The sequence below is a fragment of the Mesorhizobium sp. M0983 genome (assembly GCF_040318975.1).
Taxonomy (GTDB): domain Bacteria; phylum Pseudomonadota; class Alphaproteobacteria; order Rhizobiales; family Rhizobiaceae; genus Mesorhizobium.
The window spans coordinates 1-49,293 of the sequence record NZ_JAMYNH010000031.1; the positions used below are offsets into that span (position 1 = coordinate 1).

At 61.5% G+C, this 49,293-nt stretch carries 53 protein-coding genes and 7 pseudogenes; 30 read left to right on the plus strand and 30 right to left on the minus strand.

Features of this window, described 5'->3' with window-relative positions; translation table 11 throughout:
* From NKH71_RS30130 to NKH71_RS30145, 4 genes are all read left to right on the plus strand, one after another.
* Positions 1-200, plus strand: a 200-nt coding sequence (locus NKH71_RS30130) for a hypothetical protein (RefSeq protein WP_352895811.1), incomplete at its 5' end; no start/stop codon positions are given.
* Complete coding sequence (locus NKH71_RS30135) at positions 190-543, plus strand: protein kinase family protein (RefSeq protein WP_352516338.1); 354 nt, start codon at positions 190-192, stop codon at positions 541-543. The genes NKH71_RS30130 and NKH71_RS30135, both read left to right, overlap by 11 nt.
* Entirely contained in the window at positions 486-671 is a 186-nt protein-coding gene (locus NKH71_RS30140; protein ID WP_352895849.1) for a protein kinase family protein, read from the plus strand. The genes NKH71_RS30135 and NKH71_RS30140 overlap by 58 nt, the downstream gene beginning before the upstream one ends.
* On the plus strand, positions 668-1,084 hold the full coding sequence (locus NKH71_RS30145) for a phosphotransferase (protein ID WP_352895814.1): 417 nt from the start codon (positions 668-670) through the stop codon (positions 1,082-1,084). The genes NKH71_RS30140 and NKH71_RS30145 overlap by 4 nt, the downstream gene beginning before the upstream one ends.
* A gap of 129 nt (positions 1,085-1,213) precedes the next feature.
* On the opposite strand, the gene NKH71_RS30150 is transcribed toward NKH71_RS30145, so the two are convergent.
* Positions 1,214-1,453, minus strand: coding sequence for a hypothetical protein (locus tag NKH71_RS30150; protein WP_352496552.1), 240 nt, complete (start codon positions 1,451-1,453; stop codon positions 1,214-1,216).
* 45 nt (positions 1,454-1,498) lie between these two features.
* On the opposite strand from NKH71_RS30150, the gene NKH71_RS30155 reads away from it, so the two are divergent.
* Complete coding sequence (locus NKH71_RS30155) at positions 1,499-1,888, plus strand: antitoxin Xre/MbcA/ParS toxin-binding domain-containing protein (protein WP_031195508.1); 390 nt, start codon at positions 1,499-1,501, stop codon at positions 1,886-1,888.
* Entirely contained in the window at positions 1,885-2,403 is a 519-nt protein-coding gene (locus NKH71_RS30160; RefSeq protein WP_352496553.1) for an RES family NAD+ phosphorylase, read from the plus strand. The genes NKH71_RS30155 and NKH71_RS30160 overlap by 4 nt, the downstream gene beginning before the upstream one ends.
* 116 nt (positions 2,404-2,519) lie before the next feature.
* On the opposite strand, the pseudogene NKH71_RS30165 reads toward NKH71_RS30160, so the two are convergent.
* Positions 2,520-2,688: pseudogene (locus NKH71_RS30165) on the minus strand (integrase); the annotation flags it as partial.
* A 268-nt stretch (positions 2,689-2,956) separates the two neighbouring features.
* Between NKH71_RS30165 and NKH71_RS30170 the strand changes: the two are divergent.
* The 6 genes from NKH71_RS30170 (at position 2,957) to NKH71_RS30195 (ending at position 9,133) form a co-directional block, all read left to right on the plus strand.
* On the plus strand, positions 2,957-3,766 hold the full coding sequence (locus NKH71_RS30170) for a class I SAM-dependent methyltransferase (protein ID WP_352496554.1): 810 nt from the start codon (positions 2,957-2,959) through the stop codon (positions 3,764-3,766).
* 613 nt (positions 3,767-4,379) lie between these two features.
* On the plus strand, positions 4,380-5,648 hold the full coding sequence (locus NKH71_RS30175; RefSeq protein WP_352496555.1) for an amino acid ABC transporter substrate-binding protein: 1,269 nt from the start codon (positions 4,380-4,382) through the stop codon (positions 5,646-5,648).
* Positions 5,649-5,809: 161 nt separating this feature from the next.
* Positions 5,810-6,682 carry a branched-chain amino acid ABC transporter permease gene (locus NKH71_RS30180; protein WP_352496556.1) on the plus strand — a complete coding sequence of 291 codons (873 nt, stop codon included), beginning with the start codon at positions 5,810-5,812 and terminating at the stop codon, positions 6,680-6,682.
* Between the two features lie 8 nt (positions 6,683-6,690).
* The gene (locus NKH71_RS30185; protein WP_352496557.1) at positions 6,691-7,677 is read left to right on the plus strand and encodes a branched-chain amino acid ABC transporter permease; all 987 of its coding nucleotides are present in this window, start codon (positions 6,691-6,693) and stop codon (positions 7,675-7,677) included.
* Complete coding sequence (locus NKH71_RS30190) at positions 7,674-8,420, plus strand: ABC transporter ATP-binding protein (protein ID WP_352496558.1); 747 nt, start codon at positions 7,674-7,676, stop codon at positions 8,418-8,420. The genes NKH71_RS30185 and NKH71_RS30190 overlap by 4 nt, the downstream gene beginning before the upstream one ends.
* Positions 8,417-9,133 (plus strand): ABC transporter ATP-binding protein, encoded by a 717-nt coding sequence (locus NKH71_RS30195; RefSeq protein WP_352496559.1) that lies wholly within the window; start codon positions 8,417-8,419, stop codon positions 9,131-9,133. The genes NKH71_RS30190 and NKH71_RS30195 overlap by 4 nt, the downstream gene beginning before the upstream one ends.
* Before the next feature lie 130 nt (positions 9,134-9,263).
* Here the strand turns inward: NKH71_RS30195 and NKH71_RS30200 are convergent, their stop codons facing one another.
* Positions 9,264-9,503 (minus strand): hypothetical protein, encoded by a 240-nt coding sequence (locus NKH71_RS30200; RefSeq protein WP_352496569.1) that lies wholly within the window; start codon positions 9,501-9,503, stop codon positions 9,264-9,266.
* Positions 9,454-9,603: pseudogene (locus tag NKH71_RS33555) on the minus strand (ISNCY family transposase); the annotation flags it as partial. The pseudogene NKH71_RS33555 and the gene NKH71_RS30200, both read right to left, overlap by 50 nt.
* Positions 9,604-9,706: 103 nt before the next feature.
* On the opposite strand from NKH71_RS33555, the gene NKH71_RS30205 reads away from it, so the two are divergent.
* Positions 9,707-9,877, plus strand: a complete 171-nt coding sequence (locus NKH71_RS30205) for a hypothetical protein (protein WP_023723176.1) — start codon at positions 9,707-9,709, stop codon at positions 9,875-9,877.
* Positions 9,878-9,929: 52 nt separating this feature from the next.
* Here the strand turns inward: NKH71_RS30205 and NKH71_RS30210 are convergent, their stop codons facing one another.
* Positions 9,930-10,226 carry a helix-turn-helix transcriptional regulator gene (locus NKH71_RS30210; protein WP_352496560.1) on the minus strand — a complete coding sequence of 99 codons (297 nt, stop codon included), beginning with the start codon at positions 10,224-10,226 and terminating at the stop codon, positions 9,930-9,932.
* A 111-nt stretch (positions 10,227-10,337) separates the two neighbouring features.
* Between NKH71_RS30210 and NKH71_RS30215 the strand changes: the two genes are divergently transcribed.
* The 7 genes and pseudogenes from NKH71_RS30215 to NKH71_RS33560 all read left to right on the plus strand — a co-directional run.
* Entirely contained in the window at positions 10,338-10,793 is a 456-nt protein-coding gene (locus tag NKH71_RS30215) for an SRPBCC family protein (protein WP_352496561.1), read from the plus strand.
* Positions 10,794-10,993: 200 nt separating this feature from the next.
* On the plus strand, positions 10,994-12,052 hold the full coding sequence (locus tag NKH71_RS30220; RefSeq protein ID WP_352496562.1) for an adenylate/guanylate cyclase domain-containing protein: 1,059 nt from the start codon (positions 10,994-10,996) through the stop codon (positions 12,050-12,052).
* A 951-nt stretch (positions 12,053-13,003) separates the two neighbouring features.
* The gene (locus NKH71_RS30225) at positions 13,004-13,363 is read left to right on the plus strand and encodes an SgcJ/EcaC family oxidoreductase (RefSeq protein ID WP_352895822.1); all 360 of its coding nucleotides are present in this window, start codon (positions 13,004-13,006) and stop codon (positions 13,361-13,363) included.
* A 70-nt stretch (positions 13,364-13,433) separates the two neighbouring features.
* Positions 13,434-13,619 carry a hypothetical protein gene (locus NKH71_RS30230; RefSeq protein ID WP_156948243.1) on the plus strand — a complete coding sequence of 62 codons (186 nt, stop codon included), beginning with the start codon at positions 13,434-13,436 and terminating at the stop codon, positions 13,617-13,619.
* A 106-nt stretch (positions 13,620-13,725) separates the two neighbouring features.
* Positions 13,726-13,920, plus strand: coding sequence for a hypothetical protein (locus NKH71_RS30235; protein ID WP_352516339.1), 195 nt, complete (start codon positions 13,726-13,728; stop codon positions 13,918-13,920).
* A 344-nt stretch (positions 13,921-14,264) separates the two neighbouring features.
* Positions 14,265-16,010, plus strand: coding sequence for an adenylate/guanylate cyclase domain-containing protein (locus NKH71_RS30240; RefSeq protein ID WP_352895825.1), 1,746 nt, complete (start codon positions 14,265-14,267; stop codon positions 16,008-16,010).
* Between the two features lie 161 nt (positions 16,011-16,171).
* A pseudogene (locus NKH71_RS33560) lies at positions 16,172-16,308 on the plus strand (integrase); the annotation flags it as partial.
* Between the two features lie 178 nt (positions 16,309-16,486).
* Here NKH71_RS33560 and NKH71_RS30245 read toward each other — a convergent pair.
* Positions 16,487-16,636 carry a hypothetical protein gene (locus NKH71_RS30245; RefSeq protein WP_023721868.1) on the minus strand — a complete coding sequence of 50 codons (150 nt, stop codon included), beginning with the start codon at positions 16,634-16,636 and terminating at the stop codon, positions 16,487-16,489.
* A 349-nt stretch (positions 16,637-16,985) separates the two neighbouring features.
* Positions 16,986-17,195: pseudogene (locus NKH71_RS30250) on the minus strand (LacI family transcriptional regulator); the annotation flags it as partial.
* A 316-nt stretch (positions 17,196-17,511) separates the two neighbouring features.
* Between NKH71_RS30250 and NKH71_RS30255 the strand changes: the two are divergent.
* The 5 genes from NKH71_RS30255 (at position 17,512) to NKH71_RS30275 (ending at position 21,677) form a co-directional block, all read left to right on the plus strand.
* Positions 17,512-18,234, plus strand: coding sequence for an SDR family NAD(P)-dependent oxidoreductase (locus NKH71_RS30255; protein WP_352718070.1), 723 nt, complete (start codon positions 17,512-17,514; stop codon positions 18,232-18,234).
* The gene (locus tag NKH71_RS30260) at positions 18,231-19,361 is read left to right on the plus strand and encodes an S-adenosylmethionine:tRNA ribosyltransferase-isomerase (protein WP_352895828.1); all 1,131 of its coding nucleotides are present in this window, start codon (positions 18,231-18,233) and stop codon (positions 19,359-19,361) included. Before NKH71_RS30255 ends, NKH71_RS30260 begins: the two co-directional genes overlap by 4 nt.
* A 645-nt stretch (positions 19,362-20,006) precedes the next feature.
* Complete coding sequence (locus NKH71_RS30265) at positions 20,007-20,615, plus strand: 2-hydroxychromene-2-carboxylate isomerase (protein WP_352718074.1); 609 nt, start codon at positions 20,007-20,009, stop codon at positions 20,613-20,615.
* A 400-nt stretch (positions 20,616-21,015) separates the two neighbouring features.
* Positions 21,016-21,282 carry an AbrB/MazE/SpoVT family DNA-binding domain-containing protein gene (locus NKH71_RS30270; RefSeq protein ID WP_031194881.1) on the plus strand — a complete coding sequence of 89 codons (267 nt, stop codon included), beginning with the start codon at positions 21,016-21,018 and terminating at the stop codon, positions 21,280-21,282.
* Positions 21,279-21,677 (plus strand): type II toxin-antitoxin system VapC family toxin, encoded by a 399-nt coding sequence (locus NKH71_RS30275; protein WP_352516340.1) that lies wholly within the window; start codon positions 21,279-21,281, stop codon positions 21,675-21,677. Before NKH71_RS30270 ends, NKH71_RS30275 begins: the two co-directional genes overlap by 4 nt.
* Positions 21,678-21,803: 126 nt before the next feature.
* On the opposite strand, the pseudogene NKH71_RS30280 reads toward NKH71_RS30275, so the two are convergent.
* The 7 genes and pseudogenes from NKH71_RS30280 to NKH71_RS30310 form a co-directional block, all read right to left on the minus strand.
* Positions 21,804-22,004: pseudogene (locus NKH71_RS30280) on the minus strand (ricin-type beta-trefoil lectin domain protein); the annotation flags it as partial.
* A 54-nt stretch (positions 22,005-22,058) separates the two neighbouring features.
* Positions 22,059-22,907, minus strand: coding sequence for a carbohydrate ABC transporter permease (locus tag NKH71_RS30285; RefSeq protein WP_352591001.1), 849 nt, complete (start codon positions 22,905-22,907; stop codon positions 22,059-22,061).
* Between the two features lie 6 nt (positions 22,908-22,913).
* Positions 22,914-23,795 (minus strand): carbohydrate ABC transporter permease, encoded by an 882-nt coding sequence (locus tag NKH71_RS30290; protein ID WP_198030552.1) that lies wholly within the window; start codon positions 23,793-23,795, stop codon positions 22,914-22,916.
* Between the two features lie 158 nt (positions 23,796-23,953).
* Entirely contained in the window at positions 23,954-25,207 is a 1,254-nt protein-coding gene (locus NKH71_RS30295; RefSeq protein ID WP_031194880.1) for an ABC transporter substrate-binding protein, read from the minus strand.
* A 698-nt stretch (positions 25,208-25,905) separates the two neighbouring features.
* A complete protein-coding gene (locus tag NKH71_RS30300) occupies positions 25,906-27,051 on the minus strand; it encodes an ABC transporter ATP-binding protein (protein ID WP_023721857.1) in 1,146 nt (381 codons plus the stop codon).
* A gap of 149 nt (positions 27,052-27,200) precedes the next feature.
* Positions 27,201-28,139, minus strand: a complete 939-nt coding sequence (locus NKH71_RS30305; RefSeq protein WP_352718079.1) for a PfkB family carbohydrate kinase — start codon at positions 28,137-28,139, stop codon at positions 27,201-27,203.
* Positions 28,136-28,942: a beta/alpha barrel domain-containing protein gene (locus tag NKH71_RS30310; RefSeq protein WP_352496431.1), complete on the minus strand. Its 807-nt coding sequence runs from the start codon at positions 28,940-28,942 to the stop codon at positions 28,136-28,138. The genes NKH71_RS30305 and NKH71_RS30310 overlap by 4 nt, the downstream gene beginning before the upstream one ends.
* Positions 28,943-29,176: 234 nt before the next feature.
* Here NKH71_RS30310 and NKH71_RS30315 point away from each other — a divergent pair, with 234 nt between their 5' ends.
* Positions 29,177-29,938 (plus strand): DeoR/GlpR family DNA-binding transcription regulator, encoded by a 762-nt coding sequence (locus tag NKH71_RS30315; RefSeq protein ID WP_023721854.1) that lies wholly within the window; start codon positions 29,177-29,179, stop codon positions 29,936-29,938.
* Positions 29,939-30,035: 97 nt separating this feature from the next.
* Here NKH71_RS30315 and NKH71_RS30320 read toward each other — a convergent pair whose 3' ends face one another.
* Genes NKH71_RS30320 through NKH71_RS30345 form a run of 6 tightly spaced genes read right to left on the minus strand, consistent with a single transcriptional unit; the run spans position 30,036 to position 35,255 of the window.
* Positions 30,036-31,028: an ROK family protein gene (locus tag NKH71_RS30320; protein ID WP_352548581.1), complete on the minus strand. Its 993-nt coding sequence runs from the start codon at positions 31,026-31,028 to the stop codon at positions 30,036-30,038.
* A complete protein-coding gene (locus tag NKH71_RS30325) occupies positions 31,028-31,750 on the minus strand; it encodes a ribulose-phosphate 3-epimerase (protein ID WP_352895833.1) in 723 nt (240 codons plus the stop codon). Before NKH71_RS30325 ends, NKH71_RS30320 begins: the two co-directional genes overlap by 1 nt.
* Positions 31,747-32,580: an alpha/beta fold hydrolase gene (locus NKH71_RS30330; RefSeq protein ID WP_352591012.1), complete on the minus strand. Its 834-nt coding sequence runs from the start codon at positions 32,578-32,580 to the stop codon at positions 31,747-31,749. Before NKH71_RS30330 ends, NKH71_RS30325 begins: the two co-directional genes overlap by 4 nt.
* Positions 32,580-33,398 carry a sugar phosphate isomerase/epimerase family protein gene (locus tag NKH71_RS30335; protein WP_352496436.1) on the minus strand — a complete coding sequence of 273 codons (819 nt, stop codon included), beginning with the start codon at positions 33,396-33,398 and terminating at the stop codon, positions 32,580-32,582. The genes NKH71_RS30330 and NKH71_RS30335 overlap by 1 nt, the downstream gene beginning before the upstream one ends.
* Positions 33,398-34,474 (minus strand): Gfo/Idh/MocA family protein, encoded by a 1,077-nt coding sequence (locus NKH71_RS30340; RefSeq protein WP_352895836.1) that lies wholly within the window; start codon positions 34,472-34,474, stop codon positions 33,398-33,400. Before NKH71_RS30340 ends, NKH71_RS30335 begins: the two co-directional genes overlap by 1 nt.
* A 10-nt stretch (positions 34,475-34,484) precedes the next feature.
* Positions 34,485-35,255 carry a sugar phosphate isomerase/epimerase family protein gene (locus tag NKH71_RS30345; protein WP_352895851.1) on the minus strand — a complete coding sequence of 257 codons (771 nt, stop codon included), beginning with the start codon at positions 35,253-35,255 and terminating at the stop codon, positions 34,485-34,487.
* Positions 35,256-35,692: 437 nt separating this feature from the next.
* Here NKH71_RS30345 and NKH71_RS30350 point away from each other — a divergent pair, with 437 nt between their 5' ends.
* Both NKH71_RS30350 and NKH71_RS30355 read left to right on the plus strand, forming a co-directional pair.
* Positions 35,693-36,841, plus strand: coding sequence for a Gfo/Idh/MocA family protein (locus NKH71_RS30350; RefSeq protein ID WP_352496437.1), 1,149 nt, complete (start codon positions 35,693-35,695; stop codon positions 36,839-36,841).
* Positions 36,842-36,856: 15 nt separating this feature from the next.
* Positions 36,857-37,833: pseudogene (locus tag NKH71_RS30355) on the plus strand (alpha/beta hydrolase).
* On the opposite strand, the gene NKH71_RS30360 reads toward NKH71_RS30355, so the two are convergent.
* Positions 37,821-38,843 (minus strand): LacI family DNA-binding transcriptional regulator, encoded by a 1,023-nt coding sequence (locus tag NKH71_RS30360; RefSeq protein WP_352895839.1) that lies wholly within the window; start codon positions 38,841-38,843, stop codon positions 37,821-37,823. The pseudogene NKH71_RS30355 and the gene NKH71_RS30360 overlap by 13 nt on opposite strands.
* Positions 38,844-39,552: 709 nt before the next feature.
* Here NKH71_RS30360 and NKH71_RS30365 point away from each other — a divergent pair.
* A pseudogene (locus NKH71_RS30365) lies at positions 39,553-39,800 on the plus strand (type II toxin-antitoxin system Phd/YefM family antitoxin).
* Positions 39,801-39,912: 112 nt separating this feature from the next.
* On the opposite strand, the gene NKH71_RS30370 reads toward NKH71_RS30365, so the two are convergent.
* From NKH71_RS30370 to NKH71_RS30405, 8 genes are all read right to left on the minus strand, one after another.
* Positions 39,913-40,743, minus strand: coding sequence for a BtpA/SgcQ family protein (locus tag NKH71_RS30370; RefSeq protein ID WP_352483923.1), 831 nt, complete (start codon positions 40,741-40,743; stop codon positions 39,913-39,915).
* Positions 40,740-41,648 carry a ribokinase gene (locus tag NKH71_RS30375; protein ID WP_352895842.1) on the minus strand — a complete coding sequence of 303 codons (909 nt, stop codon included), beginning with the start codon at positions 41,646-41,648 and terminating at the stop codon, positions 40,740-40,742. Before NKH71_RS30375 ends, NKH71_RS30370 begins: the two co-directional genes overlap by 4 nt.
* Positions 41,649-41,651: 3 nt before the next feature.
* Positions 41,652-42,422, minus strand: a complete 771-nt coding sequence (locus tag NKH71_RS30380) for a glutamine amidotransferase (protein WP_352496441.1) — start codon at positions 42,420-42,422, stop codon at positions 41,652-41,654.
* Between the two features lie 27 nt (positions 42,423-42,449).
* A complete protein-coding gene (locus NKH71_RS30385; RefSeq protein WP_352496442.1) occupies positions 42,450-43,538 on the minus strand; it encodes a phosphotriesterase family protein in 1,089 nt (362 codons plus the stop codon).
* Positions 43,539-43,542: 4 nt separating this feature from the next.
* Entirely contained in the window at positions 43,543-44,547 is a 1,005-nt protein-coding gene (locus tag NKH71_RS30390) for an ABC transporter permease (protein WP_352483919.1), read from the minus strand.
* A complete protein-coding gene (locus NKH71_RS30395) occupies positions 44,544-45,341 on the minus strand; it encodes an ATP-binding cassette domain-containing protein (protein WP_023721835.1) in 798 nt (265 codons plus the stop codon). Before NKH71_RS30395 ends, NKH71_RS30390 begins: the two co-directional genes overlap by 4 nt.
* A 74-nt stretch (positions 45,342-45,415) precedes the next feature.
* The gene (locus NKH71_RS30400; protein WP_352496444.1) at positions 45,416-46,354 is read right to left on the minus strand and encodes an ABC transporter substrate-binding protein; all 939 of its coding nucleotides are present in this window, start codon (positions 46,352-46,354) and stop codon (positions 45,416-45,418) included.
* A 116-nt stretch (positions 46,355-46,470) separates the two neighbouring features.
* Positions 46,471-47,082, minus strand: coding sequence for a cupin domain-containing protein (locus NKH71_RS30405; RefSeq protein ID WP_352895845.1), 612 nt, complete (start codon positions 47,080-47,082; stop codon positions 46,471-46,473).
* Positions 47,083-48,415: 1,333 nt separating this feature from the next.
* Here NKH71_RS30405 and NKH71_RS30410 point away from each other — a divergent pair.
* A complete protein-coding gene (locus NKH71_RS30410; RefSeq protein WP_352496445.1) occupies positions 48,416-48,997 on the plus strand; it encodes a sulfocyanin-like copper-binding protein in 582 nt (193 codons plus the stop codon).
* A 101-nt stretch (positions 48,998-49,098) separates the two neighbouring features.
* Here the strand turns inward: NKH71_RS30410 and NKH71_RS30415 are convergent.
* A partial coding sequence (locus NKH71_RS30415) for a hypothetical protein (RefSeq protein ID WP_352895848.1) occupies positions 49,099-49,293 on the minus strand: 195 nt, incomplete at its 5' end.

Below are 49,293 nucleotides of genomic sequence, written 5' to 3' on the forward strand. Positions count from 1 at the left end.
TCGGTGATTGCAACGTCACCACCGTGCCATGGCCGCTCGCCCTTCAGAGCAAGCGCCGTTCTCTCTCCAAAACTTTTTGCAGAACCTTCAGGACACTATCGAAGATTTTGATGGCATCGGTGGAGGTAGGACAAGAGTGTGGAATGCCTCGGGTGCTGCGCATATTCGAGCTCGGCAGGACGAGAATTCATGATGCATGACGACCAGGTGGATATCGACATCGATATCGCCCGCCAGATGATCCGCGACCAGTTTCCCCAGTATCGTCATGAAGACATCTCCTCAGTTAGATCGTCGGGAACCGTCAATGCCATCTTCCGCATTGGCTCGAAGAGCACGGCGCGGTTCCCACTGAGGGCGATGAATCCGACCGAATGCGCCAATATGCTTCGGTCAGAGGCCGCTGCCATGGTCGAGATTGGGGAACATTGCTATTTCCGACGCCTCAACCGATTGGGCTCGGCGAGCCAGGTCCTCACTACCCAATGCCATGGGCGTTACAAACTTGGATTGAAGGCGAGGTTGCCACGCCGCACGGGCTAAGTGGATCGACGACGTTCGCCCTAGACCTTGTACACCTCGTGGCATCGTTGCGCCAAGCGGACACACGGGGCCGACGCTTCGAGGGCAAGGACGTGGTGGACATCTCTCCGATCATGACGATTGGATGAGTGTTTGCTTTGAAAACAGCGAGGGCCTTCTTGATGTGGCTCGACTGCGCGATTTGTGGACTCGCTTCCGGGAGTTGCCATCCGCTGGGCCTGTCGTGATGACTCATAGGGACCCTATCCCAGCAAACCTTCTCGTGCAGGGCGGGCGTCTTGTCGGAGTGCTTGATGGCGGCAGTTTCGGACCAGCCGACCCGTCGCTAGATTTGGTAGTCGCGTGGCATCTTCTAGACCGCGAGCGAAGAGCGACCTTTCGGTGCGGCCTTCAGGTTGAAGATCTTTGGTGGAAGCGTGGTGTTGCTTGGGCATTCCAGCAGACAATGGGTCTCGTCTGGTATTACCATCGCACCAACCCCGCCATGAGTGCGCTGGGGCGCAGCACGATCTCTCGCATTCTCGACGATCCGGACATCTGAATCGCGCAGTCCCTCCGTCGGGACGGACGTTCGTTTCCTAAACGGGGTTTGTCTACCATGCGCCGGAGTGTCGCGAGACACCGAACCAACTGCTCGCGGCGCCAATCGCGCACATCACGAGGATATCGCTCAAACTTTTGATCGGCCACCAACCTCCTCCCTCCGCTTGCCTTCGTCTTTGAAAGACAACGTCAGCGTTTCGTGCAATTTGCCGAGTGTGCCGTCCTTGCGAAAACGAATTCCCTGGAGGACGAAGGTGACATGCCCGCTGGACGAGATCTGGCGGGTGCTGTCGCCCGGGGCACGCGTCCAGAAGCCGCCAAACAACGCCATGCGCTTGGGGGCTTGAAACCAGTCGAAAAGCGCCATATGTTTTGCACAGTAAATACGGCTGCTAATATGACAAGGAACTCCATGGGGCAAGCCCTCAAGAAATCCATGCAGAATGAACCCCTGGTTTTGTCCTATATGGACCGTGCCGGGAAAATTGCCGTTGACCAGGTGGCCGACAGCTTTGGAATGTCCAAGGGTCAGTTGGCTCAGACGGCCGGGCTTGCCCGCGAAACCCTCTATCGGCTGGAGCGCAGCCGCACGGCAAAGACGCAGGGGCGTCTGCGCGAGATGCTCGAAATCATCAGCCGCGTGACGGATTGGGCGGGAGGCAAGGAACAGGCCATGGCCTGGTACCGAGCCCAGCCGCTGCCGGCATTCGGTGGACGCACCGCCGAAGCCCTCGTGAAGGACGGCAAGGCCGCTGCTATTCGCGACTACCTCGATCACATGGCCCTGGGTGGCTTTGCTTGAGGTTTGTCGGAACCTGCTACAGGGCGCATGATCCACGTTGGGCATTCAAGCCGAGTTCCGGTGATGGAGCGGCGATCAGGGGCGCTCGATTCAATCCCAAAGGTGTGCCCGCGCTATATCTGGCGCTGACCGTCATGACGGCTGTCAAGGAAGCCAACCAGGGCTTCGCGCATCGCATCGACCCCTGCGTGCTGTGCTCTTATGAGGTGGACTGCGAGGACATCACTGATCTGACAACCGAGCAGGGCAGGGGAGAATCTTCTGTCACGCTTGCGGACATGGGGAGCGCCTGGGCCACGGCTCTCAGCAACGGAGAGCGACCTGCATCCTGGTCCATCTATGACCGGCTGCGGCCTGAAGGCATCGCTGGAATTCTGGTGCCGAGTTTTGCTCCGGGCGCGGAGACGGAAGACCGCAATCTGGTGCTATGGGACTGGGGTCCCGATCTTCCGCACAAAGTGAACGTGTTCGATCCGAGCGGTCGGCTGCCGAAAGACCAGCTGTCCTGGCGATGAAACAGGCCCGGAGGCTCCGGGGCAGCCCGAATGGCCGAAAACCAATCTTTTGGCGCTCAGGGTGAGGCCGTTCGCGCGAACCTGAGCGGCGGAACAACGGCAGAGCAGGGGGTTCGTTAGAGGCCGGAAGCCCTGGTCAGGTTGATGCGGAAGCGATGTCTGCGACGCTGATAGCGGCGGGTCATCTCCGCGGAGGCATGGCCGAGCTGTTTTTGCACATAGCGTTCGTCGACCTCGGCCGACGAGGCCAGCGCGCAGCGAGTGGCCGGCGAATTTGACGATGCGGGCCATTGTCGAGAAGCCCGGACAAGGCGCAGCAATGACGATGATCGAATTTTCTCTTCAAAGGCGGGGTTCGAATAGGACAACTAGGACTAGCAGCCCCGCCAGCGCGTGTTCCTGCTGGCCGCTGTCCCAGCGTTAGCGCGAGGGCCTGGCTCCCACGCCCTGCATCGTCAGCGACCGATCGGGAGCACGGGCTGCTCCGCAGACTCGACTTCATATCAGCTGGCGCTAATTATCGTCCCCTGGGTGAAAAAACCTTAGAGGCGACATGCTGAAACCATCAAGGAAGAACAATGTTCGAGAAAGCCGACTTCTATCTCTTTTTCGCAGCTATGGTGATCGTATCACAGTACGGCGGGTCACACGCAAACTTCATTCGTACCGAGATTGGCTCAGAGCCTTTGCCCTGACGCTCCTCCCGATGAGCAAGGCTCATCACTGCAATGCCTGCGATCGCGATGTCGCGGCTTTTTACCGTTTCGGAGCGTACACTCTTATCTGCCCGCTTTGTCATGCCGTGGATCGTGAGCGGTTTTTGATTTGTGCTCTAGACCGTAGGCTTATCAAGTTGCCGGCGGGGCAGCTTGAAATTCTCCAGATTGCGCCGAGCGAGAAGGGTCTTTCAAAGAGACTCTCTCAAGCGGGCAATCTAATCAAAGCCGATTTCGAGCCGGGACGGTACGGCCCCGATACCGTGAAAATTGACCTGATGGACATGCGTCGCACCAGCGATCTCGATATCGTCGTCTTAAGTCATGTCATGGAACACGTACCTGATGATCGGCATGTGTTTCGGCAACTTTGGTCATCTCTTAAGCCCCGAGGGCAGGTCTGGATCCAGGTGCCGCTTATTTATCGCCAAACGATCGAAGCGACGCCATCTATGTCACTGAGCGAGCGCGACGAGCGCTTTGGTGGATCGGATCACGTGCGAGCCTACGGACCGGATATCAAGGAGCGTATCGAGGACGCCGGCTTTACGGTCACCCGAATAAATTCAGATCGTATACCCGCCGCGGATCGCGACCGGCTTGGGCTTCTCTCCGATACTCTCTTTGTGGCAGAACGGCCCGAGTAACCCAATTTGGAATGAACTTGTCCGCTTGGGCCTGCCTTCGGGCGCCGGGCCGGCTTTGCCCAGCCAACCCGGACGCGAGCGGACAGATTTGGTTCCGTGGGGCTCCATCTTCGAAACTGCGGCGACCGTTTTAAAGAAATCAAAAGGCTGCCGAAGGCGTCATCTTGGCGAAGAGGCCATGATCGGCGAATCCCACCCCTCCGCGACCATGATCCGAGGGCTATCTCGCGCCTTGCCTCTCAAAAAGTGGTTTGTCTACCATGCGACGGAGCGTCGCGAGGAACATAAATCAATAGAAAAATCAATGTCTTAATGACTAGACCTTCGTTCCTTGATGCCTCGCAAACTTGTCTAGGTGCAGAATAGGAGCCGCGTCTACAACTGCTCGCGGCGCCAATGGCGCCCAAAAGGCATACGTCGACGAAGCTGGTGCACGACGAGGCATTGAGCATCCACAGCCTGCGGCGCCTCTACGCGTTGATGACCCGAAGCCGCCTTACGCATTGCCTGTTGACCCAGGCATATCTTCTCTGTCCGCACAAAAGGCATACAGTGGTATAAACAGGAGATATCGTCGGTTTCCAATCTGATAACGGATGAAGGGAGTTGAGTGATGTTCACGAACAGCAAACGTTTTTCGCGCCGTCGGTTCCTCGGCGTCAGCGCCGGCGCCTTCGCAGCCGGCCCGTTGGGCCCGTTTGTGCGAGCGGCATGCGCGCAGGTGACGACATTCAAGGCCGGCGTTATCACCTCGCTGTCGGGCGAGAACATCCTCGGCGGCAACCTGACCAAACGCGGTTACGACCTATGGGCGGAGGCCGTCAACGCCAAGGGCGGGGTTGAAGTCGCCGGCGAGCGTTTCAAGGTCGACATGTTCTACGGTGACGACCAAAGCAACCCGGCGACCGGCGCGGATGCCGCCGAGCGCCTGATCGTCCAGAATGAGGTCGACGTGCTATTCGGCCCTTACACCAGCGGCTCGACTATCGCCGTGCAGCCGATTTGCCAGAAGTACCAGGTGCCGATGATTTCCGGCTCCGCGGAATCCCCAAACGTCTGGAAGGCCAAGCCGGAATTCAACTTCGGCATCATCCCGGCCGTGGACACCACTGCGGGTAAATCGCTGGCCGTGCTGGCGAAACTGTCTAACCCCATGGCCAAGACGATTGCTGTGATCGGCGTCAACGAACCCTTCTCGAAGGAAACCGGCGAAGGTTTTCGCGACGGGGCCAAGGAGGCCGGATTGGAAGTCGTCGCCTACGAATTGGTGCCGGCCTCTGGCGACCTTACTCCCGTCATCTCTAAGATCGCAGCGCTCAATCCCGATATCGTCGCCGTCGGCGGCCATGAGGAGCCGCTGATCAATGTCGTCAAGACCTCCAAGTCGCTGAACTTCCGGCCCAAGGCGCTGATAATGCACTATGGCGTCACCGACCCGGCCTTCGCCCAGGCGCTCGCCGCGGACGCCGACGGTACCTGCGGCGTCTCCGTGTGGCTGCCGTCGGTTTCATATAAGGACGACTTCTTCGGCACCGCAAAGGAGTTTGCCGAGATGGCGCAAAAGAAGTCCGGGCACGAGCCCGACTATACCGAAGCGGCCTGCGCGGCCAGCGGTCTCGTTTTCGGCGATGCCGTCAAGCGGCTTGGCAAGAAGCCGGGGCTCACGCCTGAAGACAGGGTTGCTCTTAAGGACGCGATAGCCGCGACCGACATCCAGACCTTCTACGGACCGATCAAGTTCGAGAAGGAAGGCAACCACTACCACGACAACGTCCAGCCGGTGCCGGTGCTGATCCAGATTCAGGGTGGCAAGACCGTAGCGGTGGGGCCGAAAGAGGCCGCGGCAGCGGACCTCACCTACCCGCTGCCAGCTTGGAAATAGCCGGTTCTGGACAGGGTGGGGGCGGCCTCGTCGCCATCACCCTTGCCCGGCGCAATGACGGTGGTTGCGCGTGCTCGGAAAATGACGGACCATGCTATCGTGTGTACGGCCGCTTTGCCGCGGCACTCTGCCCTTTCGTTGGCTGACGGACGGTTCCCGCGTTGGATCTATTCCTACAGACCTTGCTGAACGGCCTTCTGATCGGCGGCGTCATCGCCACTTTTACGATCGGTTTCCAGCTCGCTTTCGGCGTGCTGCATGTCATCGATTTCGCGGTGGGCGGCTGGGTCGTGCTGGGCGGCTATCTCGGCTACTATATGGGTGCCGGACTGGGTGTCGACGGATTCCTGGCGATCCCCGTGGCCTTCATGCTGTTCGGCGCCATCGGCTATCTGATTGGGCCGATCCTCTACAATGTCCGCAACAGCCGCACGGCGCGGCCGGAATTGATGGCGCTGGCGTTGACCTTCGGCCTGTTCACGCTACTGCGCGGCGGCATGCTGACCGCGTGGGGCTTCAATACCCACAGCGTGCCGACCGTGTTGAGCGGCGAGAGCCTCGCCGTCGGGCCCGTGACGGTGCCCCTGATCCGCGTGGCCGCGGCGGTCTTCGCGATCGCCATCGCCGGCGGACTGTTCCTGTTCCTCTACCGCACCCGCTATGGGTTGGCGATCAGAGCGACGGCTGAAAACCGGCAGAACGCCGCACTGATGGGCGTCAACATCCGCCGCCTCAGCGCCACTGTTTACGGGCTCTACGCAGGCATCACTGCCATGGCCGGCGTACTAATGGGTGCAATCTTTTCAGTGAACCCGGAAGTCGGCCTGCGCTATACTCTGTTCGCATTTTTCGTGGCTGTGCTTGCCGGCTTGGGCTCCGTCGGCGGTGCCCTCGTCGCCGCGCTGCTGCTCGGCGTCATCGAAGCCTTCGTCGCGACCTATGTCGGGTCGAGCTATTCGCTGCTGGCGATCTTCGGCACCCTATTCCTCGTCCTTCTCGTGTCTCCGCGCGGGATCCTGCGGCACGGCTTGTGAGGCGGGACATGAAGCCACGCTGGGCCGTCCTCCTCCTGCTGATCGCCGTAATCGTTGTGCTGGCGCTGCTGCCGATGCTGGTCAACAACTACTGGCTGCGCATTGCCACTGGCGCGCTGATGTGGGCGGGGCTGGCCTGCTCCTGGAACATGCTCGGCGGCTATGCCGGCTACATCAATTTCGGCCATTCGGCCTTCTTCGGGCTCGGCGCCTATGTTACGGCGCTGCTGATGGGCGACAGGCTCGCCTGGCCCTTCTTCGCCACCCTCCCGGCCGGTATCGTGGTGACGGCGCTGTTTGCCATCATCATCGGCGCGCCGACGCTGCGCCTGCGCGGCGCCTATTTCGCCATAGCCACCTGGGCCTTCGCCGAGGTGCTCATACAGTTCGCCTCGGTGATGGACTTCACCGGCGGCATCGGCGGCATTGGGCTGCCGCCCTTTCTTGACGAGCGCTTCTTCTACTTCGCCATGTTCGGCGCGGCTGCGCTCACCTATCTCATTACGTGGGCGCTGTTCGAGCGCTCGCGTTTCGGGCTGAAGGTCAAGGCACTGCGCGATCATGAGCCGGCGGCCGAGGCTATCGGTATCAATACTTCGCTGGTCAAGCTGCAGACCTTCGTGCTCAGTGCCGTCACCGCCTCGGTATTTGGCGCGATCTTTGCCTACTGGGTCACGTTCATCAATCCGAAAAGCGTCTTCGGCGGCGACATCACCGATCAGATGGTGGTGATGGTGCTGCTGGGCGGGCTGGGCAGCCTGTGGGGGCCGGCATTGGGCGGTGTGGCGCTCTTTGTCGTAAACCGCATCATCTGGATGTACTGGGGTGACACCGCGTTCTATATCGCCATATTGGGCGCGGCCATCGTGCTGGTGGTGCTGTTTCTGCCGAACGGCATCGTCGGCATGTTTTCGAGGCGCGTGGCCAAGTCTGGCGCCGTGCTGGACAAGGCGGTCGGCAATCTTGTCGGCGGCGGCCCGGGACGGCCCAGTTGAGCGCCGCCGAGGGCAAAACTTCTGGCACCGGCGAACCTATTCTCGTCGTGCGCGAACTCCACTGCCATTTCGGCGGCATCAAGGCCGTCAACGGTGTCTCCCTGGACGTCGGTCGGCGCGAGATCGCCGGCCTGATCGGGCCTAACGGGTCTGGCAAGTCGACTCTGTTCAACCTGATATCGGGCACGGTGACGCCGGATCGTGGCCAGATCCGCTTCGACGGTCACGAAATCGGCGGCCGAAAGGCTCACACGATCGCGCGGCTGGGGCTTGCTCGCACCTTCCAGATTCCGGCCATGTTTGACAATATGAGCGTCACCGAAAACCTGCTGGCGGCTGCGGCCGAGGGCCACTGGCGGGGCGCGCGCGAACGGGCGGCCGATACGCTGGCGCTGCTCAAGCTGGAGCATGTCGCAGACAACCGCGCATCCGATCTTTCGGGCGGCCAGCAGAAACTGCTGGAGTTCGGGCGCGTTGTGATGCGCCAGGCCTCGCTCATTCTGCTCGACGAGGTGACAGCGGGCGTGCATCCCAGCATCCGCAAGATCATCGTGGAGGCCATCGCGCGGCTGCGCGAGCGCGGCACCACCGTCCTGGTCATCGAGCACGACATGGAAATGGTGCGGAACGTGTGCGACCGCATCATTGTCATGGATGCAGGCCGTGTCGTGGCCACCGGGCCTTTCAACGACATCGTTCGCAATTCGGAAGTTATGCAGACCTATCTGGGGCGGCCACAATGAGCACCACGCTCACCGCCGACAACATCGTCGCCGGCTACGGCAAGCAGGAGATCGTCCATGGCGTCTCGCTGAGCGCGGAAGCTGGCAAGATTACCTGCATCTTCGGGCCGAACGGCAGTGGCAAGTCGACCCTGCTCAAGGCCATTGTCGGCGCGCTGCCGGTGTGGAGCGGTACGGCGCGCCTGGGTGAATCAACACTCTCCAACCTTGCCGTCCATGAAGTGGTGCGCCAGGGTCTGGTGTTGATGCCGCAGGGCGGCGGTGTGTTTCCGCGCCTGACAGTGATGGAGAATTTGCGCATGGGTGGCTACGCCATCGCGGACCGGCGGATAGTCGAGCAGCGCATCGAGGCGCTGATCGAGCAATATCCCTCTTTAGCACGGCGGCGGCGTACCGCGGCCGGTTCGCTTTCGGGCGGCGAGCAGGCAATGCTTGCGCTGGCGCGGGCACTGGTTTCGGAACCGCGCTTCATTCTGCTGGACGAGCCTTCCGCCGGATTGTCGCCGGCCATGGTCATCGAGACGCTCGAACGCATTACCACCCTCACCGCGCACGGCATTGGCATCGTGATGGTGGAGCAGAACATCCGCGAGGCGATGCCGATTGCGGACAAGCTTTACATCCTGGCGGCCGGCGAAAAGCGCTTCGAGGGGACGCGTCGGGACGTGCGCGACGACCGGCAGATCATGGAAATCTATATGGGGGGAGCGTGAGAGAAGCGGTCGACACCCCAGCGCGAGTTGCAAATGCCAAATGTGGCTTGGCGGTTAGTTGTAAGAAGGCGGTCATTTTCGGCAGTCAATTGGGAGAATGATCAGGCTGAGTTCGTTGTCGTACAGAAGTTCAAGCCTGCTGCTCAGAACCTGAACACTCGCCCTGTGGCCGACTCGGCGAGACCTTTGCGTCGAGCAACATTTCCGTTCTCATATCCAACTCCCGTCGTTCGTTTCGTGGAATGCCGAAGATATCGCCGCAAAGGGGAATGTTCAGATCACCGGCCCGGCGCTTCGCCGAAGCCACCGGCAGGATCGTCCTTGCCAAAGCGAGCGTTGAAGTCCGCCATGAACTCAGGCGCATAAGCATTGGTCTCCTTTGATCGTGCTGATGACGCGCAGGCGCAGTGCCTTCACAAGCCGGTCCTGGAGTGTCTGATGGCGCGCTCAACACGTCCTTTGAGAACCGGCACGCGTCCGCCTGCAGAATAATAGAGAGATGGTCCCTAAATGGATGTTGCGTAGGAGCCCGGGATCGACGGGCGTCACTGCAGCACTTCTTGATGGACTATCATGTCCGCGGCCCGCTGGCCGATCATCATACTGGGCGCATTGGTGTTGCGGCCGATCAACTTCGGCCGCGTCCAGGAGGGCAAGGGCCGCAAGGACCGCCACTCCACGATGTCGCCGCGACTGCACGAACTGCTCCGCGTCTGGTGGCGTGAGGGCGACGACGGGGCATGAAGCTGCCGCAGCTTGCCTGTTTCCGCGCCGAAACCCCGGTCACTGACGGGAATCAGCTACGCGTAGGAGCACCGCGCCAGTTTTGGCGCTTAGGTTCTGCGAATTTGCAGAGGTGCAGGTCGATGGTCTTTCCGCTGAGGCAGAGCTCATGAGCGATCACCTTATTCGACCTGCCGGTCGCCACCAGCCGCAGCACGTGCAGCTCGCGTGGCGTCAGCCCGAAACCAATCTCCGGTGATGCAACTGATCTCTGAGAATCGATCCTCGGGATATCGGATGCGGCACCCAACGCTTCGAACGCTCCCGAAGCGGAGCGCATGCGCCGCGGCTGTGATCGGCGAGTGCCCATCGGAATCTCGCCACACTTGTCACTCCAGAGTAGATGTCCGATCCTATTCTATCGCACGAGCAGCCAACTGGTTTACAATTGCTCCAACTGTCGCAACTATGGAGGAAGCCGATGCAAGAGGCCCTCGTCGTCCGCCGCGAGACACACATCCCGGCGCCCCCCGCTGCGCTGTTTGCCCTCCTGACCGATCCGGAGAAGATCCTGCGCTGGATGGGAACGGAGGCGCAGCTCGAGCCGCAGTCCGGCGGGCTCTATCTCGTCAATGTTACCGGGGCTCGCGTCGCTCGCGGCACCTTCCGGGAGGTGGTGCCGGTGCACCGTCTGGCATACAGCTTCGGCTGGGAAGAGAGCGATGAGGTGCCGCCGGGATCGAGCCTGGTTGAGATCGATCTGATCGAGCAGCCGGACGGAACGCTGCTGCGCCTGACCCACTCCGGCCTGCCCAATGCCGAGCAATGCGCCGGCCATGCGGAGGGCTGGGCTCATTACCTCGGCAGGCTGGGCGAGGTTGCAGCCGGGCGTGATCCCGGCCCGGATCCCAAATACGGCCACACGGGCAGGCGGTGACGGCCTTCCGCGCGCGATATCGCCGCCCGTGAGCCCGTTGCAATTTGACGGCGGATGCCGGCTCGCAGGGCGGGTCGAACCCGGCGCCATCGAGGATCGGACCGTACCAGCGCCGGGGGCGGGGGGATAGATCGGCGGGCCGGCTGCGCATCGTCACGGCGCGGATGACAGGCCGGGCGCGGTGGCCGCATAATCGCGCCATGGATCTGCCCGCGCCTCTCGCCTGGCTGGTGGACGAGGCCGGCGCCTCGGCCGCCCCCGACCGGTTTCTGGCCGAGCTCGGCGGCCGACTTCTGGCTGACGGCCTGCCGCTGGCCGGCGGCGCGCTGACGCTCGCGGTGCCGCATCCCATCATCACCCGCCGCACCTGGCTTTGGCGGGCGGAGACAGGGGCGGTGATCGAGGCGCTGAGCTTCGCCGGCGGTCCGCTCGGCCAGGCCGGGCGCGACTGGCTGGCGGAGCTCGGCACGGTGCAGGAGGGCCCGGTTGGCCGGGCGCCGGATAGTCCGGTGCTGGGCTGGGCTGGAACCCGGCCGTTCGGCCCCGCCGAGGCTGCCCGGCTGCGCCAGGCCGCGCGCTTCGCCGCGGCGCCCCTTGCCGCACTTGCGGCGCGGGCGGCGCTGACAGCGCTGCTCGAGGCTTATCTCGGCCGGCGCAGTGCCGCCCGGGTGCAAGGCGGGTCCCTGCGCCGCGGCACCGGAGAAACCATTCGCGCCGCGCTGCTCTATGCCGACCTGCGCGGCTTTACCGCCCTGTCCGAGTCAACCGAGCCCACGACGGTGATCGCCGCGCTCGACGCCTGGTTCGACCGCGTCGCCGGCGCGGTGCACGCCTTTGGGGGCGAAGTGCTGAAATTTATCGGCGACGGCATGCTGGCGATTTTCCCGGTCACCGCTGCGCCGGCCGAGGCCTGCGAGGCGGCGCTGCGCGCCGTCGTCGCCGCCCGCGCCGGCATGGCCCATCTCGATGCGGGGCGGCAGGCGCAGGGCCTGCCCCGGCTGCCGTTCGGCGCGGCGCTGCATCTCGGCGAGATGCTGTGGGGCAATATCGGCGCGGTCGACCGGCTGGATTTCACCGCCATCGGCCCCGCGGTCAACCTGGTCAGCCGGCTGGAGGGGCTATGCCGGCCGCTCGGCCGCTCGGTGCTGATCTCGGGCGCGCTCGCCGCCGAGATCACCACACCGCTGGTGCCGCTGGGCGAACACGTGCTGCGCGGCATCGCCGCGCCCTGCACCGTCTTCACCCTGCCGGATGCGTAATCGCGGTCCTGCGGGGCGGCGGCGTCAACCGCAGATTTGGTTAGCTTGATTTTGGCCATCTAGTCGTCTCCGAACGTCAAAAACTAGGAGCAGAATAGGGGCACTCAGACCCACTGCTCCGGACTACTGCCGCGTGCTAGAGAAAGGTCGAAGGCTCAAGAACGCAAGCTAAGTCCTTGCATCGTAGTGTCTTTTCGCATTTTTACTTGCAAACGGCGGACATGAACTTAGACGAAATTGGCGGGCTCTTAGTCGGCTTCCGCCCCCCTTCGGCGTCTGCATCCGGTACGGTTTCATCAAAGATGACCGACCAGACAACATCCATCAGCCTGCGGCGCCTGACGCCAGGATTGTCACTTGGGGGAAGGCCGGACTGGCGCCCTGAGCATTTGTGGCGCAACTGCGACGCATGGCATGTGCATGGAATGGCGCGAAGACGCCGTCCTCGGGCAAGGTGCGGCAACGCTATCATGTCACGATGATAGCCATCAATTCGCTCTTCTGCCGTGCAGACTTTGGTCTTCCGCTTGATTGGCGCGAACGCGACTTCCTATTCCAAGCGCGCTCGAATGCTTAGGCTCAGGTTTAAGGTGGCGGCGCATTGCGGTCTGGGCAATCAAGGGTTGAGCCTTCTTCACATGGAGAAGGCTGATCGCCAACGCCGCCATAACGTTCAACGAGTTTTGCGAATCCGTAGGCGAAGGCGGAAAGAAGCGCCAGGATACTATTCGGATGGCCATAGGGGATCGTAACAGGATCCCACATTGGATGTCGCAATTCCTCCGCTGCCGCTAGTGCGTCAATTTGAAATTTGACCTTTGCCGTGTCGCATCCGGTCCGGGCTCCTATATGCTTAGCGGAGGTACGCAGGAGACGTGGGTCATGAGCGTGACGTCTGATAAGCCCGAGCATGTCGCTACCGCTTTTGCGAACGCTTGAAACCGGCATGACATGGATGAGTTTGCGTCTCTGTTCGCTTCCGATGCTAATTTCGTTAACGTCGTAGGTGTTTGGTGGAAGAACCGATCCGAGATCGAAGCGGCGCACCGAGCCACCCATGACACCATGTTTCGGGATAGCCGATTAGAAGGCGATATCTCGTCGGTTGTGAAATTGGCTCCGGGGCTTGCTTCTGTTCATTACACTTGGACGCTAACGGGAGCATTTGCTCCGGACGGCTCCCCGGCCGGGGTTAGGAAAGGCATATTGCTTCTGATTGTCCAAGAAGGGCAGTCGGGATGGCGAATCAAGGTGGCTCAGAACACGGATATTGTTCCAGGCGCGATCGCCCCAGCCGGCTCGAAAGGCTAGCTCGCGCCAACCAGAGGCGGAACAGGGCGTCCGCCAGCGAGCCTGACCACCAATACGTATGCGTGCCGGAATGCCGAATTCGACTGGTTTGATCCTCGTCACCGAGGCCGTCAACGCCACGCGTACCGAATTCCTGGTCTTCGCCAAGGCCCATGGCGCCATGGACCTGAGGGTACCGGCCGAGGTGGGCGTCGTTGCGAAAGTGACTATCCTCGGCTCAGGCAAACTCGATTTCTCCGCCGTGACAAAATGGTGAGCGGCGAAGACATGAAGCCCGAGCGGCTTGACAATAGCCGACTGAGGAAGTCGGCGTGTTTGCCCAATCACATGCAACTAAGGCCATCTTGGCTCAAAGGTAGCCTTTGGCCGAGGTCGGTTCTGAATTGAAGCCGGCCTACATCTATCACGAAGTGAATGGCAGTTTTACGCTTCAATATCGGCCGCAGAGGCGGATTTTGCTTTCGCCCAAAAGCCAGACATCGCAGCTGACCATGCTGAAGGTCGCGCCCGCACCACCTGCCGACCTCAGCACCTCTATGCGCAAACGTCTGGTGTAATGCCCGATGCGCGCGCTCGCAGGCCATCTCGCTGTTACATCGCCGTGACAAAAGCACCGCCACGGTGGCGTCAACCGGTTACACAGGGCAAGAAATATCTCCGGCCTTCTGGGAGTGACGTGTCAGCGTCTCCAGAGGCTGCGTGGGCGCGGCGACTGGAACGCTCCACGCCTCGCAAGAGGGTTAGCGAAACCTCGTGAAGGCAAGGTCGAGCTGCGTTCTGCGTTCTATATCGGCGACGGCGGCGACTGGGAGAGATAGATACCATGCGCATGGGGCGTCTGGAAGTTGGCAGGACATGGACGCGGGGCGGCCCGCGTGCAGGCGCTTGGCTGAGCGGTGCAGTGACCACGCAGCGCCACCTCGCAGCGATCATGGCTTGCGACGTGGTCGGCTATTCGCGCCTGACGGAGCGCGACGAGCGCGGCACGCTCGAGCGGCTGAAGATGTACCGCAAGGACCTCCTCGAACGGCTGGTCTCTGTGCACCAGGGTCGGATCGTCAAGCTCACCGGCGACGGCATGCTGTGCGAGTTCGCGAGCGTCGTTAACGCGGTGACCTCGGCAATGGCGATTCAGCAGGCCCTGGCAGAACATGAGGCGGAGATGCCCGAGGAAGAGCGGATTCGCTTGCGCATCGGTGTCAATCTCGGCGACGTGGTCTGCGAGGAGGACGGCGACCTCTACGGTGACGGGGTCAACATCGCCGCCCGACTCGAAAGCATCGCCGATCCCGGCACCGTGGTCGTCTCCGGCACCGCGTACGACCACCTTCAGGGCAAGCTCGATTGCGGCTTCAGGCCGCTCGGCAACCTGCGCCTCAAGAACATCGAGCGGCCCGTGCGCGCCTACCGCGTCGAGTCCGACACCAGCGCCTCGGTGGCTGCATCGCCTCCCTTGCCCGAGAAACCCTCGATCGCGGTCCTGCCTTTCACCAACATGAGCGGCGACCCCGACCAGGAATACTTCGCCGACGGGCTGGTGGAGGACATCATCACGGGATTGAGTCGGGTGAACTCCTTCTTCGTGATCGCCCGCAACTCGTCCTTCACCTACAAGGGCCGGGCGGTAGACCTGCGCCAGGTCGGGCGCGAGCTGGGCGTCCGCTACGTGCTAGAAGGCAGCATCCGCAGAGCAGGATCGCGGGTGCGTATCAGCGGGCAGCTGGTGGACGCGATCAGTGGGCACCATGTCTGGACTGACCGCTTCGAGGGCGATGTGAGCGACATCTTCGACCTGCAGGACAAGGTGACCGAGAGCGTCGTCGGTGCGGTCGAACCGAGCATCCGGCTGCAGGAGATCAAGCAGGCGCGCATGAAACCGACCGAGTACATCAGCGCCTACGACCTCTACCTTCGCGCGCTGCCGCGCTTCTACAGCATGACGCGCGAAGGCTTTGCCGACGTGCGCCGGCTCACCAACGAGGCGCTCAGCATCGACCCTGGCTTCAACTTGGCGAAGGCACTCGGCGCCTATATCCGCAGCCTATCCGTGAGCCAGTGCTGGCACGAGCCCGACGATATCCGAGTCGCCGCGCGCATGGCGCGAGAGGTACTGGCGGAAGCGCGCGACGATCCCACGAGCCTACGCTTCGCCGCGCAGGTGATCGCCTACAGCGCGAAGGACTACGAGATGGCGTTGCGCACGATCGAGCGATCCCTGCTGCTCAACCCCAATTCGGCGCAGGGCCATACGGGCAGCGGCTGGGTGAACGCACATTCCAGCCGCCCGCTCGTCGCCATCGAGCACTTTCACAGGGCAATGCGGCTGAGCCCGATCGACCCCGAGAAGGGCATCGCGCTCTCCGGCATCGGGATGAGCTACCTGATGCTCGAGCGCTACGAGGAAGCGCTGGCATGGGGAGAACGCGCGCTGCACGAGATGCCGAACTACGGCTCCTCGCACCGGGTGGTGATCATGGCGCTGGTCAAACTCAACCGGCTGGACGAGGCGCAGGCGGCGGCGCGGCGTCTTATGAAGGCGTTCCCGACCTACACGCTCACCCTGCAGAGACAGATCAACCCGTGGCTGGACGAGGTGTTCGCCGAGCGTTATGTCGAGGCGCTGGGCATCTCCGGCGTGCCAGAGTGATCGTCGCAGTTGCAAAGATGCCCGGCGAGGCGACGTTCCCTTGACCTGCGTCGCTTCTGGAAGGCCAGTTCTCTGGCGGCTTGTCTTAGGACTGAGCGCGTAGAGCAGCGTGAACAGCCGGCGAGCTCTCCGTTGAATTCGCGTCGAACTTCCGGTTTCGATCCGCTTCTTATAAGGCAACAGGCAACCTCCGGGCGGTTCAGATCCTGCTTGGGCACACCGAGATCGAGAATACGGTTCGCCATCCGGATGTCGAGGTCGGGGACGCGCTCACATCGCCGAGGGAACCGAGATCTGATCACGATGGCCTCTCGACTTCGCTGAGAGGTCATCATGTTCTGAAAGCCACCGCTCAGTTACGGGGCTCGATTTCCGCAATGCGTCGCATCACAGCCGTTCGGCATGGAAGATGGTCATCCCGAAAACCGCCGGTCCACTGTCGCCCATCAAAGGCGGAACTATGCGGCGTTGAGGCGCTAGGCGAATTTGCGCCTCGTCTCGGCGGTTGAGACGAGCTCTGCCACTTCCTGAAAGCGGTCGCTAGCGGCGATCACAAGCCAGATCCGGCCGAGCACCCAGAGGGAAAGCGCCCACCGGAGCAGCAGCCAGAGATGCGGTGTTGGCATTTTCGGGCCCCCTGAATCCGGCCCGGCTGAGTTTGATGGAGAAGTTCGAACAGGCGCCAGGCATTAATCGGCAGCAGCACCAGTTCCATCAGGCTCAGGGTAAGCTGCCGATGAGGGGCGCCATAGGCGGCAAAGCACAAACCATCTCAGCACCGCCGTTATGCGCAGCCACAGCATGGCTTCATTGAGGCTTCATTGAGTAGGTGAGAACGGCGAAGAAGCTTCCGAGGAAGCCGATCGTCTCGGTCCAGATCATGATCATATTTCTTTGGTTGAGTGAAGCCGGTGGGCCTTGGTCAGCCGGAGAAGCCGCCGTCATCGAGAAAACGTCTCCGCGTCCGCCGTTCCTCTCCTGGTCGCGGCTGGCACTGACCACGACCGAGCATTGGCCCCGGCTGCGCACATGTCCCTCAAAAGTCTGCGCCATGGCGGAGAAGTAGCGATTGTCGTGGATGGGCGGCATCAGTCCGACCAGGCCCGATCGCGAGCCTCCCAAGCCCCGCGCCTGCAGATTGGTAGTGTACTGGTGGCGTTCGGCGAGGCTGAGAATTGTTTCCGCCGCCGCAACCCGATGGCGCTTGCACGGCGACACGCTTCCTTCACCGGCCTGATAATCACGGTGAACTCGGAGCCGATCGCCTCGATCGACAGCCAATACGCGGCGTCAAGACGATAAGGCGATCCGGCTCGGCATGATCGCGGCTGCGCTTGCGCCCGTTCCGGCCCGCTCGCATGCGATCAGCCCGCTGGCCGACAAGGCGAAGGTGCGCCTCGATACGTGAGTCTGGTCGGCATCGATCCACGGAATGAATGCTTGACCTCAAGTTAACTTCAGCTTGTACCAATAAGTTGTACGGATTGAAGGAGTATCGTCAATGCTGACCAACATTGATCTTCAGGGACTTCGTGTAGCAGTCACCGGCGGCACGTCCGGCCTAGGACTGGCCCTTGTCCGGCAGCTTGCCAGAGAGGGTGCGTTCGTCGCCTTCGTTGCCCGCACTGCCGCGAACGTCGAACGCATCGCTGACGAGACGGGCGCACATGGCATCGTCGGCGACGTCGGCAAAAAAGACGACATCTACCCGATCGCGTTGCAGGTCACCGCGAGCCTAGGCGGGCTCGACGTTCTGATCAACAATGCGTCGAGCCTCGGGCCCGTTCCACTGGCGCTCCTTGCCGATACCGAGTGCGAGGAGCTGGAAAAAGCGCTCGCGGTCAACCTCGTCGGCGCGTTCCGGCTGACGAAAGCACTGTTCGGTGCACTTGCCGCGTCCGCGCGCGAGGACCGTGGCGCGCTGGTGATCAACATTTCCAGCGACGCGGCGGTGAACGCTTATCCCTGCTGGGGCGCGTATGGTGTGAGCAAGGCCGCTCTTGCTCACCTGACGGCGATTTGGGACGAGGAGGCGAAGGCCGACGGCATCCGGCACCTCGCGCTCGACCCCGGCGATATGGACACCCCGCTGCACGCGCTGGCGCTTCCTGACGCCGATCCGTCGACATTGAAGCGTCCCGACCTGGCTGCTGCCGAGATCATCGAAAAGATGCTCGATACGTTGCCGGCCGGCGCAACACTTCTCGCCGAGACACGCGGATGATTGCCGCCGACCGTCCGGATCGGCGCGCCGCCAGGCTGCTCGTCGTGGAGGCGGACGGCGCGACGCGCGACCTGCCGCGCACTGAACTCGCGATACTGTTCGATGCCGGCGATCTTGTCATCGCCAATGACGCCGCGACCTTGCCTGCCAGCTTGCGCGGCACGCACCTTCCCAGCGACGAGGCGATCGAGATCCGCCTGGCAGGCTGGCTGACATTTCCCGACCCAACCAACTTCCTGGCGATTGCCTTCGGCGCGGGCGATCACCGCATGCGCACGGAAAATCGGCTGCCTCCGCCCCCGCTATCACCAGGCGATCACCTCCGGCTCGGCCGGCTTGAAGCCGTCATAGAGCGCCTTCTCGACCATCCTCGCCTTCTCGAATTGCGCTTCCGAGGCAACCGCGCAGCGGTGCTTGCAGGAGTGGCGCAGCACGGCCGGCCGATCCAATATGCCAATGTTCGCGAACCGTTGGCACTTTGGAATGTTTGGACGAAGATTGCCGCCGGGCCGGTGGCGTTCGAGGCGCCCTCGGCAGGGTTCGCACTCGACTGGCGCACGCTCCAGGCCTGGCGTCGGCGAGACGTGGGCTTCGCAACACTCACGCATGCCGCGGGCGTGTCTTCCACCGGGGACCCCGCGCTCGACTTGCGCCTCCCTTTCGACGAGCCGTACCGCATTCCCGAGCGCACCGCGGCCCAGGTCGCGCGGGCGAAGCTGCGCGGCAGCCGCATCATTGCGATCGGCACGAGCGTAGTGCGCGCACTTGAGGCAGCCGCCAATCCCGGCGGCAATGTGCGTGCCGCAAATGGCATTGCGACAGGGCGCATCGCGCGGGGCACCCCACTTCGCGTGGTCGATGCGATTCTAACAGGCGTCCACCAGCCCGGCGAAAGCCATTTCGAGCTGCTGCGCGCCTTTGCCGATGATGCTCTGCTCGCCAAGGCCTCCGCGGCCTTCGCCGAGCACCGATATCGCACGCATGAATTCGGCGATTCCATGCTGCTCAATCGCCAACGGCTGGATCGATCGCGGACAGAACCAGGAAGTGCGCGAGACGAAGCCTCTACTCTAGGCGATCCGATGATCTTGGATTTCCAAGGCTTTCGAAAACGACATTTTGATTAAGTAATTCATCTAAAACAACTATTTTGACACTAGTAACTTCGACTCTAGGGGTCCGGAGTTCGAATTTCGCCGCCGGGAGTCACGCGCGAGCTGCGGCTGAGACGCGGATAGGCCCGCGCCCTGTGCCGCGGTGATCGCCACCACGTCACCAATGCCTATTCGCCGCGCCAGGGTGAGCCGGGAGCGACGATGGCGGTATTCAAGTTGACGCTAATACAATATTGCCTACGCTCCAACGTTGGGCGATAGTGTGCGTCGGGAGGCAGGAGGCCATAGTTGGCTTTAGCTTAGACTTTGCCCAATCACGAGAGAATACGTTGCAGCTCGTGAATCGGTTCAAGGCAGCAGCTTGTGCTTCAGCCTAGGCGGAAGATGCCAGGTGGATCGTCTCTTCCACTGTAACGTTGCGTGGTTGGGAAGCAATTCGGCAAGCCTTTTCACAGAGCGAAGACAGGGATCTCGCTTGCGCAATACAGGAACTCAGCAATTACCCTGATGTTTGGGCAGGATGCCTTCGATGCGCCATGACGACCAGGAAACTGGGAGGCGACGCGTGAAGTCTTGGTAAGGGCAGCTGGCAGCGTAGTGGTGGCGTCGACGATCGCGTGAACGCCCGGGCTCCAGACAGTGTCGAGGAGACAGCGGATGAGGCAACTCGAATTTTTCTATTTCCTTGGGAGTGGTTATGCATACCTCTCCGTCATGCGTATCGGCCCTTTGGCGAGGGACGCTGGCATTACCGTCAGATGGCGTCCATTCAATGTCCGCACCGTCATGGCGGAAAACAACATTGCGCTTCGCTCGCAGACCGCCAAGGTCAAATACATGTGGCGTGACGTGCAGCGCAGGGCGCGAACTCACGCGCTACCCTTCGTAAATGCACCCATCTGGCCAACCGACCCCGACCTTCTGGCCAACAGGGTTGCTATGGTCGCCGCGGAAGGCGGCTGGTGTGAGGACTATACAATCGAGAGCTTCAAGGCTTGGTATTTGGAGGGCGTGGCCCTCGGCGACAGAGCCCACCTTGAACACGTGCTTCGGCCACTCGGCAAAGACGTGGATGCGGTGATCGCTCAGGCCAACGCACCCGCCGCCCACGAGCGGCTCAAGATGGAAACCGATGCGGCGCGCGAATACGGAATTTTCGGTTCGCCTGCGTTCGTGGTAAATGGCGAAACTTTTTGGGGAGACGACCGGCTCGAAGAAGCGCTTTCTTGGGCAACCGGTCGGCATCGGTTGCAAGATGTCCATTAGCACGGAAGTGCGCGAGCCCCTTGGATCCGCCAATCGTGGCTGACCTGCCCTGTTTGTCCGCTATGAGCGAATTCGCCAAGGTGATGGTCGTTTCTGGCCGGCGGCGGAAAATCTGAAGAAGATCGCAGAGCAGATGGAGGGCAGCGGTCCAGACCGGCCGCAACGTCGAAAAAGCTATCTCGAGATACTCGAAGCGACCGTTCGTGATCCACTCGACGTTGGGAAATCAACGAATCTGCCGAACTAGGGGGCGAGAGCGAATCCACAGTGCCTGGCGGCTTTCTAAACGGCAGGAATCCGATTCTGTCGCCGCATGGACGCCAAGCTTGGCCCCGACGATCTGCATTGATAATAATGCAGATTTGCATTATCTTATTGCGATGAACAGGAAATGTTTAATATGACAACGTTAACAGTGACGACAAGGGGACAGGTGACGTTCCGCAAGGACGTGCTGCAACATCTGGGCATCAAGCCGGGCGAGAAGATCGAGCTTGATCTGCTGCCCGACGGTCGGGCGGAATTGAAGGCGGCACGGGCGAAAGGGTCGTTCCGGGACCTCCACGGCTTCCTCAGAGGCAAGACGAACGGCCAGGTGCTCAGCATCGAGGAGATCAACGAGGCGATAGCGGAAGCGGGCGCCGCGGCCGGGTCCGGCAAGGAATGAGGGTTACGGCCGACACGAATGTGCTGCTGCGCGCCTATGTCGCCGATGATGAGGGGCAGGCGGCCGTTGCCGTCGACCTGCTGGCCAAAGCGGACATCGTGGCCGTGAGCTTGCAGGCCTTGTGCGAGTTCGCCTGGGTTCTGGCCAGGCAATACCAGACAGAGCGCGAAAATATTGCCGCGGCGATCCGGGCGTTGCTGAACACCGCGAATGTTGTCGTCAACCGGCCGGCAGTTGAGGCAGGGCTGTCAGTCCTCGATGCCGGCGGCGATTTCGCGGACGGCGTGATCGCTTTTGACGGCGGCTGGCTTGGCGGGGAGACTTTCGTCTCGTTTGACCGGAAGGCCGCCAAACTGCTTTCGGCGCAGGGACAATCCGTACAGCTTCTTTCCTAAGTTTTCCGCGGTGGTCTTTCGCACTGCGCTGTCGCGTCTGTTAGAGGCTGCTGCGAGGAATCGAATTCTGTTTGTCCCGTGCCACAAGCATCTAGGTGCGGCAGGCAGGAGAGGCAGGTGCCAAATCTGATTGCGCGTGCCGGGAGTGCAGCTTTCCATTGTGAACTGTGCGCCGTCATGCGCGGTCAAGCATAGGCCGGAAGCACGACTCCTAAGTTGGCCGCCAGTATGATCCCAGCGTTGATTGCTTCCCTGCTGGCAGGAATGGACGATCACGTTCGAACCGGGTAGCCGGGCATTGGGGGTGTTTGTGTTCAGCAACACCATTCCGGCCAATCCCTCAACGGGATGACGAGAGCGGCGAACTGGGAGTCCAGCCGCTCAGATCTTCACCGACCCGGCGGCCAAGCCTGCGAGGAAATAACGCTGTGCAATCAGATACAGGATCAGAAGCGGGAGCGATCCCAGCACGCTCATCGCCATCATCTCGTTCCATTCGAACGCATGTTGGCCCATTAGCAACTCGATACCGATTGGAACGGTCCGCATGTCCGTCGACTTCGTCAAAGTGAGCGCAAAGAGGAACTCATTCCACGCCAACAGAAACGTATAGACCGCAGTCGCGACGATGCCAGGCACTGAAAGAGGGATAACCACACGCCACAGCGCTGTCCAACTTGACCCGCCATCGACCAACACCGCCTCATCGAGTTCCCTTGGCAGGGTGTTGAGGTAGCCGGTCATCAGCAGAATTGCGTAAGGCAGGGTGAATACCATGTAGGTTAGAATCAGCGCGAAATAGGTGTTGAAAATACCGAACGCGACGACCATGCCGAAATAGGGAATGAGAAGTGTGATCGGCGGGACGGTCTGTGTGCTGATGATGAAGACGTTGAGCGTATTCTTAAAACGGAATGAATAGCGGCTGAAGCCATAGGCCGTAAGAATGGCGACCAGCAGCGTCAGAAGCGTTACCACTCCCGCGACGAGATAGCTGTTGAGAAAGAAGCGCACCTTGACTGGATCATTGAAGATCGAAAGGTAGGCTACGTTGGTGAAATGGTCGGGCAGCAGCCTCGGCGGTAGGGCAAAGATCTCGGTGTTCGATTTCAATGAAGTGAAAAACATCCACAGGATGGGAAAACCTGCAAAGACCAGACCGGCCGCGAGCCCCAGATATGTCAGTACGGTGGGCAATACGGTGTTTTTGAAAGAAGAGCGCTTTGCCATTGCCGGTCACCTGGCCTTCTGGTGTTTGATGTAGAAGTAAGTCGCGCCCATCGAGATGATCAGGATGAAGATCGCGCTCGCCGAGGCTTGTGAAAATTCGTAACTCGAAAACGCAAGCTTATAGGTATACGTGCTTAGCACCTCGGTCGCATGGATCGGGCCACCGCCCGTTGTCATCCAGACCAGCGGGAAGACCTGCATCGTCCAGATGAAATCCAGCAAGGCGATGCTGATGATGATCGGCATCAGCTGCGGAATCGTGATGTACCGGAACTTTTGGAACTCATTGGCCCCATCGATGCCTGCGGCCTCGTAAAGGTCCTTGGGGATGCCCTGCAGACCGGCGAGCAAGCTGACCATGTAAAGCGGGTATCCCGCCCAGATGTTCGCAAACGTCAACGCATGGAGCGCGGTTTTCGTCGAGGAGAACCACTCGACCTTGAAGTTGACGATATGGAGCGCCATCAGGATGCTGTTGACCACGCCGTTGGGATCCAAAAGCAACCGCCATATGATCGCGATGATCACTGCCGTAAAGAGCCAGGGCAAGATGTAGAGAACACGCAGAATGCTTCTAATCACCGGATGGACGCGTTGGGTGTTCAGCAAGAGCGCGAAGGCCAAGCCGATTAGAAGATGGAAAATGACGCTCATCACCGTGAAATAGAGGGTCTGCCCGACCGACTGCCAGAAAACCGGATCTGCGAAGATCGTCACGTAGTTCCGCAACCCTACGAAAGCAGCGTCCTTTTTCATGATCGCGCCGTCCATCAGCGAATAGCGCAGGACCGTGATCATGGGAAACAGCATGAGCAGGCAAAACAAAAAGGTGGCTGGTGCCACGTAAAACAGCGGGATCAGCCTCTTTCTTGTCTTGTAAGAGATCATGCCACGCTTGCGCACTTTCGTTGGCGTGACGATCAGACCTTCGTTGGCGAGGCTCATGAGGTGTAACCCGTTTGATCGTAGGAACGTATCGTCTGGTTACGATGCAGCGGCAGCGCGATAGAACCATATCGCGCTGCCGGAATTGTCTGGAGCTGCGCCTACTTGGCGAAGTCAACCAACCACTGCTTTTGCGTATTGGCAGCCGCGTCCTTTGCGGTTTGCTGGCCGTCGAACATCTTTTGCACTTCGACGTTCATGTCTCGCATCAGGTCCTCGGCGACGGGCAGGCCCACGAATTCGTTGGCCAGGTGGCCGCTTTGGTAGATCTTGAAGGCTTCCTCAAATAGCGGGTCCGATTTCGAGAAGTCAGGCTTCGCGTGCACATTGCCTGGAAAGGCGTTTGCGAGCGATACCAGGCGGCCGTTCACTTCCGGGCTCATCAGATATTCAACAAGCTTCCAGGCCTCAGCCTTGTGCTCGGTGCTGTTGCTGATGCCGATGCCCCACGAGGCATAGGGCAGTCCGCGCTTACCCGAATAGCCATCAACCGCAGGTAGGGCAGAGATGCCGAACTTGAGATCGGGGTTGCGCTGGCGGATAAGATTGATATGTGCCAGCGAGTCGATCATCATTCCAACGCGGCCGTTGACGAACTCTTCGACCTTGTCCTGTTCCTTCTTGGCAAAGATGCCTGGCGATATGACGCCGGCGTCCTGCAGGGACTTGATGTATTCGAGCGTACCGACCACGGCACTATTTTCCACATCGGGCTTACCGTCCTTGAGCATCGACGCCCCGGAAGCCCACACCCAAGACATCACGTCGTTCTGGATGCCGCCGGGATTTTGCAGCGATAGCGGCAGCACCCACCCGTATTCGTTCTTGTCCGTATTGGTCATCTTCTTCGCGGCAGCGGCGAATTCTGTGCGGGTAGTCGGCATCTTGTCGACACCGGCAGCCTTGGCCAGATCGAGATTGACGAAGACCGGGTATACGAACGAGGCTAGCGGGAACATGACGCTTTGGCCGTTGACCTTGATGATGTCAGCGATCTGGCTCGGGTCATATTTGGCGTCGGCCATTAGGCTGTCCATCGACGCGATTGCGCCCTGCTTTGCAAGCCCGTTGACCCATGCGCCGTCCAGGCCGACGACATCGCTGAGCGTACCCGACGCGGCGCCGACCACGATCTGATCATGGGTGGCGGAGTAGGGGCCGCTGACAAGCGTCACCTTGATGCCAGGGTTTTTAGCTTCGAACTCATCCATGATGCCACGCAGAGCGCCAGCGGGCATTTCGGGCTCCCACCATTGGATGAATTCGAGATTGGTCTCAGCGAAGGCGCAGGTGGCAGATAGTACCCAGACGGCCACAGCGGACGAAGCCGCTACAATATATTTACTGACGTTCATGTTTCCCTCCTCGGAGCGATGTTTTGGCTCGATCCTCCCGATCGCGATCAAACTAGGTTCCCTTCCGGGTCTTTGTGTCAATCAAGAACTAGGATCGTGAAGAATGGCTGGGAAAATGGGAAGCCAGAAATAAATGTAAGCAGTTGAATAATATGCGCTTTTGTCTGAGTCTTTCCGGCGTATTTTTTCCATTGTACACATTGCTCGCGTCGCATTTCTCGGCTAATTTCGTAACCAAACGAAAGCCAGTTTGCTAAAAAGAAAACAAATGAAAGGCGCATCGATCGGACGGAAAAGCGGGCTTTCGGCGAGGTCACGCACTTGCGAAGACGTCGCAATTTAGACGGCGTTCAGGCGACTCTTGATCGCTTTGTTGGGTGACCAATGGGCACGAGACGATCTCGAGCTCCCGGTGAAAAAATCGGCGTGTCGCACGCTGAACGATGTCGAGCAGGGTTGCACCGTTTGCCAAGGAGGACGGCCCGAAATTTCCCTTGATGCAAAGCCAACGATCTTAGTCGCCCACGAATGCTTGGCTCCTGGCCGGCTACGATCTGGCAGCTTAGAAGTCACGGCCTTAAAATAACCCTCAACCAACCGATTTGATGGTCGAGCGAGGGTTCGCACACCAGAGTGGAGCCAGCGTCTAACGAAATTTGCGCGTCCGATTCTTTCCGGATCAACCCTCGCGGATCACGCTAAATTGCGAGATGCGTCTGGGGATCGAAGAAGTGCAACTTGGCCGCGTTGATCGCAAGATTAATCAACTCGCCCGGCCCGACCGCGCTGACGGCTTCAAACCTCGCTACGGCGTTTGCCGCACCGCTTAGATCTTCAACGGCATCTGGGTCGCCGGAATCGATTCGAACCGCATCGACACTCAGGTGAACGACAAGCTCGGATCCCAATTCCTCCGTCGACTTTACGATTGCCGGCAGAGTGGCATGGCGCGATCCCGATTCCAGACTGCTGTCGTAGAGATCCTCGGGGCGTATGCCGAAGATGAGTGTCTTGCCTTCGAAGGCGGTCAGACCAGGCGAGCGCTCAAACGCACTCGTCGGCACCGGGATCGAAAAGGTCGGCAGGTCGATCCTGCCATTGTGCAAACGGCCTTCGAACAGGTTCATCGACGGCGACCCGATGAAACCCGCCACGAAGGCATTGATTGGCCGATTGTACAGTGTCTTTGGCGTGTCGACCTGCTGAAGCACACCGCCTTTTAAGACCGCAACCCGGTCGCCCATGGTCAAGGCTTCGGTCTGATCGTGTGTTACATAAATCGTGGTCACCCCCAACTGTCTTTGCAGGCTGACAATTTCCGCGCGCATTTGCACGCGCAGCTTGGCATCGAGGTTTGACAAGGGTTCATCCATGAGAAAGGCCGCCGGTTCGCGCACCATCGCGCGCCCCATGGCGACCCGCTGGCGTTGTCCGCCTGACAGCGCCGCCGGCTTACTGTCCAGCAGCGTTTCCAATTGCAGGGTCTTTGCAATTTCATGGACGCGCTTCGTGCGCTCGGCCTTGCTCTTCCCCGCAAGCTTCATCGAGAAGGCTATGTTGTCGAACACTGTCATATGCGGATAAAGGGCATAATTCTGAAAGACCATCGCAATATCGCGGTCCTTCGGCGCCAGATCCTCAACATTCTCGCCGCCAATGCTCAGGGTTCCGCTGCTGATCTCTTCCAGCCCCGCGATCATGCGCAAGGCAGTCGATTTTCCGCATCCCGAAGGGCCAACGAGAATGAGGAACTCGCCATCGTTTATCGTCAGGCTAAGATCCCTGATTGCTTGGAATTTCGTCCCGTAGGTCTTGCAAATCTTGTCCAACACAACAACGGCCACGTCACATCCTCCCTATTATCTGCGCTAGCTAAACGTCGAATAGCCTCCACCCAGCGCGACTGCAGATCGAACCGGCAGTGTCATCGGCGCAGCCAAGGCGCGCTCCCCGGACGTTCCCCCAGAAGCGGCAATATCCGAGCGATGAATTCTCAGTCTGGCGACGTAATCGGTATGGGCACAGGCGCATTTTCTTTCGCCATCCACGCGAGACAGGCATTGTGGTCTGGCAGAGCCATACGGCCACCGCGGCCCGTTACCGAGATCGCGGCCGCGGCGTTTGCATAAATAACGCAGGCGACAGGCTGCTTTCCCTGTGTAAGGGCAAAGGCATAGGCCCCATGGAAACAATCCCCCGCGCCGGTCGTGTCCACTGCCCTGACCTTGTAGGCCGGAACGTGCCACAAAACGGCATCGTCCCTTTGCCGGAGGTAGGCGCCTCGATCGCCATCGGTCAACACGACCGCGGAGCGGTCATCCGACCACAGCTTGCGCAGGATCGCCGTCGCCTCTTTTTCGCCTGTATAGGTCTGCGCAAATTCCAGAGGGAATACGAGGTGATTTGATAGGCGGATCAATCGGTCGGTTGCAGGTCCGATTGTCCACTCAATATCGGCGATCACCGCCAGACCCAGCGTGCGGGCACGAGCAACGACCATCTCCGCCTGCGTGGCGTAGCCGTCGATCAACAGTACCTGGGCTTGCGCAAGGACGCTGTCGGCCAGCGCATCCGAGGTCCCGTGCGGCACATCATCATCATAGGCGATGAACCGGTCACCATTAGGCGCCACAGTGATCACCGACCGGATCGGCCTGGCATCGGAACGACGTGGCGCGAACGATATGTCGACACCGTGTCGTTCAAGTTCGCGGGCGCTGACATCTGAATGTGGCTGATCGCTCAGCCAGCCGATGAAACCGGCACGCCCGCCCAACTTGGCGACAGCAACGAGTGCCGTCGCCACATTGCCGCCGTGGTCCCTCGTGCGATTTGTCACCCTCCCTTTGCCGGCACCCAGCGGGCTGTCGACATAGATGATGTCGTCAATCGCCAAGGCTCCGAAGCCCAAGACCTGAAGATCGCCGGTCACGGCTCACGTGCCGCAGCCGCCAAAGCGTCTTGCGGCGCCATCCCGTCGTGAATGACGCCCTTGAACGCACGCGCTGCCATCGTGGTGTCACCATGCCCCCACAAATTGCGCCCCACGACCGCACCCTTCGCGCCGGCGCGCAGGGCTTCAGAGGTCTGGGTCAGAGCGCCCAGAAGATCCTCGGTCTTCGGGCCGCCGGCGATAACGATGGGAACCGGGCAAGTGGCGACCGTTTCCTTGAATGAGTCGAAGTCCCCAGTGTATCCGACCTTGATCACGTCGACGCCGGTCTCAAAGCCAATCCTAACTGCATAGGCGATCTCGTCGGGCGTGAAGACGATCTTGCAGCCGTTTGAATAGTCGCGCGGATAAACATGCGCAACGACCGGCATTTCGAAACGAGCAGCAGCGTTGACCGTATCGGTAAGCCAGCGAATGTAGTGGCCCTCGGTATCGCCCCGCACCGGAATGGCGACGGCCAGCGCATCGGCACCGTAGCGCACGGCATCTTCGGGTGTCGCGATCAACTGACTGATCCGATCGTCGGGCGTAAAGCACCCCGCCTGAATGACCAGCGCCGCCTTGCCGGCGTAAGCCGGCCACAGATGACGCGCCGCACCAGGCTGAATGCTGATGTAATCTGGCTCTCCGGCCATCACTCGCTTGAGCGCGCCGGGGAGATCCGCAAGGCCGCCCTCACGGACGTTGCCATAGCCTACGAAATGGTCGACCGCACCACCGAACAGGTTTCCAGATCGATGCGAGAACAGCCGCGACAAGCGAATTTTAGTTCCAAGGCCCATATCGGTGCAGTCCCTTCGCGATTTTTGATCTGACATTGAGAGGGACCCTAACTCGAAAGCAAAACAATACTCAATATTTCGATTTCTTTCGTTTTGATATAAGATTGCGATTGCGACCGCTAGCGTTCGCTACGATGACGCGCTATCCCAAGGATTCGCAAACGCTTGCCGGTTTGGGGTTCGATTTTCGAAAGGTTAGCGTGCAGCTATTCAAACAGCAATTCGGGGTCACACATGCTGGCGGAACAACGACGACATCAGATCATGCTCGAGCTTCAACGGACCGGCCAGGCGCGCACCAGCCAACTGGCGGAAAACTTCGGCGTGTCCGAGGTGACCATTAGGTCCGACCTGGAAATTCTGGACGCAAAAAAGCAGTTGATCAAAACGCATGGCGGCGCAATTGCCTTGCCCGCTGATTCGCCCGCCGCGGCCTTCGAAGAACGGATGTACCGCAACTTCGATGCCAAACGGCGTATCGCGCAGATGGCGGCGCGCCAGATCATAGACAACCAGTCCGTGGTGTTCGACAGCGGCTCGACGTTGCTGCAGGTCGCAATGCAGATGCCTCCGGTCAGCAATGTCGTAGTAGCGACAACCGCGATGAACATCGCGCAGCATCTGATGTATCGTCCCGGACTGGACGTGCATATGATAGGCGGTCGGGTCTATCCCGAGACGGTCAGCACGATCGTGTCGGATTTTGACAAGGCCGTGGGCGGTCTTGTGGCTCACCAGGCATTCGTCAGCGCGCATGCGATAGATCACTCATTCGACGTCGTCGATGTCTCAGAAGACATTGCACGTACGAAGCGTAACCTGGTTCGTATGGCCAGGCGTGTGATCCTTGTGGCAGATTCAAGCAAATGGGATATCGGCGCCTCGTCCAAGGCATTCTCGTTGTCACGTGTCGATCTGATCATCACCGACACTGGTATGCCGTATGGGATTCGTAGCCGATTGGACAAGCTGGGAGTCGAAGTGCGCTACGTGTGAGTGCCTTCCGTCTGCCATCAGCCTCTCGGTGCCGCGCTGCGTTTGACGCCGGAGTTCGAATTCGCTGCGGCCGAAGCGCTCCCGGCGAGTGCCGGCGTCATCTTCTCTCGTCGTTCTGCGCCATTGCCAGTGACGTTCCTGGCTTGCCCTCCCGCAGGATCAGGCTTGCCGCGCCGACCAGGCCGGCCTGGTCGCCGAGCTGCGCCTGTACGATCGGCACATCGCGATAGGCGGGCATCGCCCGCGCTTCGACGGTGCCCCTGACAAGCGGCGCCAGCAGATCGAAGCCGTTGGCGAGGCCGCCGCCCATCACGATCAGATCAGGCGAGTAGAGGTGCAACAGATTGGTGAAGCCGATGCCCAGCCACTTCGCCTCGGCCTCGACCAGTTCCAGGGCCCTGATATCGCCGGCGCGAGCGGCCTCGACGACGTGCCTGGCCGAGACATCGCCGTCGCCGGAAAGACGCCTGAGCAGTGAGCCGTCGCCGGGAGCCGTCAGCCGCGTGGCATGCCGCCCGAGCGCGGTTCCCGATGCCACCGCCTCGAAGCAGCCGATGGCGCCGCAGAAACAGCGGTCGCCTTCGCCGGTGATGGTCATATGGCCGATCTCGGCTGCCAGCCCGCGTCGGCCATGATAGATGTGGCCATCGGCAACAACGCCGCCGCCGATGCCGGTCGACACGGTGACGAAGACCACCGATCCGCTACCCCGGCCGGCGCCGAAACGCCATTCGCCCAGCGCGGCTGCATTGGCGTCGTTCTCCAGCCGCACCGGCAGGCCGAAATGCCTGCCCAGAATGTCGAGCAGCGGCACGTCGTGCCAGCCGGCCAGCGTCGGCGGCGCGATCACGATCCCGGCCTTGGGATCGAGCGGCCCCGGCGCGCAGACGCCGATGCCGGCAATCTCTGCCTGCGGCCGCTCGACCAAAAGCCTGCCAGCAAGTGAGATGATCTGGCCGATCACCGCTTCCGATCCCGCACCCGCCAACGTCGGCGCCGAAACGCGGGCGACAACCCGACCGTTGCGCTCGACCAGCGCGCCCCGCAGCTCCGTTCCGCCGAGATCGAATGCAAGCGCAACTTTGGTCATCAGGCGGTGACCTTCAACCCATGCAGCCAGGCCATGCGTTGCGCAAGGTCGGGGTCGCCGAACGCCAGCGATCCGAGCACCACCGTTTCGGCCCCGGCAGCACGCAGGCGCGGCACCGTCTCGTGTCGGATTCCGCCATCGGCAGCCAAGATGATTTGGTTCTCTCCACCTGCTTTTCGCATCAGCGCGCGCGCCTCGATCAGGCGCGGGCAGGCCTGATCGGACAGCGCCTGGCCCTTGACGCCGATCGACGTGCCGAGAAGCGTCACAAAGGCAACTTCGGGCAAGAAGGGCGTGACGGCGCAGACAGGCGTTTCCAGCCTGAGCACCGCGCCGGCCTCGGCGCCGAGCTCATGCGCCAGCCGCACGGCGCGCAACCCGGCCTCGCCGTTTTCAGCATGGACGCTGATGAGGTCGGCGCCGGCCTCGATGAACTGGCGCGTTTGCTCCTCGACGATTTCCGCTTCGACCATCAGATGCACATGGATCGGCTTTGTCGTCAGCTTGGCGATCCGTGCCACCAGATCCGGAAAGAACAGGAAGCCGGGGGTGAAGCGGGCGTCAGCGACGTCGATGTGATGCAGGTCGACATAAGCGTCTATGCGCTTCAGATCGCGCTCCATGTTGGCCAGGTCGGCCGACCACAGGGAAAACTCGCCGAGCAGCCGGTTGCGCGGCAAGGCGGCGATGGCAACACGGCCGGATAAGGATTTGCTCGTCATGACGCAACAAGGCTCCGGATGTTGAAGTGGGCGTGAAGGAACGTGGTGATCTCGGCCTGCAGCTCGGCGAAATGCCTTTTGCCGTCGAGCGCCTTGGCGGCGATCTCCACAAAGGCCGCGCCGGGGATGGCATCCGCAAGTGTATGCGCGGCCGATAGTGGATGCACCGCATCCACAGTATTGCCGATGACCAGCACAGGAATGCCAAGGGTGGCGGCGTCGCTTGCCGAGACCTCAGCTCCATCGGCAGCGATGTCGGCCAGGACTTGCGCAAACAATGCTGCATCCGGGCGGTCGAAATAACCGAACAGCGAGGCGAGATTGTCTGGTGCCTCGCTCTGCAGGCGCGCGGCGACTTCAGACCGCGAGAAGATCGTCCTGGCCTTGTCGGGGCCATGATCGAGGATGAGGCCGGCGACCTCGGCGATCGGCTGCAGGTTCACTGGCGCGCGTTCGAACGTCCAGGCCGGCCGCACAAGCATCAGGCCGGCGACGCGGTCCGGACAACGGCAGGCAAGGCGTAACGCAATCGCGGCGCCCATGGAAATGCCGCCAGCGACGAAACGGTCCAGGCCGGCCTGGTCGGCGGCGGCCAGAACATCGTCCGCAAACATCGCCATTGAAAACGGTCGGCGGCTGCCTAGATCGGACTCACCGTGTCCGCGGCAGTCCAACGTGATGCGCCGGCAGCCGGCGTCGATGGGGAAAGCCTGCGCGACCTGTGCCTCGCCGCCGCCCAGTCCGTGCTGGAAGACGACGGCAAGCCCGTCGCCCTCATCGGAAATCCGCAGCGTGGCATCGTCGCGAAACAAGGTGGCCGGGCGCGCCATCAGGCCAGCCCCTTCAGGAACCGGGCGACGCCTGGTGCCTCTTCGGCTGAAAGGCCGTGCGTGACCAGCGGCCCGTCAAAGCCTGACACTTTGAGCCGGGCGACGAAATCGGCGAAGTCGACGACGCCGCGGCCGACGGTGGCAAAGCGGCCGTCGGCGAAACGGTCCTTAGCGTGGGCCATGGCGACGTGGCCTGCGGTGCCTTCGACTGCTGCAGCGACGACGGCGCGTGCTTGCCCTGTGCTCGCCTGTTCGAACAGGTTCGCCGGATCGAGCACAATGCGCAGCCGCTTCGAGCCCATCTCTGCGATAAGGCGCATCGCGTCCGCTGCCGATGTGACGATGTTGGCCTGTTCGGGTTCGATGCCGAGATCGACACCGTGATGCTCGGCCAGAGCAAGCGCCTTTTCCATCTCGCTTGCCATATCGGCCCAGGCCGACGGATCGGCATTGCCAGGGTGATGCGCCCACTGGTCGTCCGCGTTGCGCGTTCCCGTGCACAGGGTGACGAGCGGAACCGAAAGCGCTGCCGCGGCCTCGATGACCGCGCCAAGACGGCGCAGGCCGTCGTGGCGCACCGTCCTGTCCGGATGGGCCATGTTGTAGGTGCCCGACAGCGCCACCAAAGCGACGCCGGAGGCATCAGACGCAGCCGCAATAGTGCTGATGGCGTGATCCGGCACCGCATCCGGCATCGACGGCAGGCCGGCGCAGGCAAGGTTGAACTGGGTAACGGCAAATCCGGCGTCGCGCACCGCGGCCAGCACACCGGCCGGCTCGCTTCCCGGAAAGGTCTTGGCGAACACCCCGATCTCCATCAGACCGCTCCTGTTACGCCAGCAATCTCGACGCGTTGGCCGGTTTCGACCGAGCGGGCGATCGCCACCATGGCGCGGATCGAGGCGAGGCCGTCCTCGACGTCGGCGCCACGCAGCGGCGCGCCGTCAAGCACGGTGTCGGAGAGGCCTTCGAGCTGGCGTCGGAAGAAATGGCCGTCCGCGCCAAGCGGCTTGCGCGACGTTGCATCCTTCTCATGGAAGATATCGACCTCGCTTGCCCGGAAGTACCAGGGATTGAAAGTCTTCGCGATCACCGAGCCGTTTTCGCCGTAGAGCTGGAAGCCCTCGTGCCAGTCCATGCGCACAGCCACCGTCAGGTCGAGATGGCCAAGCGCTCCGTTGGCGAATTCCGTTTCGACGAACCAGCAATAGGCGCCGAAACGTTGGTTGAGACGGGCGCGCACCGCGAGGATCTCGCCGCACAGGAAGCGTGCGGTGTCAACGAGGTGCGAGCCATGCGCAAGCATGAAGTACCGCCTGAGATCGGCCTTCGGATTACCGGCCGGCTTGCGCGCCAGCCGGCTGCTGACCGGCAGCGGTTGGATGGCATCGGTGTTGGTGTAGCGGTGGGTGGAATCGCAATACCAGGCTTTTAGCGCCAGTATCTCGCCCATCTCGTCGCGGACGAAATCGCGCGCCGCCTCAAGAGCCGGGTCGAAGCGCTTCATGTGGCCGACCTGCAGCACCTTGCCGGAGCGCATGACCGCGTCGGCGAGTTTTTGGCCCTCTTCGACCGAGACGCCGATCGGCTTCTCGCACAGCACATGCTTGCCGGCCTCGAGCGCCTTGATCGCCATCGGCACGTGATAGGCGTCCGAGGTCGCGACGATCACCGCCTCCAGTTCCGGGTCGGCCAGCATGGCGTCGTAGTCGCCATACATCTTCTCAGGTTCATAGGTCGCGCCCATGCGCGCCAAAAGGTCGGGGGCGGCATCGCAGATAGCATAAAGGTCGGCGTTCCTTGCTTTGACGCAGGATTCGAGGTGGGCGAATTGCGCGATCGGCCCGCAGCCGAGCACACCGACACGAAGGCGGCGGTCTTGTTTCCGGATCATGATCTGTTCCTCACGCGCCGTAGCCGCGCATGGTCTGGCGGTTGGTCTTGACCGCGGCGGCCGGATCTGCGGCAGCGGCGTCGGATTCTTCCTCCAACACCAGCCAGCCGTTGAAGTTGGGCGCGGCGTTGGCGATGGCGATCACTGCCTGGGTGTCGCAGACGCCCTTGCCAAGCATTGCCCAAGTGCCGCTTGCATCGACATCCTTCAGGTGAACGTAGCGGATGCGGTCGCGATGGGTTGTGAGGGTGTCGATCATATCGTTGTGGCCGCGCAATATGTGGCCGGTGTCGGGCACCCAGCCAACCAGCGACGGGTCGATCAGCCCGAAGATGCGGTCGTAGTCGGTGCGGTCGAACAGCAGCGTGTTGTGGTGCGAGCTCGGATGCACCGCGACATCGACGCCGGCCTTGCGCCCGAGCTCACCCGCCCTGTTGTAGATCTCGGCCGCGATGGCGAACTTGTCGTCGCGTCGGCCGTCCGAGACGACGGTGGCCGAACCCATTGACACCTGCGCGCCCGGAAAGGCGGCGGCAAAGTCGATCCAGCGCTTCGCGGCCTCGAGGGCGCCGATCTTCTCCTTCAGTGTGAAGCCGTTCTTCGAACCGAAGGCAAAGGAGACGAGGGTGAGGCCGGTCGCCTTCAGTGCGGTGGCGAATTCCGCCGGCCTGCCGGCATAGCGGCCGATCATCGTGTCGGTGATCTCGATGCCGGCATAGCCGCCATCCGCGATCGCCTTCACGAGATCGTCGGGGCCGCCGGCAAAGCGGTCTCCCAACATTTCCCAAGTAAAAGTCTGGCAACCGACTTTCAGGTTTTTCACGACCGTCCTTTCCTTCCTTGATGCCGCCCTGCGTCAGCCTCCCCCGAGGCGGTGTTGGCAAAGCTCGGCGCGCGACTGGCGCGAGTCCGGCGAACGCCCAGTCCTGCGCGCAAGCCGCGCTACTGCACCAGCTGCCCGGCGCTTCCAGTGAGAAATTGCCGGCGGTCGGCGATCATCACATGAGCACGGGCTTCGAGCCGGCGGCCGGCCGATTTTTCATGTCAGTCATTTCTCCTCCCAGGGCCGGCAGCGCGCCCGACGTTCGTCAGCATTTTCGCATGTTCTATAACAATTTTACGCGCGTCAATATTTAAAATGTTGTATAGCGGCTTGCGAATGTGATCCGTTGCCGCGCAGCGGTCCAGGCCGCTGACGTGTTGGGAGGTACGATCGAAATGCACGGGAAATCAAAGACAAAGCTCGGCATCGGCGTTGTCGGGTGCGGCAACATCTCGATGACCTATTTGCGCAATGCGGCTCTGTTCGGTGAGGTGGAACTGCGCGCCTGCGCCGACATTTCCGCCGACATGGTGGCCTTGCGCGCCAGCGAATATGGCATCCGTCCGCTCAGCGTCGACGCGCTTCTGGCCGACCCGGAGATCGACCTCGTCCTCAACCTGACCATCCCGTCGGCGCATTTCGACATCTCATTTTCAGCACTTTCGGCGGGCAAGCATGTCTTCACCGAAAAGCCGCTGGCGACCTCGGCCAACGACGGTCGCCGTCTTGTCACGGAGGCGGCGAAGCGCGGGCTGCTGCTCGGCTCGGCCCCCGACACGTTTCTTGGCGCCGCCGGCCGGCGGGCGCGCCGCCTCATGGACGGGGGCGCGATCGGCCGGCCGGTGACCGGCACCGCCTTCATGATGGGGCGCGGCATGGAGCATTGGCATCCCAATCCGCAATTCTATTATCAACCCGGTGGCGGCCCGGTCTTCGACATGGGGCCATATTACCTGACTATGCTGGTCAACCTGCTCGGGCCGGTCGGCCGCGTGATGGCCATGGCAACGCGTGGCCAGGAGGAGCGCCTGATCACCGCAGAGGGTCCCTACAGGAACACCACCTTCAAGGTCGGCACGCCAACCAACATCCTGTCGCTGCTGGAATTCCGCTCAGACGTTACCGTCGCCTTCGGCGCCTCCTGGGACGTCTTCAAGCACTCCAACCATCCGATCGAACTGCATGGCACGGAAGGCTCGCTCAAGCTGCCCGATCCGGACACATTCGGCGGCACCGTCTCGCTTTCGGAGCGCGGAGCCGACTGGGCTGACTTCACAAGCGAGAGCGAACTCTACGGCGCTCGCAACTGGCCCTTCGCCGCGCCCGATCGCGCCAATTACCGCATGCTCGGCGTCGCCGACCTTTCACGCGCGCTGTTGAGCGGAAGAAAGCCGCGTGCGTCCGGCGACCTTGCGCTGCATGTGCTGGAGATCATGGAAGCGACCCTCGCTTCGGGAGAAAGCCGCGAGTCGGTTGCAGTCAATGGAACCGTCGATCAGCCGCCACTCCTTGCGGAGGACGAGGCGGCAAGCCTGCTTGCCTGAGTTTGGGGGCCGTCCATGACAATATCGCCTTCGCCCTTGCTCGATCCGGAAGCCCGGCATGTGCTCGACCTCGGCCGGCAGGCGGCCGCCAAGCCGTTCGAGGCGGCAGCCCTCAGGAAGCCCGCCACGCCTATGAGCAGGGCTTTCCGACACTGCAGGGCGAACGCGAGCCGGTCGCCTCGCTGACCGAGCGCACCATCGCCGGACCAAGCGGCCCATTGACGCTCAGGATCTATCGTGGGCTAGGAGCTTCCGCGCACGGCGCGCCGGCGTTGCTCTATCTGCATGGCGGCGGCTGGGTGATCGGTAATCTCGACTCCCATGACGAGATCTGCCGCTGGTTTGCCAACATGGCCGCCTGCGTCGTCGTCTGTCCCGACTACAGGCTGGCGCCGGAGCACAAGTTCCCGGCGGCCATCGAGGATTGCCGCGTGGCGCTTGCCTTCATGCAAAGTGCCGTCGACGATCTCGGCGTCGACGCGAAGCGCATCGCTGTCGCAGGCGACAGTGCGGGCGGCAACCTCGCCACGGTGCTCTCCCTGCTCGCGCGCGAAAACAAGAATCCGCCGACGGCGCAGCTGCTGTTCTACCCGAATACGGACGCCGCGCAGACGGCCGACAGCTATTGCCGCTTTGCCGAGGGTTTTGGTCTCACTGCGGCAACCATGACTTGGTTCCGCGACCACTATGTTACCCATGCCGGCGATATCGACGATTGGCGCGTGTCGCCGCTGAAGGCGCCCAGCCTTGCCGGTGTGGCGCCGGCCTTTGTTGCCATCGCCGGCCATGACATTCTCGCCGACGAAGGCGAGGCCTACGCGAAGCGTCTGGAAGATGAAGGAGTGCCGGTCGCCCTGCGCCGCTGGAATGGCCAGATCCACGGCTTCGTCTCGATGGGCCGCCATAGCCCGGCTGCACGGCAAGCGGTCAGCGCGGCGGTCCGCGCATGGCGCGGCTTCGATCTCGCCTTTGGAAATGCTCAGGCCGATTGACGCATGACCAGCGTCGCGTCGAGATTGATCTTGGGTGCAACCGCAGTCCCGTCCTCATCAAGCAGGGCCAGCAGCGTCTCCACACTGCGTCCCGCCATAGCGGCGAAGTTCTGCGCCATGGTGGTCAAGGCAGGACAGGTGTAGCGGCTGAGCGGGTGGTCGTCATGGGCCGCGACGCGCAGGTCGCAATCGCCTTTGCGGCCGACCTTGCGACCTTGCGAATAGGCGGCCGCCATGACGCCGAAGGCCAGGCGGTCATTGGCGCACAAAATGGTCTTACCCGGCAAGCCACCATTGCTGAGCATTGTCTCCATCTGCTGGTAGCCGATGCGTTCGAAATCCCAGGTGTATTCATGGGTGTCCCCAATGATCACCGGCTCTTGCCCGAGCCGTTGCATGGCGCTTACATAGTTGTGCAGGCGTTCGCGCGTATTGTGATTGACGTGCGGGATGTCGAAATAGACCGGCGCGCCGCCGGAGCGGCAGAGGTAATCGACGATCGTCGAAACGCTCTGGCTGTTGTTGTTGCCGACGAACGGCGTGCCGCTCTCGAGATAGGTATCGAAATAGACGATCGGTATGGCCTGCGTCAGCTTCTCCAGCGCACGGTGGTCCGAGCGCAGGCCGAGCGGCGCGATCAGCCCACCGGAAACTTTTAGTGACAGGATGGTTCGCGTCGCTTCCACTTCGAGTTCGCGCGAGCCGTGCGAGGAGATCACGATCGGCCAGTAGCCTTCGTGGCGCAGCCTGAGTTCGATGCGGCTGACCATCTCGGAATAGAAAGGATCGGCGAGAGTCGGCACCACGATGCCTATGCTGCGGGTCCGCTTGCGGTTCAGGTTGCGGGCAAACAGATTGGGCTGATAGTCGGACGAGCGGAGTGCCTCCTCGATCCGCTTTCGCGTCGCTGGCTTGACGCTGGTTGGATCCTCGAAATATTTCGACAAGGTCGGCCTGGAGACGCCGCAGGAGCGGGCGAAATCCTCCATGGTCTTGTGCGTCATCGGCATTGAAATCCTCTCGTCACAGACATCCGATCCCGGGTGGTTCCTCGGCGCTGCCCGCCATGCGTGCAACTGCAAGGCGAAAATTTACAGATAATGTCCGAGAGTTTCCATGCGTAAATTTATTAATTGACGCAAAAGGCGCAAGCGGTATTAATCGTCGGGTGAGCAATGGGAAATTCGAGTCTCGCGGCGAGGCGAGAGCGCAGCGTCGGAACGAATTCCGCGAGATCGAGAAACTGGTCAGTGCCGGCGAGATCCTTGTCGAGATCAGCCGACACCCATGCGCGGTGACTTGTTTGGAGCCCTGTGGTGCCGGCACGCTACGATGAACAACTAAACCAGCTTCAAATAGGCTTGCCAAAGGAATTGGGGCTGGCAACTCCGAATCCGCAGAGGCGATGCGGGACTTGATCCAAACAGTTACTGTGTCTCGAGATCCGTCGAAGATCGGCGGCATCGAAGTCGAAACGGGCGTCCAACGGCACTACTGGGCGAGATGCCTTCCCCACACTCATCGAACTATCGCCTCCGACTTCGTTGCTGTGGTTGAGCGAAGCTACCATCCTGATCAAGCCATTCCTAACGGCGAATTCGGGCCATTAGGTCGAAATCCCTTCCTTGCTAGGAGCCGGCTAGGCGCGAGGAAGTCGCTCAATAGTGGAAGATCGACCCGAGTAGACTAAGTTGCATGGACTAAGTCGCGGGGCCCGCAATGCACACCGTCAATATTCACGAGGCCAAGACGCATCTGTCTCGTCTTGTCGACAGGGCGGTCAAAGCTGAATCCTTCATAATTGCGAGATCCGGCAAGCCGATGGTGAAGGTCGTTGCCATAGACGCACCTGCGGCCGGCGAAATGCGTCGCGTTGGGTTTATGGCCGGGCAGTTTTTTCAGTTCCAGACGAGGTTGATCGCATGGCCGATGAGGAAATCGGGAAGCTGTTTGGCGGCGACGCATGAAACTTCTGCTCGATGCCCATCTTTTGCTCTGGGCGGCGGGCGAGCCCGAAGAGCTCCCGCCCCCTCGCGCGGGTGACTGCGGCCCTTCGGTGCGGTGGGGGGTTGAAGTCAGCTATCGCCTCAGACCACCCATGAACGCCTTTACTCGAGCAGAGTCGACTTGGTTCCACCAGACGCCGTCGTGCTTCAGCGCGCTGGCGATGATGACCCCGTCGACAATGGCGAGGATATCGTTGGCGTTGTCCGGCGTCACGCCGCTGCCGACCAACGTCGGCAGGCCGGCGGCCTGCTTGATCATGCTTATGTAGCCCAAATCCGCGGCGTGGCCGGTGCGCTGGCCGGTGGCGATGATGGCGTCGGCGTCGAAGAAGACCAGGTCTTTGACCAGTTCCTCCACTGGGCGGTCGGCGACGATGGCGTGTGCGCCGTGCTTGACATGGGCATCGGCGAAAATGCGGATGCCGTTGGCGCGCAGCCTGGCGCGGTAGCGTGCCGCACGGCCCGATTCGCCTTCGACAAAGCCCTCATTGGCGACATAGGCATTCGCCCACTGATTGACGCGGACGAAGCCGGCGCCGGCGGCGCTAGCGATCGCCAAGGCCGGGATGGCGGCATTGGCCAGCACATTGATGCCGATCGGCTTGCCGAGCTCGCGGCGGATGCGGTCTGAGACGACAGCCATATAGGCCGCCGTCTCAGGTCCGATATCGTCAGGCTTGGCGAAGGGGATGTCGCCATGGTTCTCGACGATGACGCCGTCGCAGCCGCCATCGAGATAGGCCCGGGCATCGTCGAGCCCGCGCTGGTAAATCGCCTCGATCGCCTCGCCATCATAGCGCGGCGCGCCGGGCAGCGGCGCCAGGTGAACGACGCCGATCACCACCTTGGTGCGGCCGAAAAGGTCCACGAGCGCGTCGCCGCCGGATTGGCCGATCTGGGTCATGAGAGCTCCATTTGATCGATGAGCGCCGCCATCTCGGAGGCGGAAGGACAGGATGCCAGCGTGCCCGGCCGTGTCACGGCGATTGCGGCGGCGGCGAGCGCCAGCTCCAGTGCCGAGGTGACCGGCATGCCCCGGGCAAGCCCGCCGGCCAGACAGCCGCAGAACACATCGCCGGCGCCGCTGGTGTCGAGTGCTTCGACGCGCGGCGCCGGCAAGCGAAGCGGTTCCGTCTGGTCCGGACCAAGCACGAGACAGCCTTCGCCGCCGAGCGTGATCACGACAATACCTGCGCCTCTGGCCGCCAGCGCCCAGGCGGCGGCTGCCATATCGCTCTGGCCGGTCAGGGCTTGCGCTTCGGATTGGTTGACCACCAAAACCTCCGCCAGTCCGAGATCGGGCACAGATGCCGCATCGATGGGGCTGGCGTTGAGGACGGTGCGCGCGCCGTTTTCCATTGCTGCTCGGAGGCAGGCATTGGTCGCGGCGAGGGGCAAATTTCCCTGGCAGACGAGCATGTCGCCGGGCGCGATCCAGCGGGCAAGCGCAGTTTGTTCTATCGGATCGAACGCTTCGCTGCAGGCGACGCCGCTGACGATGAAATTCTCTCCGCCTCGATCGACGACGATGGTCGAGCGGTCACTCGGCAGCTCGAATTGGCTGACCTCAAGGTCGGACAGCTCGTTGTCGAGGCGGCTCCTGATCCATGCGCCAGCTGGGTCCTTGCCGAGCGCCGTCCAGAACGTCACCTCTGCACCAGTCCGTGCTGCTGCGACTGCCTGGTTGGCGCCCTTGCCGCCGAGCCCGTCGGCATAGCTCACGGCATTCAAAGTCTCGCCCGCGGCCGGGAAGCGGCCGACGCGAAACATGGTGTCGACGCAGGCATTGCCGACGACGTGGACGCGCATGGCTCAGCTCTCACCGGTCGCCCAGCCCAGCATCTGTTCGAACAGGGTCTTGTAGCCTGGCCAGGCGATGAACTGCGGCGGCAACCAATGCGGCCCGACATCGGATGTCCAGGCCACGGTGCGGCCCTTGCCATAGTGGCCGGTGACGAGCAGCGGCAGCGAGCCATAGTCCGACGACACGGCAGCCAGAACTTCCGCACCGTCCTTCAGCCTCACCTCGTTGAAGCCGAGCAGGATCGGCCAGTCCGAACCAAGGCCCCTGAGGATGGGATGTGTCGACCCTGGTTTCGGTACGGGCGCAAAACCTTCCGGAACCTCGACGCGGTCGTCATAGGCCAGGCAGTTCACAGGCAGCACGTCCTCGACCGGCGTCTTGCGGTAGCGCGCCCCGCCGTTGATGCCCTGGAAACTATAGTAGCCGCCGAACATCAACAGACCGCCGCCGCCGCTGACATAATCGCGCAGCAGGCGCAGGCGGTTCGGTGTCGGCTTCGAGTGGACCCAGGTGTCGGGATGCAGCAGCAGCGTGTTGGCGCCGATGTCGGATAGCACGACCGCGTCATAGGCCGACAGCGCCTCCATCGTCTGCGGAAAGCCGCGCTGCGCCTCATGCGCCGGCATGAAGGTGACGTCGAAATCGGTCGCCTTCAGCGCGCCCAGCAATTCGTCGGCGCCGGTGTGGTAGGTGACGGTCGGAAACTGGTCAAAACCCTTGATATGGGTCGCGGTCGACACCCAGGATTCGCCGGCAAGCAGGATCTTCTTCTTGGACATTTGAACTCCCGTGTAATTCCAGGCCGCTTACAGCCGCGCGAATACGCTTTTCGGATTGGCGATCAGCATGCGGTCGATGGCCGCCTGCTCGACGCCGTGGCGTTTCAGGCGCGGTATGAAATGCTTCAGGATATAGCCATAGCCGAAGCCGCCGAAGCGCGTCAGCATGATCTTGAGGAAGACATCCTGCGACAACAGCAGGCGGTCGCCGAAACCGGCCTCGACAAGGGCGGCGATGGCGCGTGCGTTCTCCTCGTCGGAGGGCGATTGCGCGTCCTGGTCGGCATAGTAATAGTCCATGCCGATCATGTCGTATTCGAGGAACGCGCCGCGCCGGGCGAGGCTTGTCTGGTAGTCGGGGTCGTCGTGGCTCGGGTTCATGTGACAGAGCACGGTATGGCGGAGATCGGCGCCCTCGGCCTCGACGATATCGAGCACCTCGTGCGCCAGCCGCTCCCAGCCCGGCAGATGGATCGACAGCGGCACGCCGGTGATGCGCGAGGCGCGCGCCGAAGCTGTCAGCGACTTGCGCTCCTCGGCGGTGAAATCCTTGCTGACGCCGATCTCGCCGATCAGCCCGGCCATGATCGGCGGCTGCGTCTCGCCGCCGCCGACATCGTTGACGATGAATTCGGTCACCGCGTCCACATCCATGGCCTTCAGCCATTCGGGATGGGTGTGCTCGAGATAGAAGCCGGTGCCCATGACGATCTTCAGGCCGGACATGCGGCTGATACGGGCGAGCTTTTCGGGATCGCGGCCGATGCCGATATTGGTGGCATCGACGACGGTGTGGCCGCCCAGTGCGCGATAGCGCTGTAGCTCTGACAGCGCCAGGTCGGCGTCGTCGAGCGAAACGTTGTCGCGGTTGACGTATGGGTTCATTCGCAACTCGCCGATGATCTCGATGTTCACCGGCTGCTCGGCGACCGCCATGTCATCGGGATGGCAGGGGCATTTCCAGCTGCGCGCGCCATCGAGCAAGATGTGCTCGTGCATCAGCGTGATGCCCATCTCCTCGACCGGAACCGGGCCGAGCACGGTCATCACATGGCCGGTTTCGACCCCGATCGCCAGCCGCTGGCCGGGCACCGCGTCATCGAACAGACCGCCCATCGGCTCAACGGCTCCGCACGGCGCCGCGGAACAGGCGGAAGTTCAGCCAGATGGCGACCAGGATGATCGTTCCGGTGACAATCGGCGTCAGGAAAGGCGACAGATGCGCCAGGATCAGGCCGTTGCCGATGACGGCCACGGTCAGCGCGCCGAGCACCGTGCCAATGATCGTTCCGCGGCCGCCGAACAGGCTGGTGCCGCCGAGCACGACGGCGGCGATGACTTCCAGCTCGAAACCCTGTCCGGCATTCGAAGATCCCGATCCAAGCCGGGCAGCAATGATGATCCCGGCAAGGGCTGCCGCGGTGGCGGAAATCACATAGACGAAGAGCGTCGTCTGCCGCGTGTTGACGCCGGCGCGCCGCACCGCCTCAGCGTTGGCGCCGATGCCGGTGACATAGCGGCCGAACGGCGTCTCGTTGAAGGCGAGATAGGCGATGGCCAGGATCGCCAGCGCGATCAGCGCCGGCACCGGCACGCCAAGGAACCAGGCACGGCCCAGCACGGTGAAAGCGCTTCCGGGCTCGATCGGGATCGAATAGCCGCCGGTGATCAGCAGCGCCACGCCACGGATCACCGAAAGCCCGGCAAGCGTGACGATGAAGGACGGGATGCCCTCATAGGCGACGAAATAGCCTTGCACCGCGCCAAGCAGGGCACCGAGCGCCAACATGGCGAGGATAACGACTGACCATGGCAGGCCGAACTGCAAGAGCGTCGCCGACAGCGTTGCCACCAGCGCCAGTACCGAGCCGACCGAAAGATCGATGCCGCCAGTGGTGATGACGAAAGTCATTGCCGCGGCGACGATCAGCAGCGGCGCCGACTGCCGCAGGATGTTCAACAGATTAGGCGACGTCAGAAAGGCGTCGGTCGCCACCGAGAAGATGATGCAGACGACCAGAAAGAACAGCGCGATCGAGACGACACTGCCATTGGCGAGCAGCGCATCGCGCCAGGTGCCCTTGCGCACTCGTGAGGGCTGGGCAGCGTGGATCGCATCGCTCATGCCGGCGCTCCACCGCGATAGCCGTTGGTGGCGGAACGCGCACTGAATTTGCGGCCGACGATCAGATTGACCACGTCCTCGATATTGGTCTCGCCGATCAGCCGCTCGGCGACATTGCGCCCTTCATACATGACCTGGATGCGGTCGCAGACGAGGAACAGGTCCTGCAGCCGGTGGGTGATCAAAATGACGCTGACACCGCGCGCGCTGACCGCGCGGATCAGTTCGAGCACCGCCTCGACCTCGGCCACCGCAAGCGCTGCCGTCGGCTCGTCCATGATCAGCACGGCCGGCTCGAACGAGGCGGCGCGGCCGATGGCGATCGACTGGCGCTGCCCGCCGGAGAGGTTTTCGACCTTGAGCCGCGTGTCGGCAATGACGATACCGAGCCGATCGAGCATCTGGCGCGTCTCGTCGTGCATGCGCTTCTTGTCGAGAAAGGAAATGCCGGCGATGCGGCGGCGCGGCTCGCGGCCGAGAAACAGATTGCCGGCGACATCGACCGTGTCGCAGAGCGACAGGTCCTGGTAGACCATCTCGACGCGCGCCGCACGTGCGTCCGCCGGCGAGCTGAAGATCACCGGCTTGCCGTCGATCTCGATGGTGCCGGCGTCGGGAACCACAGCCCCCGACAGCACCTTGCTCAATGTCGACTTGCCGGCGCCATTGTCGCCGACCAGCCCCAGCACCTCGCCCGGCTTCAGCGTCAGCGACACATCATCGAGCGTCTGGATGGCGTTGTAACGCTTTGAGATGCCGCTCATCCGCACCCGATAGGTCTGGCCACTGCTCATCTGGGATTCCACGCGATTGCCAGGTATCCGCGGCGCAGCTTCAGGCGGCGCCGCGGCTCGGTCGCCGACGCAGTTTACTTGAACATCGCGCGGTATTGGTCGACATTCTTCTTGGTCACGATCGTCACCGGGATATTGATGATCGGGTCGATTTTCTCGCCCTTCTTGAGCTTGCCCAACGCTTCGACCGCGGCCTTGCCTTCGCCTGCCGGATCCTGCTGCACGACCGCCACCACCCAGCCGTCGTCGATGCCCTGAACGGCCTGCTTGGTCAGATCCCAGCCGAACACCTTGACGTCGCCGGTGCGGCCCTGGCTGGTCACAGCCGAAACGGCGCCGAGCAAGGCGGGTTCGCCGGTTGCATAGAGCGAGTTCATGTCCGGATTGGCGGTCATCAGGTTTTCCGAAGCGCTCAACGCGGTCTCCTGAACGTTCTGGCCGTCGACCGTGTCCAGGAAGGTGACGGCCTGGCCGCTTTCGGTCACCGCCTTCTTGAACCCGTCGAGCCGCTGGTTCTGGATGAATGAATTGAGTGCGCCGACGATGCCGATCTTGGCCTTGCCGCCCATCTCGGTCTTCACATAGTCGGCGTAGAATTTGCCGATGTCCTCGCCGGCCTTGGTGTTGTCGACGCCGATGAACGAGATATTGTCGCCGTCGGGGATCTGCGCGTCGATGGCGATGACGGGAATGCCGGCCGCCTTGGCCGCGGTAATCGCGGGCTTGACGCCGTTGACGTCGATGGCAACCAGAATGATGCCGTCGACTTTCTGCGTGACGTAGTTCTCGATCGCGTCGTTCTGCGCGCTTGGCACATTGTTGGCGTTGAAAATGACCAGCTTGGCGCCAGCGGCGTCGGCTGCCTTCTGCGCGCCCTCGTTGATCTGGTTGAAGAACAGGGCCTGCTGGTTGATGTTGACGAGTGCGAACGTATCGGCAAGCGCCGATCCCATGGCTGCCGAGCCCATGGCAATGGCGGCGGCACAGCCGGCGAGAAGTTTGAACAGACGCATTTTCGGTTCCCCTTGCTTGCGGACCAGACCGGCTGGTTCCCGTTGGTGCTACAGGCACGAGGCAAGCATTCAAGAGACTTGAATATTTGTCAATCCAAATGAACGCTGAGCGTTGCTCAGAAAGTCGCCGGCGTGTTGACCCAGAAGATGCTGGCGCGTTCCTTGCCGATATTGCGGTAATGATGTGGCAGCTCCGACCTGAAAACGAAGGCATCGCCGGTGGCGAGAGCATGTCGCTTGCCGTCGACGATCAGTTCGACCCGGCCGGCGAGCACGTAGCCGACTTCCTCGCCGGCGTGCTGAATCGGGCCTTCGCTCTCGCCGTCTGCCTCGATGTGATGGATGTTGCATTGTAAGAGGTGGCCAGGCGAATACGGAATGATGCGTTCGAGCGAAATGCCCTCGCCACGCCGTAGCGCGTCGAGCGCAATCAAAGGCCTTGCGCCCGCCCGGAATACGATCGCCTCGTCGTCATCGACTTGCTCGAACATCCAGCCGATGTTGGTGTCGAGAACCTCGACCAGACGGTGAAGCATGGGCAGAGACGGCGAAGCCTTGCCGTTCTCGATCTTGGACAGCAGGCTTTCCGAGCAATTCGCAGCCGCGGCCAGGCTCTTCAGCGTCATGCCGCGTGTCTGGCGGGCGAGGCGCAGTCGAGTTCCAAGTCTCGCGGCATTTACGGTGGCGTCCGTTTCCGACTCTGGCCGCCGTCGATCGATTTTATTCATCTGTTCGCCAACCATTCACGGTCAAGGGCAACTATCGCGCGAGCAAAAGACCTCGGCCGACGATTTGCAAGTGCTGATGCGTCAAATTCGAGACTGCAGCCGTAGCTCCGGCCTCTGGCGAATGCTGCTCTCGCATGAACCGTGCTGATGATCCCGCGCCAGTTACCCCTATCGCTTGGCTGTCCATCGTGGTCGAAATCGCCAGCCGTTACCGCGTTGCGTCTCGTGGCGAGTGGACTTGGACAATACGGGCAAGGCGGGCCACACAGCCAATCTACACAACCACGGCCATGCCGACACGATAAAATCTGGACTGTCACCGAATTTGCGGAGTCCGCTGGAAGTCACCCGCGGCAGCGCCCCATGGAGTTGCTCTCGGTAGCGGCGATGTACTCAATGAAATCCCTGAGGCAGTCGCGCACCGCCTGAGCTTCGACAATTTTGAAGAAAGTCCAACAGAATTAATGGACTAGCACCTTGCGGATGTGAATCGCGGAAGCGACGCGCGGTTAATGCTTTAGAAGTATAGACACATCGACACGAGGTGCGAAGAAGCAACGCCAATACAGCTGATTGGTTACGACATATTTATTTTCGCAGATATGGTATTGCCCGTCCGGGGATTGCTGCACACGGTCCCGTGGGATGGTGAAATTATGCGGCAAATAAGTATACCCACCGTCTACCCTGGACCGCACCGAAGACCGAGGTACGGCGCGGCAATCAGAACCACCGCAGCACTTGAATTTGGTCTGTGGGTCAATCTTGTCTTCGTACCAATCATGGGCGTTAGCGGCTGTTGCGGCGGCGATACACATAGCCGTGAAGATGAGCCTTCGCATGGCATTCCTCAAGTATCTGGCAGGCGCTGCTCGTTCGGTTTTCCATATATATTAGCGTTCCATTGAAAATACCATTGGCCCCCGACCGACTGACGCAGCTCCAGCGAGCGACGCTCGCAACTGAAGGCCGCATTGGGTCACGTCAGGACGACACTTGCGCCGGACAAAAGGTCTGCTCGTGTCGCTCCGGGTTAGAAAAGCATCTGTCCGCTTTCCGGCCCGAAGGAGACCTTTGCCGAGCGGCGATCAGCCTGGCGGGATAACCTTACCCTCCTTCGCTTTTCGGCGGCAGACATCGGCCTGTGCGAGGTGGGGCGTTCGCTTGGGGGCGCCTCCGGCGACGGCGAGTTTTGTTCCGTTCCGCCAAAAGGGGGTTTGCTGGTGTGGATCTTGTTTTGGGGGTATTCTCTTCGTTGAGGGATAGGCCTAGTCGATTTCGATTACGGTCGCTTAAGCTTGGCCGCTCCGCTCGGGAGGAGCCTCTGATTGCGATGGCGCGCTTTGCCCACCTTGCCCTTCTCGCCTTTGGATTGTTGCCTGGAATTGCGCTGGCTGGGGAGCCTTTCGTCCCGAGCTGGATCAAAAACGATCCGGCAGCCAAGACGGTGGCTATAGAGATTGTCGCCGATTGGAACCAAGTCGAGCGGTACCGCAGGGACAACATCCGGACCGACATTATCGACTTCAACGGCTACTGGGACGGCAATCTCACGATCATCGTGCCAGACGAATGGTCGGTACAGATCGAGTTCATCAATGGCTCTTCGAATTTCAGGCACGGTCTGATGGTGACCAGGGTCTATGCTCGGTCGGAGATGCCAGTGAAGTTGGAGGCTGAGGATGCGATTTGGGGGGCGTACACCGCTCCGCTAGAGGGGATTAAAATTAATGAGAAGAGACAACTCAACTTTGTTGCCCAGCAGGCGGGGAACTATTTCCTCGCCTGTCCGAGACAAACACACCTGATGGACGGACACTGGATCGGTTTCGAGGTGAGAGGCAATCTTGTGCGGGCCGTGGCAATCGTCCATGAAGACAAGTTTCCGCAGGAGCAGCCCCCAGGACGCCCATAGGGTTGCGCGAGCGACCAGCGCTATGGCTGCGTCGTGGAGATCATTGCAAATCCGTGGCGGCTTATCTTGAAACTCGAAAGTCTGGCCGCGCCCCGACCGGTCTAGAACTGCCCCTGGTTGCCAAGCCACCAGGTCCAAGCTGAGGCATCCAAACAAGCCTTTGGCGCAGCCGGAGCATCGGCGAGGGCTATTTGGGATAGTGTCCTGAAGGTTCTGCAAAAAGTTTTGGAGAGAGAACGGCGCTTGCTCTGAAGGGCGAGCGGCCATGGCACGGTGGTGACGTTGCAATCACCGAT

Excerpts from the sequence above, each read along its gene's own strand:
- NKH71_RS30135 (WP_352516338.1), top strand. The coding sequence starts at position 190 with ATGATGCATGACGACCAGGTGGATATCGACATCGATATCGCCCGCCAG.
- NKH71_RS30140 (WP_352895849.1), top strand. The coding sequence starts at position 486 with ATGCCATGGGCGTTACAAACTTGGATTGAAGGCGAGGTTGCCACGCCG.
- NKH71_RS30145 (WP_352895814.1), top strand. The coding sequence starts at position 668 with ATGAGTGTTTGCTTTGAAAACAGCGAGGGCCTTCTTGATGTGGCTCGA.
- NKH71_RS30150 (WP_352496552.1), bottom strand. The coding sequence starts at position 1,453 with ATGGCGCTTTTCGACTGGTTTCAAGCCCCCAAGCGCATGGCGTTGTTT.
- NKH71_RS30155 (WP_031195508.1), top strand. The coding sequence starts at position 1,499 with ATGGGGCAAGCCCTCAAGAAATCCATGCAGAATGAACCCCTGGTTTTG.
- NKH71_RS30170 (WP_352496554.1), top strand. The coding sequence starts at position 2,957 with ATGCTGAAACCATCAAGGAAGAACAATGTTCGAGAAAGCCGACTTCTA.
- NKH71_RS30175 (WP_352496555.1), top strand. The coding sequence starts at position 4,380 with ATGTTCACGAACAGCAAACGTTTTTCGCGCCGTCGGTTCCTCGGCGTC.
- NKH71_RS30185 (WP_352496557.1), top strand. The coding sequence starts at position 6,691 with ATGAAGCCACGCTGGGCCGTCCTCCTCCTGCTGATCGCCGTAATCGTT.
- NKH71_RS30195 (WP_352496559.1), top strand. The coding sequence starts at position 8,417 with ATGAGCACCACGCTCACCGCCGACAACATCGTCGCCGGCTACGGCAAG.
- NKH71_RS30200 (WP_352496569.1), bottom strand. The coding sequence starts at position 9,503 with ATGCTTATGCGCCTGAGTTCATGGCGGACTTCAACGCTCGCTTTGGCA.
- NKH71_RS30205 (WP_023723176.1), top strand. The coding sequence starts at position 9,707 with ATGTCCGCGGCCCGCTGGCCGATCATCATACTGGGCGCATTGGTGTTG.
- NKH71_RS30210 (WP_352496560.1), bottom strand. The coding sequence starts at position 10,226 with ATGGGCACTCGCCGATCACAGCCGCGGCGCATGCGCTCCGCTTCGGGA.
- NKH71_RS30215 (WP_352496561.1), top strand. The coding sequence starts at position 10,338 with ATGCAAGAGGCCCTCGTCGTCCGCCGCGAGACACACATCCCGGCGCCC.
- NKH71_RS30220 (WP_352496562.1), top strand. The coding sequence starts at position 10,994 with ATGGATCTGCCCGCGCCTCTCGCCTGGCTGGTGGACGAGGCCGGCGCC.
- NKH71_RS30225 (WP_352895822.1), top strand. The coding sequence starts at position 13,004 with ATGGATGAGTTTGCGTCTCTGTTCGCTTCCGATGCTAATTTCGTTAAC.
- NKH71_RS30230 (WP_156948243.1), top strand. The coding sequence starts at position 13,434 with ATGCCGAATTCGACTGGTTTGATCCTCGTCACCGAGGCCGTCAACGCC.
- NKH71_RS30245 (WP_023721868.1), bottom strand. The coding sequence starts at position 16,636 with ATGCCAACACCGCATCTCTGGCTGCTGCTCCGGTGGGCGCTTTCCCTC.
- NKH71_RS30255 (WP_352718070.1), top strand. The coding sequence starts at position 17,512 with ATGCTGACCAACATTGATCTTCAGGGACTTCGTGTAGCAGTCACCGGC.
- NKH71_RS30260 (WP_352895828.1), top strand. The coding sequence starts at position 18,231 with ATGATTGCCGCCGACCGTCCGGATCGGCGCGCCGCCAGGCTGCTCGTC.
- NKH71_RS30265 (WP_352718074.1), top strand. The coding sequence starts at position 20,007 with ATGAGGCAACTCGAATTTTTCTATTTCCTTGGGAGTGGTTATGCATAC.
- NKH71_RS30270 (WP_031194881.1), top strand. The coding sequence starts at position 21,016 with ATGACAACGTTAACAGTGACGACAAGGGGACAGGTGACGTTCCGCAAG.
- NKH71_RS30275 (WP_352516340.1), top strand. The coding sequence starts at position 21,279 with ATGAGGGTTACGGCCGACACGAATGTGCTGCTGCGCGCCTATGTCGCC.
- NKH71_RS30285 (WP_352591001.1), bottom strand. The coding sequence starts at position 22,907 with ATGGCAAAGCGCTCTTCTTTCAAAAACACCGTATTGCCCACCGTACTG.
- NKH71_RS30290 (WP_198030552.1), bottom strand. The coding sequence starts at position 23,795 with ATGATCTCTTACAAGACAAGAAAGAGGCTGATCCCGCTGTTTTACGTG.
- NKH71_RS30295 (WP_031194880.1), bottom strand. The coding sequence starts at position 25,207 with ATGAACGTCAGTAAATATATTGTAGCGGCTTCGTCCGCTGTGGCCGTC.
- NKH71_RS30310 (WP_352496431.1), bottom strand. The coding sequence starts at position 28,942 with ATGGGCCTTGGAACTAAAATTCGCTTGTCGCGGCTGTTCTCGCATCGA.
- NKH71_RS30315 (WP_023721854.1), top strand. The coding sequence starts at position 29,177 with ATGCTGGCGGAACAACGACGACATCAGATCATGCTCGAGCTTCAACGG.
- NKH71_RS30320 (WP_352548581.1), bottom strand. The coding sequence starts at position 31,028 with ATGACCAAAGTTGCGCTTGCATTCGATCTCGGCGGAACGGAGCTGCGG.
- NKH71_RS30325 (WP_352895833.1), bottom strand. The coding sequence starts at position 31,750 with ATGACGAGCAAATCCTTATCCGGCCGTGTTGCCATCGCCGCCTTGCCG.
- NKH71_RS30330 (WP_352591012.1), bottom strand. The coding sequence starts at position 32,580 with ATGGCGCGCCCGGCCACCTTGTTTCGCGACGATGCCACGCTGCGGATT.
- NKH71_RS30335 (WP_352496436.1), bottom strand. The coding sequence starts at position 33,398 with ATGGAGATCGGGGTGTTCGCCAAGACCTTTCCGGGAAGCGAGCCGGCC.
- NKH71_RS30340 (WP_352895836.1), bottom strand. The coding sequence starts at position 34,474 with ATGATCCGGAAACAAGACCGCCGCCTTCGTGTCGGTGTGCTCGGCTGC.
- NKH71_RS30345 (WP_352895851.1), bottom strand. The coding sequence starts at position 35,255 with ATGTTGGGAGACCGCTTTGCCGGCGGCCCCGACGATCTCGTGAAGGCG.
- NKH71_RS30350 (WP_352496437.1), top strand. The coding sequence starts at position 35,693 with ATGCACGGGAAATCAAAGACAAAGCTCGGCATCGGCGTTGTCGGGTGC.
- NKH71_RS30360 (WP_352895839.1), bottom strand. The coding sequence starts at position 38,843 with ATGCCGATGACGCACAAGACCATGGAGGATTTCGCCCGCTCCTGCGGC.
- NKH71_RS30370 (WP_352483923.1), bottom strand. The coding sequence starts at position 40,743 with ATGACCCAGATCGGCCAATCCGGCGGCGACGCGCTCGTGGACCTTTTC.
- NKH71_RS30375 (WP_352895842.1), bottom strand. The coding sequence starts at position 41,648 with ATGCGCGTCCACGTCGTCGGCAATGCCTGCGTCGACACCATGTTTCGC.
- NKH71_RS30380 (WP_352496441.1), bottom strand. The coding sequence starts at position 42,422 with ATGTCCAAGAAGAAGATCCTGCTTGCCGGCGAATCCTGGGTGTCGACC.
- NKH71_RS30385 (WP_352496442.1), bottom strand. The coding sequence starts at position 43,538 with ATGGGCGGTCTGTTCGATGACGCGGTGCCCGGCCAGCGGCTGGCGATC.
- NKH71_RS30390 (WP_352483919.1), bottom strand. The coding sequence starts at position 44,547 with ATGAGCGATGCGATCCACGCTGCCCAGCCCTCACGAGTGCGCAAGGGC.
- NKH71_RS30395 (WP_023721835.1), bottom strand. The coding sequence starts at position 45,341 with ATGAGCAGTGGCCAGACCTATCGGGTGCGGATGAGCGGCATCTCAAAG.
- NKH71_RS30400 (WP_352496444.1), bottom strand. The coding sequence starts at position 46,354 with ATGCGTCTGTTCAAACTTCTCGCCGGCTGTGCCGCCGCCATTGCCATG.
- NKH71_RS30405 (WP_352895845.1), bottom strand. The coding sequence starts at position 47,082 with ATGAATAAAATCGATCGACGGCGGCCAGAGTCGGAAACGGACGCCACC.
- NKH71_RS30410 (WP_352496445.1), top strand. The coding sequence starts at position 48,416 with ATGGCGCGCTTTGCCCACCTTGCCCTTCTCGCCTTTGGATTGTTGCCT.